We start from the raw sequence: 56,154 nt of genomic DNA, 5'->3' as shown, positions 1-56,154 counted from the left end.
TTGTGCTGCTTTGTTATCTGACGCGAGCAGAATCCGGCCCAGCCTGAGCCGCTAACGAATCCTCCTGCAGCACAACGCATCCCGTAACATCGCCGCCATGGAACCGAGCCGGCGCTGGGGCGACGACCGCGCGATCCTCGATGACGAGGAGGCCCGTCGACGAATCCTGGATGCCGCCGGCCGCTGCATCGTCCGGCGCGGCAACACCCAGTTCCGGATGGGCGAGGTGGCCGACGAGGCCGGCGTCTCGCGGTCGACGGTGTACCGGTATTTCCCGGGCCGCGATGACGTCCTGCTGGGCCTGATGCTGTCGCGTGTGGACAGCGCGCTCGCCGAGTTGGTGCGCTCGCTGCCCGCCCCGGACGACCCGGTTCGATCGGTGCCGGAGATGGTGCTGGCGCGGGTGGAATCGGTGGACGGCAACGCGCTGAACGAAGCGTTGTTCGCCGCCGAGAGCACCGCGGTGGCGTCGGCGCTCGAGAAGGGTTCCGAACCGATCGTGGAGCTGCTGCTGCGGCATTACGGGCCGCTGTTGGACCGATGGAAAGCGGCGGGGCTGCTCTACCCCGACGTCGATTTCCGGTCGATCGTCCAGTGGTTGCACACCGCGACGCTGTTTCTGCTGGCGCCCTCGTGGCGATTTCGCCCCGCCGCGGACAAACGAGAATTCGTCGAGCAGTTCGTGGTGAGGGCCTTGGTGCCACAGATCAGACAATAATCGTATATTGTCTGATGTCCAGACGTTCGATCGATTTTGTCCGACGCCGCTGGTGTTAAGCGCGCAGCACTGCGGCCGGCTCGCAAATCAGGATGGATGGACATGAAAACTCCTGTGGGACAAGCATTTTCCATCCTCGGCTTAGCCGCTCACCTGGGCCGCGGTGCGGGGCGGGTGGCCACCGACGCGGTGGTCGGAGGCCGATTCGGCCTGCCACGGACGGTCGAGGACATCGACCCCGCCACCCTGTCCCGGGTCATGGGGACCACCGTTCGATCCATCCGCGTGCTGAGCCGCGACGCCGGCACCTCCTCGCGTGGCCGGCTGGTACTGACCGGCAGGGAGGTCCCCGACTCGGTGTTCGTCAAGGTCGCGGCGCAGGCCGCCGCCACCCGGCTGATGGGCGAACTCGGACGCCTGGGACACACCGAGGTCCGCTTCTACCGGGAGCTCGCGCCGCAGGTCATCGGCGTCCCCTACTGCCACGGCACGGCGTTCGACCCGTGGACCGGCCGATACCTGCTGGTCCTCGAGGACCTGCCGGCGGAGTCGTGCGAGTTCCCCGACACGCTGCACCCGCTGTCGGCCGACCAGGCCGGCCTGATCGTCGAGCTGCTTGCCGAACTGCACGCCACCTTCTGGGGGCGGCTGCCGCGCGACGGGCGCGGGCCGATGGGCTGGCTGTACACCCCGTCGGGCGACGTCACGTCGCTGTTGACCGGGTCGCTCATGCACACCTCCATCAAGCGGCTGGCCGAGCGAACCACGATCCCGGTGGAAAACGGCAAGTTCATCGCCGACAACTACCGCGCCGTCGCGGCGCTCATCGACACTCCCCCACATACCGTCATGCACGGCGATGCCCACCCGGGCAACATGTACTTCCACGGCGGCAAGGCCGGGCTGCTGGACTGGCAGGCGGTGCGCCGTGGACACCCGTCGCGCGAACTGGCCTACACCCTGATCACCAGCCTGACGCCGGAGGACCGCCAGGCCAACCAGCGCGAACTCCTCGACGACTACCGGCGGGCGCTGATCGCCGCCGGCGGACCCGAGCTGGACCGCGACGACCTGTGGCTGCGGTTCCGCCAGGCCGCGTTGTACGCATACGTCGCCCCGCTGATCACCACCGGGATGGGTGGCATGCAGCTCGAAGACATTGCGATGGAAGGCCTGCGGCGCGGCGTCGCGGCACTCGATGATCTGGAAACCGTCGACGCCCTGAAGGGCTCGCTCTGACGGCGGACCAATTCGGCCGGGGCTATTGCCTTCGTCGCGCCAAGAGTTACGCTACCTACCGTAGCGAAATCCGGCGTGCCTCGCGCTCAGCCCGCCAGGGACAGCCCGCGACCCGGCGAAGGGAAGTCTCATGTTCGACCTGAAGATCATCGGTGGCACGGTCGTCGACGGCACGGGCGCGCAACGCTTTCCCGCTGACATCGGCATCAAGGACGGCAAGATCGTCGACGTCGTTCGCCGCTCCGCCGACGGCCCCACGCTGACCGGCGAGGCGGCCGAAACCATCGATGCGACAGGTCGCGTGGTGGCACCCGGATTCGTCGACATCCACACCCACTACGACGGTCAGGTCAGCTGGGACAGCCTGCTGGAGCCCTCCAGCGGCCACGGCGTGACCACGATCGTGACCGGCAACTGCGGCGTCGGCTTCGCGCCCGTGCGGCCCGGCACCGAGCAGTGGCTGATCGAGCTGATGGAGGGCGTCGAGGACATCCCCGGGACCGCGTTGACCGAGGGCATCACCTGGGGATGGGAGACCTACCCGGAGTACCTTGACGCGGTCGACAAGCAGAAGTTCGCCGTCGACGTCGGCAGCCAGGTCGCGCACGGCGCCGTCCGCGCCTACGCCATGGGCGAGCGGGGCGCGCGCAACGAACCGGCCACCCCCGAGGACATCGAGGCGATGGGTCGGCTGGTCCGCGAGGCGATCGAGGCCGGGGCGCTCGGCTTCTCCACGTCGCGCACGATGGGCCACCGCGCGATGGATGGTGAGCCGGTGCCGGGCACCTTCGCCGCCGAGGAAGAGCTGTTCGGCCTCGGCCGCGCGATGGCGGCCGGCGGCCAGGCGGTGTTCGAGCTGGCCCCGCAGGGCGCCGCGGGCGAGGACATCATCGGCCCGAAAAAGGAATTGGACTGGATGCGGCGACTGAGCGGCGAGATCGACCGGCCGGTGTCCTTCGCGCTGATCCAGGTGGACGCCGACCCGAAGCTGTGGCGGGAGATGCTGGACTTGTCCGCGGACGCGCACGCCGCGGGCGCCCGCCTCTACCCGCAGATCGCGGCGCGCCCCTTCGGCATGATGATCGGCTTCCAAGGTCATCACGGGTTCAGCCACCGGCCCACCTATCGCCGGCTGAAGGCCGAATGCAGCCGCGACGAGCTCGCACAGCGGCTGGCCGACCCCGCCGTGAAGGCGGCGATCCTGGCCGAGGACGACCTGCCCCCCGACCCCACATTGTTGTTCGACGGCATGTTCGCCCTGGTGCAGCACTCGCTGGGACGGCTGTATGCCCTGGGCAATCCGCCGGACTACGAGCCCACCCCGGACCGCACCGTCGCGGCCATCGCCGAGGCCCGCGGCGAGGACCCGTTGTCCACCCTGTACGACCTCATGCTGGAGTCGAACGCGACCAACATGCTGATGCTGCCGCTGTTCAACTACGCCGACGGCAACCACGACGCGATCCGCGAGATGATGCTGCACCCCGCCGGCGTTCTCGGACTATCCGACGGCGGCGCCCACTGCGGGATGATCTGCGACGCTTCCTATCCCACGTTCCTGCTCACGCACTGGGCGCGGGACCGGCACCGCGGCGAGAAGCTGTCGCTGGAGTACGTGATCCGCAAGCAAGCCCGCGACACCGCGCACCTGTTCGGCCTCACCGACCGCGGCACCATCGAACCGGGCAAGAAGGCCGACATCAACGTCATCGACATGGACGCGCTGACACTGCATCCGGCCGCGATGGCGTTCGACCTGCCCGCCGGCGGCAACCGAATCCTGCAGGGGGCCAGCGGTTATGCCGCGACCATCGTCAGCGGAACGGTGACCCGCCGCGACGACGTCGACGCCGCGCTGCTCCCCGGCCGCCTGGTCCGCGGAGCGCGTTAAGAGCTCCCGCGATGGCGACGGCGGCCGGCAATCCGGCGCGGACCCGCGACGAGGACGCCATCGGCGCCCCGCCGGAGTGCCCGACGCTGGTGCCCGCCGAGCGTTACTACTCCCCCGCCTTCGCGACGCTCGAGTCGCAGCGGATGTGGCCGAGGGTGTGGCAGCTGGCCTGCATGCTCGACCACGTCGCGGCGCCCGGTGATTACTTCGAATACCGCTGCGGCCCCTATGGGGTGCTCATCGTCCGTGACGACGACGGGGTGCTCCGCGCGTTCCAGAACGTCTGCCGGCACCGCGGCAATTCGCTGTGCACCGGATCGGGTTCGGGCCTGCACGAACTCAAATGCGGCTATCACGGCTGGACGTGGGACCTGGCCGGCGCGCTCAAACGGGTGCCCAACCGCAAGGGCTTCGGCGGGCTGCGCATGTCCGACTTTCCGCTGCTGCCGGCGCGCGTCGACACCTGGGCGGGGCTCGTCTTCGTCACCCTCGACCCGGGCGCGGTGTCCCTGATCGAGTACCTGGAGGCGGTGCCCGACGACATCGCCTGGTGCCACCTGGAGGATTTCCACTGCTATGCGACCCTGACCGTCGAGGTCGACGCCAACTGGAAAACGATCGCCGACGGATACAGCGAGACCTACCACATCCAGACCCTGCATCCCGAACTGCTGCGCTGCGTCGACGACATCCATGCACCGCAACGGATTTGGGGGCACACCGGGAAATCGGACCAGCCCTACGGTGTGCAGAGCCCACGGTTCGACGGCGCGCTGAGCGACGAAGAGGTCTGGGACGCCTACGTCTATACGCAGGGCGCGCTGATGGGCGCGGCCGAAGGCACCCCCTTCCCCGCCGCGGAACGCCGGCCCGGGCAGACGGTTGCCGACCTGATCGCCGACCGAACGCGGGCGTTCGCCGCAACCCGCGGCGTGGATCTCAACTGGGCTGACACCGATCGAATGACCCGATTGCATCAGTACAACGTGTTTCCTAACATGACGCTCCTCGCCAACGCCGACCACCTGACCGTGATGTGCGCGCGCCCCGCCGCCGACCCGTCCCCCGACAAGGGCGAGCTGGTCATGTTCTTGATGACCCGAATGCCGCCGGGCGCGCCGCACACCAAGCCGACGGATGTCCGCATGGCCGCCGAGTCGGCCGAGCCCGGGGTGGTGCTCACCCAAGACATCGCGGTGCTGCCCGGCTTGCAGCGAGGCATGCACCAGCCCGGCTTCACTCACTTGGTGTTGTCCAGCGAGGAGCGCCGCGTGATCAACATGCATCGCAACCTGGAGCGCTATCTCGACCTACCGGCCTCCCAGCAAATGAGCGGCGGTGCGGCGAAGTGATCTGTCCCAACATAATTCGTGTTCGCAGCGCAAAAGTGGCGCCGGGCGATTTAGAATCCCGCTTGTGATGACCCCGTCTTACCCCTGGGGGGACGATCGAGGGCAACTTGCGCGGCGGCTTCGGCTGCCATATGAATCGCTCCGCCGGCGGCGGGCGCTACGTCTGAGCCAGAGCTTCGAGCGGGTGGGCGTTCGAACGGCACCGGAGCGCTTGCGCCAAATGCTGGAGGGTGCGCCGCTGGCCGCCCACGAGCTGATGAACGTGAACTTCGCGCTGATCGCGATCCGGCTCGACCGCGAATTGCGTGCCGCGCGCTACAAGAGGCTCAGGCAACGCGGTACCCGGTCGCTGATGCTCGCCGGCCTGATCATGGTGGTGCTCAACTTCCTCATGTGCATGGCCTACGTCATGCTGAACCTGGCCGAGCAATCGGCGCCGCTGTAGGTCTTCAGCGCGGGGCGACGATGCCGTTGTCGTAGGCGTAGACGATCGCGGCGGCACGGTCGCGCAGATCGAGCTTCCCGAATATCCGGCCGATGTGGCTCTTGACCGTGACGCCCGAGATGCACAATTGATTCGCGATCTCCGTGTTGGACAGGCCCTGCCCGATCAACGTCAACACGTCGAGTTCGCGGGTGGTCAGCTCACCGATCGCCGTGCCGCGCGGCCCGGGAGCGGCCTTGCGGTAGGTGGTCAACACGCGCGAGGTCACCGCGGGATCGAGATAGCTGTCGCCCCTGGCGACGGCCCGCACCGCGCGGATCAACTCCTCGGCCGACGAGTCCTTGAGCACGAAGCCGGCCGCACCGGCGCGCAGCGCCCCCGATAACAGCTCGTCCTCGTTGAAGGTGGTCAGCGCCAGCACCGGCGGCCTGCCACCCAGCCTGCGCGTCGCCTCGATGCCGTCGACGCGGCGCATCCGCAGGTCCATCACGACGACGTCGGGCCGGTGCTCGGCCACCGCGGCGGGCACCTCGTCTCCGTCGGCGCACTCGGCCACGATGACGAAACCGTCCTTGCGGCGCAGGATCCGGCGCAGGCCCGACCGCACCAGGTCCTGGTCATCGACGAGCAGCACAGCGACCTCGGGGACGGTGTCGATCACGCCCTGCACCACCCTGGCCGCCAGGCGGTATCGCCTTCCTGCAGCGGTATTTCGGCGCACACCGACCACCCGTCGCGGGTGGGGCCGACGTCGATGGCCCCGCCGAGCAGCTCGACGCGCTGGCGCATGCCGCGCAAGCCGCGCCCTTCGGGTGACCGGGTGGCCGGCACCGCGGCGGGTAGCAGGTTGGTGACGGCGAGCCTCGCCGATGCGGGTGAAATGTCGAGCACCACACCGGCTTTCGACTCGGGCGCATGCTTGGCGATGTTGGCCAGCGATTCCTGGGTGATGCGGTACAGCGCGAGGCCGACCGCGGCCGAGACGTGATCGGTGGGCCCTTCGACGCACAGCGCGACGGCCAGGCCGGCCCGCTGGAAACCCTCGACCAGCAGCGCGATGTCGTCGATACCGGGTTCGGGCACGGTTTGCGCGGCCTTGGTCGGCCAGTTGTCGAGCAGCCCGACGGTACGACGGATGTCGGCCATCGCCTGGCGGCCGAGTCGCTCGGCCTGTTCTAAAGCCTCGACCGCGTCGTCGACGTCGCGATCCTGTTGCAGCGCGCGGCGCGCGCCGGTCACGTGCAGCAGGGTGATGCTGAGCGAATGGGCGATGACGTCGTGCACTTCGCGCGCGATGCGCCGCCGTTCGTCGGCGGCGGCGTGTTCTGCCAGCATGTCCTGCGCCGCAATCTGTTCGGCCAACAACAGCCGCTGGGTGCGCATCAGGTAACCGAGCAGCCACCCCACCGCGATGAAGCCGAGGTATAACACCACCGCGTCGAGGCGATGCAGCGCGGAGTCGGCGAGCAGCAGCGCCACCGCCGACGCAGCAGCCAACAGGCCCACTAGCACCGACGCCAGCGTCGCGACGACCAGGACCATCAGGACCAACAACGCCGGGCCGAAATCGGCGTGAATCGGCGCCGACGTACCGAACAAAGTCAGCGCGGAGGAAGCCGACCAGGTGGCCCACAACGGCCCCGGGGTCATCTTCATGTTGAAGATCAAGAACGCGAACGACGGCGACAACGCCAGGGCGAACGCGGTCAGCGCCACGGGCAGGTCGGAGACGGGCCGCTGCAGCGTCCCGATCACGCCGCCGAGCACCAGGGCGACATCGACGGAGATCAACGCCGCCCAGGTGATACCGACGGGAATCAGCTCGCTTCGTCGGCGAAGCAATTCCCGCAGGTGATCCGCTGCGGCGTGCAACATCGTCCAATCCTAGAAGAGCCCCGTGCGTCGTCACATCCTGCTGCGGGCGGCACCCGCCTCCGCCCGTGGTAGGAGGTAAAGACTGCACTTCGGCACGACGCGCGGTGGGTGGCCGAGTTCCTAACGTCGAGTCATGACATGGACATTGCTGCACGACCGCATGGCCTTCATGGCCCAGGTGATCAAAGCCGCCGAGACGGACCCCGAGGCGGCACTTGCGTTGATCGACAAGTCATCCGAGGTGTCCGAGCTGTTCGGCGACGAGGAGGGCTTGCTGCTCTCACTCGGCCAGCGTTGGATCACCATGCTGGTGGCCAAGCTGGATCAGGCGGCCCACGAGGGCGCGTCGGCCGAGCAGGTGCTCGCCGATCTCGAAGCCGCCGAGCCCGGACTGCACGCGCTGGTCGAGATCGGCACCCGCCGGTCGCTGCGGGTGCGCTCCCTCACCCGCGGCGAGCATGTGGCCGTGGGCCTGTTCGGCGGACCCACCAGCGATCGGCAGACCGTTGCATGACCGAACGGGAAGCCTTGCGCGCCTGACGTCACGCTACGCGGTCGTCATCATCGGCCTCTGGATCCTGGCGGCCGCCGCGGCCAATCTCGCGGTTCCGCAACTGGAGCGCGTCGTCGACACCCATGCCCGGTCCTTCATGCCGCCCGGCGCACCCAGCGCCGAGGCGGCCGCCCGGGCCGCCCAGTTGTTCAACCAGACACCCAGCAACAACTTCGTTTACGTTGTGCTGGAACGCAATCAGCGTCTGACGCAACAGGATCGCCAGTTCTACGACGCGTTGACGGCCTCGCTGGGTTCGGACCAGCGCCACGTGTATGCGGTGACCGACCTGTGGTCGCAGCCCGCCACGGCCGCCGGCGCACAGAGTTCGGACGGCAAGGCGGTCAGCGTGATGGTGCGGCTCGCCGGAATGCTCGGCACCGCGCAGGCGCGCGATTCGGTGGACGCCGTGCGCGGCACCATCCACAACCTCGCGCCGCCGTCGGGCCTGGAAGTCCATGTCACCGGACCCGGCGCCACCATCGTCGACGAGTTCTCCGCGATCGACCGCCAGATGCTCGGCATCACCGCGGCCACCATCGGTCTCATCCTGCTGTTACTGCTGGTGGTCTACCGATCGCCGGTCGCGGCGGCTATCCCGCTGATCTCGGTGGGACTCGCCCTGGCTTTGGCGCGCGCCGTCGTCGCCGCCCTCGGCCAGTCCAATGTGGTTGAGGTGTCGCTGTTTTCGGTGGCGCTCATGGCCGCGATGACCCTTGGTGCCGGTACCGATTACGCAATCTTCCTGGTCGGCCGCTATCACGAAGGCCGCCGCAACGGCGTCGCACCTGCCCAGGCCTTGACGCAGGCCTACCGTTCCATCGCGCCCGTGGTGATCGGATCGGCGCTGACGGTGTCGGTGGCGCTGGCGTGCCTGGTGTTCGCGAAGGTCGGTTCGTTCCGCAGCGCCGGGTTGCCCTGCTCCATCGGCATTCTGGCGACCATGGTCGCGGCGCTGACGTTGACGCCCGCGCTGATGAGCCTGGCGATACGTCGCGGGTATCTCGAACCGCGACCGTCCACCACCGCGCGGCGGTGGCGCCGGGTCGGGACGTCCGTGGCGCGCTGGCCCGGCCCGATCCTGGTCGCCGCGCTGGGGTTGTGCCTGCTCGTCGCGCTGCCGTTGGCCGGCATGCGGGTCGGCTTCAACGAGCCCGCCGCGACGCCGTCGTCCACCGACTCCAACCGCGGTTACGCGAGCGCCGGAAGGCATTTCGCGGCGAACTCGCTGTTGCCCGACGTCGTCGCCATCCAGGCCGATCACGACCTGCGCAACCCCGCCGGCCTGATCGCCATCGAGCGAATCACGCGTCACATCATGGCCGTGCCGGGGGTGCGTGCCGTGCAGTCCGCCAGCCGCCCGGACGGCAAGGTTCCCGAACAGGCGACGCTGAGCTATCAGGCCGGTGTGCTCGGCCGCCAGTTCGGGGACACGATGGAGACGCTGACGCGGCGCCTCCGGCGCGTCTCCGAACTGGACGGTGCGCTGGCGCAGACGCAGCGGGCCGTCGACGGGTTGGGCAACGGATTACGCGGCGGCAGTGCAGGATTGGCGGACATGTCCGGCGCCGCCGAAGACATGCGGGCCGGCATGGACGGCCTGCAACGCAACGTCACGACGGTGTCGGGCTACCTCGACCCGTTGCGAGACTTCGTCGGGCGTACCCCCGACTGCGCGGCCAACCCGATCTGCTCGACGGTGGACCGGGTGCTTCAGCCCGTCGACAGCCTGGTGCAGACATCCACGCGGCTGGGTTCCGGCGCCGCGAAGCTGACCAGCGGCTCGACCACCGCCGCCACCGCGATGGCCACCCTGCCCCAGAGCGTGGCGTCGATGAAAGACGCGTTGGGACAGGCCCGTTCGGCCACGCGCGATTTGCTGACGCTGTCCGACACGCTCGGGCCGCAGATGCATCAGCTGACCGACTACCTGAACGAGATCGCGACGCAATTCCAGGGCAGCGCCGCGGGGGACTTCTACATGCCGCAGCGCGCGTTGACCGACGCCCGGTACACCACCGCGCTGCGCCACCTCATCTCGGAAAACGGTCGCGCCGCATACCTGTTGGTCTATGGCGACGGTTCCGAATGGGGGGCCGATGGCGCCAAGCGGGCCGATCAGGTGCGCGCCGCCATCAAGGAGGCCACCAAGGAGGGGACACTGACTCCGACCGAAATCGACCTGGCGGGCGTGGGCCCGGTGACGGCCGATCTACAGCGCTTCGTCGCCAGCGACGCGACGCTGCTGGCGGGCGCCGCGCTGGTGCTCATCTTCTTGATCGTCACGGTCATGCTGCGCAGCCCGGTGGCGGGCGTGGTCGTCGTCGGGACGGTCGTCACCTCCTACGCCTCAGCCGTCGGCGCCAGCGTGCTGATCTGGCAGCACCTGCTGCATCAGGACCTGCACTGGGCCGTGGCGCCTTTCGCGTTCATCGCGCTGATCGCCGTCGGCGCCGACTACAACCTGTTGCTCGCGCTGCGCATCAAACAGGAAGCGGCGGCGGGCCTCAAGACCGGCATCATCCGGGCCTTCGGCGGCACCGGCGGAGTGGTCACCGTCGCCGGCATCGTGTTCGGGTTGACCATGTTGGCGTTGTTGACGAGCAGCGTGCTCAGCGTCGCCCAGATCGGCACGACCGTCGCGGTCGGGCTGTTGCTGGACACTCTGCTGGTGCGGGCCTTCATCGTGCCGTCCATCGTCGCCCTGCTGGGCCGGTGGTTCTGGTGGCCGAGCCCGCTCCCCCGCCGCGCCGCGGCGCCGAGCGTGAAAACGCCGGAGCGACAACGGGTTACTGCTGCCGCGGTATGACCGAGGACGGCAGCCCGACCAGCACGCCTTCGACGTCGCCGTCGACGCTCACCAGCAGGCCGCGCCCCGGCGGCAGGTTCTGGGCACGGACGTTCCGGTTGATCCGGTTCTGCGGGTCGTTGTCCATGTAGAGCTGAGCGACTTTCGCCGAGTTCTGGAAACGCATCCACGGATCCATTTGCAGCGTCGCCCAGTTCGCGCTGTTTCGGGTGGTGAAGACGTGCAACCCGATCTGGCGGGCGCGTTCCATCAGCTTCCACAGCGCCGCTCCCACCGGTGGTTTGGGCGGGTAGCTCTGATCCGGGCGCAGGTCCTGAATGTCGTCGATGAGCACGAAGTGCCGCGGGCCCTCCCACGGCCTGAGCTCGCGCAGCTCCTCCTGGCTCAGGCCTTTCGGGGGCAGCCGCGGCAGCAGGACCTGCTGCGCCAAAGCGGTGATCACCTCGTCGATCTCGTCCTGGTCATAGGCGTACGCACGGACGTAGCCGGGCCCGTGCAGATCGCGCAGGCCGTGCGGTGCGGTCTTCGGGTCGATCAGCGTCAGCTGCGCTTCCTCGGGGCTGAAGCGGCTCATGATCGCCTCGCCAATGGCGACCAGCGACAACGTCTTTCCGCAGCCTTGCCGTCCCAGGATCATCACTCCGGGGCTCTCGCGCAGCTTGATCGGAACCGGCCCCAGTTCGTGGCGCTCGCCGATGGCGAAGGCGATCGAGAGGTCGTCGCCGCTGGGGCGCGCCGCCTCGTAATCCAGGATCGCCTTCAGCGCCACCCGCTGCGGCAGTCGCTGCAGGGTGGCGTGCTTGGTGACCCCGGCGACGTCCGCGATGCGGGCCCCGACGTCGACGATGCTGACGACCGCGCCGGTGGCTGGGTCGGTCAGCGCCGGCACACCGACCCGCAGTTCGTGCAGGCTGTCGGTCAGGCCGAAGCCTGGCCGGTTCAGCGTCCGCCGGGCCGCGTCCCGCGACTCCAGCGACGAGTGCCCCATCTGGCTTTCGCTGGGGTCGGCCAGCCGCAATTGGATTCGCGCCGTGGCGTTTTGCAGCAGGCTTTGGCGCTGCCCGTGAATCCAGCCGCCGGCGCTGCACATCACGTGCACCCCGTATTCGGGGCCGCGGCTGCTCAGCGAGATGATGCGATCGCCCAGCACGGTGTCTTTGGAGTACAGGTCGTCGTAGTCGTCGACCACCACGAACACATCGCCGAACGGGTCGTTGGCGTCGGTGCCGCCCAGCCCGTCGCTCCCCGGCCCGAACCGGCGTTCGCGGAAACCGTCGAGGTCGATCTTGAGGCGCCGGAATGAATCCTCACGGGCATCGATCAAGGCGTCCATGCTGCTCAAGATCCGCTCGATGCCCTCGGCGTCCTTCGGCGACACGATGTCGGTGACGTGGGGCAGCGAGGCGGCCTGGGCGAGGGTGGCCCCGCCGATGCAGAAGAACGTCACGCGCGAGGGGGTGTACATCGTCGCCGCCGAGCACATCAGCGTCATCAGGGTGGTGGTCTTGCCGCGCTGCTTGGCACCCACCACGATCACGTTGCTGCGCAACGCATCCACCGCATGCACGACCTGCTTGGACTCCTCGGGGATGTCCATGACGCCCACCGGGAACATCAGGCCCGCGTTGTGCCCGTAGTCGACGTGCCACGGCTTGCCGCGGTATCCGGCGACGAGGGCATCAATGGTCTCGGGTTCCTCCAGCGGCTCCAGCCACGGCCGGCGCGGCGAGCGGTGCGGCACCTCATGCAACGACTCGCGCAGCACGTCGACGATCTTCTTCCGCTTGAAACCGTCGTCGTAGTAGAGGAATTCGTCGGGCTCGGCGTCGACGGCGGCGGCCGCCTCCAGCGCCGTGGCATCGGAGGCGTCCAGCGGCTGGAACTGCCAGTTGTACAGCCGCGGCTTGGTCAGCGTCATGTCGACGGTGGTGGCGACCTCCTTGGTCTTGGGCACCACGAACGGCGCGGAGAGGTAGAAGCAACGGAACGGCTCGAGATCGCGCGGGCCCACCTTCAGCAGGCCGAAGCCGTTTTCCTTCGACGGCAGGTGGTAGGCGGCGTCGCTGCCGATCACCTCGCGGCTGTCGTCACCGGACTCGGCGCGCAGCGCGATGCGAAAGGCGATGTTGGACTTGACCTTCTGCAGCGAGGACAGGTCCAGGCGCTGCCCGCCCAGCATGAAGAAGACGTTCGCGCCGCGGCCCTCCTGGCCAATGTGGATGATGAGATTGATCCACTTCTCGTGGTTGGCGAACAGCTCCAGGTATTCGTCGACGATGACCAGCAGCACCGGCACCGGCGGCAGGTCGCGTCCGGCGAGCCGGATCTCTTCGTAGTCGTTGGCGTCGCGCGCACCCACCGAGGTGAACAACTCATAGCGCTGTTTGATCTCACCATCGATGACTCGGCGCATCCGCTCGGCCAGATGGCGCTCGTCCTTGCCTAGGTTCGACAGCGCGGCCACCACGTGCGGGATGCCGAGGATGTCCTGGGCCGCCGACTCGAACTTCATGTCGACGAAAATGACGTTGAACGTTTCCGGCGAGTGGGTCAGCGCGATGCCGTAGACCAACGACAGGAAGAACTCCGACTTACCCGAGCCACTGGTCCCGATGACCACGGAGTGGAAACCGAAGCCGCCGAAGTCCTTTGCGCGGATGATGATGTTCTGCAGCTCGCCGTTGGGTTTGGCCCCGACGGGAACCTCGCACCAGCGCTCGTCGCCGCGGCCGCGACGCTCCGCCCACAACCGGTCGACGTCCAAGTCCCGCGGGTCGCTGATACCCAGGGCTCGCAGCAATTCGGTTGCACCGCTGACCGAGTCGTTGATCTCGCTGCGGCTGGTCGGCGACCAGCGTGCCATCGCCCGCGCGTAGCGGTAGGCGCGGTGTATCGAGAGTTGATCCGCGTGGGCGAAGAATTTGCCGCGAACCCGCAGCAGCGGGGCCGGGCGGTTGTCCTCGCCGTCGGCGTCAGAGCCGTTGCGGTGCAACGTGATTGTGCTGTTGGCCGAGCCGTTGGGTGAGCTGTGGCGTTCGCTGAGGTCGAACACCTGGTCGTCGCCGAAGCCCACGCCGGTGCCGATCCGGGAGGCGATGCGCAGCAGGGTGATTCCCGCCTTGCCGACCTGTCCGACCACGCTCTCCCATGCGTCGGGGCTGCCGGTGTTGTCGTCGACGATCACCAGGTGAGGCCCGAGATCCACGGTGTCGGCGCCGGTTTCGAGCGTCGACCCCATCGCCGTCGGGCTGGCCGCGGCCAATGGTGTCCACGCGCCGCGCTTGCCCTTCATGTGCAGTTCGGCGCCCAGGGTTTCCTCGAGTTCCTCGGGCGTGGCGAAGACCAGCCGCCGAAAGCCGCACGCATCGAAGAGTTCGTCGTGCAGGTTGTGCGGCAGCCACACGATCCACGACCACACCTCGGGATTGCGGGTCACCACCATCAACTTGACGTCGCGCGGGTTGTGGAACACGGCCAGGGAGCACAGCACCGAGCGCATCAGCGAGCGCAGCCGGTCCAGGTCCGCGCCGACGAAGCTGAAGCCGGGCGCCGATCGCAGGTTGACCACCTTGGCGATGTCGCGAATCTTGCGCTGCTCCAAGATGAAATCGCGCAGCGCCTGCCCGGTCACCGGTTCGAGCTCCTCATCGGAGGCGATGTCGGGCCAGGTCACCGAGAGCACCGAATCCGGCGCGTGCTGCACGCCGGTGCCCAGCCGCACCTCGAGGAAGTCGGCGTCGCCGCGGCCGCGCTCCCACATTCGCGGGCCGCCGATGATGGCGCCCAACCCACGAGGATCGGAATGCACGAAGTTCTGCCATTCGCGCTGCGCACACACCGCGGTCTGAATCTCGTCGCGGTTGCCGTCGAGGTCGCGCAGATAGCGGCGACGGCCCTTTTCCATTTCGCCCCAGGTGATTTTGCGGGCGCGGCCGAAGCGGCCGGAGAACGCCAGCATGCTGAATGCGCCGATGCCCATCAGCGGGAAGAAGCCGGTGGTCAGGCTGCGCACGCCGGAGACGTAGAGCATGACGATGGTGCCGATGAGCGCCACGATCAGCGCAGGCACCCCGATCATCACCCAGATGTTGCGCGGCTCGCGCTCCGGTAGCGCGATCGGCGCGCTGGGCGCCACCCGGACCGGTTTCGGCGGCTCGATCTTGACGCGGTTGATGGGGAACGCTTTCTTGGACATTCTCTAGCCTCCCGGCTTCGCCGATGTCGTCACCACAGCCACCTTGCCGAGCGCCGGCACGGTGTCCCGCGCCACCAGCGCCGCCTCCCTTGACAATGCGGGGCCCGCCGCGAAGGTCCGCAGCAGCGGCCAGGGCGCCTGCACCGCCGACCCCGGGTCAAGGCCCAGCGCGCGTAACGTCGTGTCGTCGTTGGTGATGCCGAACCGCACCCCGTTGTCGGACACCCAGAACAGCGACTCCCGGGAGTCGGAGGTGACCACGCCGCTGGTCGATGTCACGAAATTCGCCGCACCCGGCAGCACCAGCACCTGGTTGGCGACCACCGATGCCGGGTCGCGGTCATCGCGTACCAGGTGCACGATGCGGTTGTCGAGGTACGACGGCGTGGGAAGTCCGCGTCCGTTGTAGACCACGACACGTGCCTGCGGGTCGGTCGAGCCCTTCTCCCAACCGACGCAAGTGGTCGGATCTGCCGCGGTGTCAATGAAGTTCAGGCGCTTGGTCGGGTAGTAGTCCACCGCCAGCGAGTTCACCTCGGGGATGTTGACCAACACGTCGGGAGCGACAACGCGAGGTGCCGTGGAACCGTAGGAGTTGGCGCTGCGCAGCAGGTCGGCGACGAAGCTGGTGATCTTTTGGACGCCGTCGGGCAACAGGACGTAGAACTGTTTGCCACCGCTGGCGGTTTGGGCCTGCAACACCGCGCCGACCTGGGAGCCCGACACCCACGTCGACGGGGTACCCGCCAGCGGCACCGCGGGGACGCCGAGCGGTTCCGTCGCGGGCAGCGCGTCGTAGAGGGCCCGCGAAATCTCCACCGGCAGCGTCACTCCCGGGTCGAGACCGAGGCTCAGGGTGATCGCCCTGTTGGACGGATCGATCTGGGAGCGTTTGCCTCCCCAGATCACGAAGGTGTTGCCCTCGAACGTGACCAGCACCCCGGCGTCCTCGCTCAGCGGTGTGGCGCGGTCGAAGCCATCGAGTGGGCCGGCGATCGAGGTCACCACCGGGCGTTCCGGGCTGCGCGGGCGGCCGGCCGTGTCGCAGACCGCCCACGCCGACGTCGCGCCCCGATGGACCGGCATCGCGGCCGGCGCTCCGGGGATGCCGACCAGCGGACCGGTCGGATACTTCGCTATCTCAGCGGGTTTCACCCACGTCGGCTGGTTTGCGGTGCCCGTCGCCAGGCGCGCGGAGGTCAAATTCAGCACGGGGTAGAGCCTGCCGTCGATCCTGGCGTACAGCGCCCCGGAATCACGGTCGCCGATGATTGCCGAATCCCCCACGATGCCAGTGGGTTTCAGGACGTTGAGCAGCAGCATCCAGCCCGAGGCGATGGCCACCAGCAGGATCGACAGCACCAGCGCGGCGGTCTGCTTGCGGTCGTCGTGCTTCATGCGCACGGAGAAGCGGGTGGTGGCCGCGCGCAGGCGACGGTTGTAGAACAGGTGCCCGGAGTTCTGGTCGCGGTTAGACAAACTCAGCGGCATGCTCAGTACCCCTTGGGCGCTCGGTGAGGATCGGCCTGCTGAATCCGATCGGCGAGATTCGACGCGTCGACGGCGACGCCGTAGCGGCCCATCGCATAGTTGATGAACGCGCACGCCTGCGCCACCAGGTTGTGGATGTCGCGCGAGGTGCCCGGCTGGTGATAGGCCGCGAACGTCGGCGCGATGAACTGCCAGGCACCCTTGCTCGGCGTGCCCCGCGCCGCGTTGGAATCCCAGCCGTTCACAGCGTTCGCGTCGTAGTTGGACTCGCGGCGAGCGACCAGGTCCATGCCGCGTTCCCAGCGAGCCCGGGCCGCCGGATCGTGAATACCCTTGATGTCCAACGCTTTACGGATAGCCGCCAACACCGGCGCGCGTCCGCTGCCCTGGTTGCTGTGCATCGACCGCCCTTGCAGGTAGTGCAGGCGCCGCAGCCGGCGCGCGAGGAGCCTTGCCCGGCGGCGCGATCCGGCGACGTGCCGGTGTTGGGTCCGCAGCCGGGCCGCCATCCGGGCGACGGCCTCGCGGCGCCCCATCGGTGTATCGGCCGCCGGCGTCGTATCGGTCAGGGCCGCGTCCAGGTTGACCCTCGTCGCCGCGCGGCCGCGCGCGTGATCGGACCGCGCCGCGGCGATGATCTGCCCCAGCGCCCGATCGGCGTGGGCCAGCCGAGCCAACTGCGTCCTCGCGGCGCCCGACCGTGCGGCCGCCGCGGCGGGCAGGCCACTGTGCTGCTTCATCGCCTCGGCGTATGCCTGCGTCTGCGCCGGTGCGTCGCCGATCCCGTCGTCCCGCGTGGGTGCCGCGTACAGATTGTGGGCGCGCGACAACGCCGTGACCGCTTGCATTTTCAGGGGATCGGTCACCGACGTCCCCGCCCTAAGCCACCTGTGCGCCCTGTGGGCGCCGCATCCGTGCCGGACACTTCGCGTTAGTACTCCCACACCCTTCTGGCCGCGTTTTCCGCGGTCGCTGCAGACGTACCAATAGCATGCACGTATCGACAGTTCTGCTGTCAATAACGGGCAATCCCAGATGACCCGCGCATTGGGGCTTGGCCGGCCGCGATTACGTAGCGACCCTACTGCCGCGCGAATTACCCGACCACTCACCTTTCGGTGGGCTGTTTGGTCGGCTATTCCTTCGGCTCGTCGTCGGACGGCATGATGACGATCCGGCGGTTGGGCCGGTTGGTGACGACGGTCGGCTTGGCCTCGCCGGACTTGTTGCCCGGGGCGCTCGGCGGCACCGTCAAGCGGCCCTTGATCGGCTGGCCGTTGGGCACGCCCGGGGCCGTAATCCGCTTTTCGACCGGGTTGTCCTTCTTGCCGCCTTCGCCGCCGGCGCCCATCGCGCCCGGGGGCATCATCGGCATGCCGGTCATGCCGGATTGGCCGGGCATGGCGGGCATGCCACCGGTCGGCGGCATCATCGGCGCTTTGGCGGCCGCGGGCGTCGTCGGCGGGGACGACGTCGGCACCGGCGGCGGGCCCAACGAGCTGGCCGGGGTGGTGCCACCACCGCCGAGGCCGGCGCCGCCGCCACCGGAACCGCCGCCAAGTCCGGCGCCGCCGCCGCCGCTGCCGACGCTGTCGACCAGGTGCGCGTCGTTAACGAGCCCGGCGCCGTGGGCGCCCTGGACTGCGCTCATCAGCGGCTGCAGGGCGCTCTGACCGGCCTGCATCGCCTGCTGCGGCAGCTGCGTCAGCGGTCCCATGACGCCACCGATCGCCCCGCCGACCGCACCGGTCACGCTCTGCAGCATCTGCTGGATCATCTGCATGTCCTGCTGGCTGTTCGCCTCGTTGGCAGGGAACTTGGCCGCGGCGTCGGCTGCGTGGGCGCGACGGTCCGCGTCTGCGGCCTCGACATCCGCTGCGTCTTTGGGGACCCCGGCGTTACCCGCTCCCGTTAACGCGCCGCCGCCACCACCGCCGACGGGCGACTGATCGGGGGGGTGCGGCGGATTCGCCGTCGGAAGCGGCGCCTGTGGCATGTTATTCAAACCGACGTAAGTTGGGATATTCGCTTGGATGCCGCCGCCCACGATCTCACCTCCATCCCAATCGCAAAGCCTTGGCGTTTGACGCACCGAGCGCTAGTACAACGATCTTGGCACAAACTGCCGGTATTGCTATTCACCTAACAAGTGCGGGCACTAGGAGCCGCCTCGTTGACTTATCGCGTCAAACCAGGCCAGGTGATAATTCGCGAGGTACCCGTGCCCGTCGATCAGGGCCTGGATAGCCGCCAACAGCATCCAATCCCCCACTGCCGCTTGGTCGTGATTGGGATAGGCGTTCAACACCGCGTGCTGGATTTCAGCGGTACATTCCCGCAACATCTCGGTTTCGCTCTCGAGGACGCCCGTTTTTCGCACCGCCGGCGCCGCCACAGCCTGAGCGATTCGTGGCAGGCCGTCCCGGCGTCGCACGGCATCGACCAGGGTTGGCCCGAGCTCCTCGAGTTCGGGTGCGGCCGAGCGGGCGGGCCGATCTCCACTGAGCGCAGGCTCGTCGGGACCCGGTTCAGCGACATATGTGTTGGCGTGATGGGCTGCCGCAACCGTGATAGCGCCCAGCAGATCCACCACGTTGGCGTCATGCCGTCGTGCCGACGGCTCAAGCAGGGTGACATGCGCGGGCAACCGGACATGCGGCGGGATCCACCCGGCGGCGAGGTCGGTGACGAGGAGCGTCGTGGTGCCGTCGTCGCGGAGGCCCGCGGCCCAAGACAGCCGCGGCTCCTGACGGGCCACCGCATCGACGAGCCGCTGCAGCCGCTGTTGCTCGGCCGTCCTCGCGGACACCGCGCCGGCGGTCGCGCCCGTAGCCGCAGAGGCGGCCGATGCGCCAGCCATCGTCGACGAACCCGCGCCCGCCTGACCCGCGGCTGCCCCGGACGCCGTTCGCTCCACCGGGGAGACCAATGGGCCGCCAGCGGACGGGGACGATGCAGGCGAAGACGCTACCGGGGCACCCGACATGGGGCCGGCCGGGGTAGACGGTACGGATGGGGGCGCAACTACCGGCGGACGCAGGTCGGAACCATAGGCGGGCAGCGATCCTGAGGGGATAGAAGGTCCCCCGCCGAGGGTTGGTGCGGGCGACGACCACGATGCGCCGGTCATCACGGGTGCAACTGAACCGCCTCCCCCGGTGGCAACCGGCGCGGGGGACGCCGAGGGGGGTGCGTCGACCGGGGTTCCCGTGGGTATGAAAGCTCCCGCGCTCGGTATCGTCGGCGTCCCTACCGGTGTGGTGGCCTGGGGGGTTTGAGGCCCTCCGGCCTCCATCGCTTGTAGCGGCCCCGCCGTAAACGCTTGCCCGCCAGGGCCCGTCGCTTGACCAGTCGCCAGACCAGACGTGAAGGCCTGGGCCAATCCGGGTTGGCCGCCCTGGCCTAGACCGACCGGAGATACTGGCATTCCACCGCCGTGTACGCCAGGCATCCCGGGCGATACGGTTCCGCCACCACCACCGCCACCGCCAGTGACGGACGGACCCATCGGCGCTACTGGCGGCGCGCCCGGCGCTGGTCCGCCACCATTCCAGTTAGAACCGCCCGCCGCGGGAAGTACCTGTTGCCCCCCCGAACCGTGGACACCGCCCGGGTTCGTTCCCCCAGCTCCCCTATTGATAGTGCCTGCTCCCGGAGCCGGTTGAGATCCCCCGTCGCGACCGCCTCCGCCACCACCGCGATTGGAACCGCCCACGCCGTCGTTTGCCGAACTCAAGTCATGCTCGCTAATCGGCTCCGGCGGCTTTGCGTCTCCACCACCGAATCCGTTAGCCTGCGCCCAGCTCCGGGCGCTGCCGCCGATTCCTTCAGCATCGAGGATCTTTTGCGTTGCCGCCATCATCTTGTCGAGGGCATCCCTACTGGCGTTTGCGGCATCGGCGTTACAGCGCGCTTGGACAGCTTGCACTTCGGCTAATTTTTCCGGCGGCGGCTTCTGTGATGCGAGGATGTCATTGATCTCTTTGTTGCCTGTGTTCGCTATGTCCGACAAGCGACTTCGTAGATAGTAGATGGCATCGGCGCCGGAATTAAATGCCGATGCTTTTGTCTGGTACTTTTCTGCAAGGTCCAGATGGAGCTTTTCCCCTTGCTGATATCTGGTTATGAGGTCGTCTGCCGTCTGCCCTTTATTACTTGCGGCAATGGCTGTCCACTGGGTGCGTAGATTTTGCGCGAATAGCTGCTGCTCCGCACACGCTTGGTTCCAATGTTGAGCGCCAGCACGTAGTCCCGTCGACGGTGCTGGCCACCAAGGTCCGATCAGTGCAGCAGTCCAGGTACCAGCGGGAAGATCAGCCGCCACCGCATACCTTCTTCATTGCGGCATCCTTCGCGTTCACATCGGCGACCGCCCCGTGAAATTCGGTCTCGGTAGCTGCCCCCTCGCTGCTCTTCGCCGTATCCGTCAGGTATGCCGTCGATAGAGCCTGAGCCGCGCTCCGGTGCTGCTCGTCCAAAGCAGGGTCATTAGATGCGTTGAGAAGCAATACCGCGGAATTCGTAAGCGCAATGCGTGCGAACGCTTTATCGCTGCCATTTGTATCGACTTGCACAGCTCGGGCCGCCAACTTGTAGGTGTCGCAGAGCCGCTGTTGGGCAGCGGCGGTCTCCGCCGGCGTATGGGTGGGGGCTACGGTTGCGGTAGCTGGCGAATGCGAAGCACTCGGTCGCATCAAAGCTAACACCAACGCCGCGACCGCTACTGCGGCCGTGACTGCGACAGCGATCGCCAACCATGGGCGTGCACGAGATACGGGTTGTGGGAAATGCGGTGGCGGCCAACTTCCCGGTTGGGCAGCCTGCCCCCCACGATGGCCCGAAGGCAAGTCTTCCACCATATGTCCTCCTGCGGTCCGCAGCCGTGTGTAGTACTCCGAATGCCTGTGCCTAGGCCTTCAATAGTGGAGCAGCCGAGGGGATAGCAGCAATTCACTGCGCGGCTTAGCGCCGTCGTGTCGCCCTAATCGTCCGATCCCGCAATCGATATACGTGCCCGGCTCATTCCATCCATCGCTTCCCTCGTGGGGGTTCTGCTTCACCTTTTGATCGGCCGCGCGAATGCATCCGTTGGAAGCCTTTGCCGGCTCAGTCATTGGCATGCTCGTGTTCCTCAACGGTGGCGAGCTAGCTGCCGCAGGCATTTCTGACCGGGGCATCTTTAGCAATGATGTCGTCGAGGGCTGCCCGATACTCAGCGCCGGTGGCAAAACTGCTGAGCGCGTTAGAGGTGCGGTAAGCCGCTGCTAGTGCACGCACCGCATCGCGGAGTGTTGCATCGACAGCCCCGTCCCAAGCCGCGTCGTCCAGCATGCCTGCCGCATGAGAGAGTGTGACACGGGCAAGCCCCTTCTCCGCCCCGTTCGTGTCACTCTTAACAGATCGCACTGACAGCTTGTATGTATCGCAGAGTCGTTACTGTGCAGCCGAATTCTTGGCAGCACAGTAGGTCGGCGGAGTGCTTGTCGTAGTTGGCTTCGTAGCTCCCGGCCGAGTCGGCGCCACAATCTATGCAGCGATCGCCGCTACCGTGGCCACAGCGCCCAACACCACCGCAGGCGACGCACGCCAGCGCGGTGATCGTTGGGAAGGCATAGGTGCCCAATGCGTTGCTCCGGGCGGGCCAGGCGCTCGGTCCATCTGCGGGAGCTCCGTGAACTCGACGCCACACTGATTCCTCCTTGTAGTTACTGAAGCACTGCTCACAACAAACTTTGGGGATAGTTCGTAGATCATCCGCTTTAACTACAAGAACCGAGTAACGGCCTCGCTGTCGCTCTGTGGAGGTAGCTAACTACCGCATATCTTTTTCATCGCGGCATCCTTTGTATTGACTTCGTCGGACACCGTGTGCCAAGCAGGGTCGTCGCGCGTCTGAACGAGGCTGGCGGTGGCCTGAGCGTTGCTGTACGCCGCAGCCAGTGCGAGTGCAGCAGACCGGTCGCCGGCCGAGATCGCTGGTGCACCGTTCACTGCCTGCTCTAGCATCACTGCCGCGTTCACGGTAGCAATACCGGCAAATGCAGGATTATCGCCATTCGTGTCAATTTGAACAGCATGTGCCGCAAGCTTGTACGTGTCACATAGCTGTTTGTGTGCAGCTGCAGTTTGGTCCGCGGTGTACGAGGGTGTGGTCGACGTGGTCGAGGAGACCGCTGATTGATTGCTCGCCGGCCGGGTCAGCGCGACCACCAGCGCAGCGATGCCAAGCAACACGCCAAGCGCGGCCAATGCGATCGCCGGCCAGGTCCGTGGACGCATTGGCGGCTGAACGGGAAATGCTGGAGCCCATTGCGTTGGGCCTGGCGGCGGGCCGGTGGTTGGCCCCTCCCCCGGAGCCGGAGGCAAATCCCCCACCATGCGTCCTCCTTTAGACCAAGCGCATCCGGGACCTATTCTCGGGAACCTCGCTTCAATAGTTGACCAGCTAACGGGGCTGCGAGCAATCACCACGCCGTGCGGACGGGAAGTCACCCGAGACCGCATACCGTTTTCATCGCGGCATCTTTGGCATTGACATCATCTACTTCCGCGTGAAAGGCGGGGTCGTCCCGCTGCGACCAACTCCCCATCGCCGTGGCTTTGGTGTACGCAGCCGCTAACGCGAGGGCAGCGGTGCGATCGCTAGACGGGATCGCAGGTGCCACGTTTACTGTCTGTTCCAGCGTTACCGCCGCATTTACGCTGGCCACGCCTGCCAGTGCGGGGTTGTCGCCGTTTGTGTCGATTTGGACCGAACGCGCAGCGAGTTTGTATGCGTCACACAACTTCTCGTGCGCCGCAGATACTTCGGCGGCGCTATAGCTAGGGGCGGCCGACGTCGACGTTGCGCTCGAAGTCGATGACCGCGACGTCGCCGCAACCAACGCAACTACCGCCACGGCCGTCGAGACCAAAGCCAGAACGATCGCACCGATCGCGATCGCTGGCCACACGCGTGAGCGTGGCGCCTGCGGCGCGGAATGCGCGGGATAACCCGGTGCCCACTGCCCTACCGGCGGACCAGCATGCGGCGCTACACCCGGATGTGAGGGCGGATCCTCCGTCACGCCCGTTGCTCAGACGTTTTGTGCTGAGGGGCCAGCGCTCGGGCGGAGAGCCTTCATGTCGGCGGCGTTGGCCTTGTCCATGTTGGTGAACCCGTTGGCCGCGTGGTGCGCCTTCGTGCCGACACCCGTGAGCGTCTCACTGTGACCCTGCAGGGTTTTCACGTGCTGGCCGTGTGCGGCCGAGACTGCACTGTGAAACGCGTCGGCCGCGGCGAAGTCGCCGAACATTCCTGCTTCGACGGTTCCGCCCGCCAGTTGATCCGCGCCGTCTTGAGCGTGTCCGCCGGCGCGGTGCGACTGATTGCCTCCCGAGTGCAAAAGATCCGTATCTACGAACATCGGCACTCCTTCCGGGTCATAACACCTGTGAGCAGGCTAAATGCCGATTCTCGAGTGGTCAATTCACCGCCTCCGACACCGCGGCCGCTAGAACGCGTGGCCATTGGTGACCGAGCGCGCCGGCCGATCCCATTCCGGGTCGACGGTGAGCGGTAGCTGGAACCCGATATGCGGTAAAGACACCGTTCCGAACGGGGTGTGCACCTGGCGAGGAACGGCTATCCGCGCCAGGGCCCGCTCGGGCGCGAGCATGCCTTCCCCGGCCAAACCATCGCCGTGCCCGGTGACGATCGCGGTCATGTTGTGTAGCGACTCGCTCCCCACCTCGTAGTAGAGCGAGTGGTCGGTGAACCACGGCATGACGCTGTGTGAGCCGGCGACTTCGGCACGAAACCGCACCGCCCCGAAACCCGCATGCGCCGGGTCGCCGCCCAGCCCGGCCAACGGTCCCACCGGCGCGCCGAGCGTCTCGTTGAGTCCGTTCGGAAGGCCGCTGCCCGCCTCACCGATCCAGCTGATCGCATCGGTCGACGCTGCCCCCACATACAACCTGCCGCCATCGAGATGAAAGTCCACGGCGCCGCGCGCCAAATCCGTTCCCGGGCAACCGGTTAGCACGGCGTCGTTGGCACGCATGCCGCTGTGGGCGAACGCGTCGGCCACGGTCGTGGAGCCGTAGGAGTGTCCGAGGACGGTGACGTGCGCTGGGGTCGGTCCGTCATGTGTCGCCGCGAGGCCGTTGACATCGGCGGCCAGCAGCGCACCCGCTTGCCTCGCCCGCCACGGTGTGCCGACCTGTTCCAATTCGGCGGGGTCGGTGATGGCCTGTTGCCAATGCGGCTGGCCGAATTCGGGTGCGTCATAACCCATCCAGGCCAGCACCGCGGTGGATCGCTGGGGGTCGGCTCGGGCAGCCTGTTCGTAGAGATTGGTGGCGTCGTCGGTGCCGTCCGACATCCACCCTCCCCGCACGCTGCTGTTGGTGCCCGGGACCACGACGGCCGTGTTGCGGGATTTGTCCGGGTTGCCGATCGCGATCGCGGCCCTGCCCTTGCCGCTGAACGCCAGCGGGTCATACGCCCACAGCATGATCGGCAGACCGCGGGGGGCGTCGGAGCTTTTGTCGCGCTCGAGGAACTCAATGGTCTTGACCGCGTTCTGGTAGCGGGTGATGTCGGTGATGCACAGCCCGTAGTCCTCGGGCCTGGTGAAGATATCGGCGTCCCGGTTGCGCAGCGCGCTGTCGCGCAACGTCTTTGGGTCCAGTCCGCTCCGGCGGGCGACGTCTTCCACCCTGCGCATATCTTCGTTCATGGCGGCCTGGTTCACCGCATCACGCACCTCCGCCGGAATCCCGTTGAGGTTGCCCAACTCGTGCGTGCCTTGATCGACAAGTAGCTTCTTTTGATTCGCGCTCAGCGCATCCCACCACCGCTTGACGCATTCCGGACTGCTGTCCGGCGGCGGAATGGCCAGCTCGTCGACGCCCTGAATTTCCGCCGGGTCTACACCATCTGTCCGCAAGCTCCCTAGCGCGGCCGTCAGCACCTCCGAATACCCGTCGCGAATCCGACGCAGCTGCACCACGATCGCCGCAACCTCGCTGACGGCGTCGGTGCGCAGATCGTCGGCACCACAGGTATCGCCGTCCGCCAACGCATCGCACATCTCGTCGTCGATGTCTTCGAGGTCGTATTCCAGCGCGTCCAGGTATCTCGTGCAGGCCCGCTGGGCTTCGGCCAGCGCCGCGGCGACGTTCTCCAAATCGACGGCGATCCGCGGCAATTGCCCGGCCTGCAGGCCCAGCGACCGGGTCACCCGCTGCACCTCGGCGGCATTGTTGATCGAATGATCCGCGTTTTGGTGATCCCAGGCCGCCTCGAACCGGCGCCGGGCAGCCTCGAAGGCGGCGACCGCCTCCGCCGTGCTCACTCCGGCGTCGCGAAAAGCCCGCGCCAGGTATGAAATCTGCGCGGGGCGACCGGCTTGCATGCTGGCGTTGGTCGACCATGGGTCACCGCCGGCTTGGGCGACGAGGAACGCAATGCTCAAGTGCCGCAGTAACATCGGCGTCGCTAGGTCGACACCACCCTCAGAGCGAGTTGGCGCCGTCGGCCAGACCGTCGCCGTCCGAATCGGTCAGCCGCACATTCCATTTGCCATCGCCGTCGGTGTCGACGTAACCGGTCACGCCGCTGTCGTCTGAGCGCAGCACCCGGTCGGCCAGCCCGTCACCATCGGTGTCGACGAGGCGGGCATCGGCGCGGCCCTGGCCGTCGAAATCGACCAGCGGGCCGCCGGTGTGTTCGACGCCGTCGAGGCCGAACCAGCGCAGCTGGCCCCCGCGGTCCATCGCCACCGCCCACGTCCCGGATCCGTCGTCGGTGAAGTAGGCCTCGGGGGTGCCGTCGTTGTTGAGATCCAACACCGCGTGATCGACGATGCCGTCGCCGTCGAGATCAGCGAGTGCGTCGTCGCGTAATCCGTCGTGGTCAAAATCCAGCCCGATCGATTCCAAACGACCGTCGTGGTCCAGGTCGAGGTCGGGTTGCCCGTGCCAGAAGGCGGCGCCGTTATCGCCAGCGAGACAGTAGTCCATGCGTATTCCGACGCGTGGCTGCCGCTACTCGTTCCCCCGAGACTTCCACCACGCCAACAACTCTGCGGTCGCCTCCGCGCTGTCCAACGGTCCGCGCTCGAGTCGGAGTTCCTTCAGAAACCGCCAGGCCTCGCCGACCTGAGGACCGGCCGGGATGCCGAGCAGCTCCATGATCTGGTTGCCGTCCAAATCGGGGCGCACCCGCGCCAGATCCTCCTGAGCGGCCAGCTCGGCGATCCGCTTCTCGAGCCGGTCATAGCTGGCCTGCAGCCGCGCGGCCCGACGCTTGTTGCGCGTCGTGCAGTCGGCTCGCACCAATTTGTGCAACCGCGGCAGCAGCGGACCGGCATCGGTGACGTAGCGGCGCACCGCCGAATCCGTCCACTTGCCGTCGCCGTAGCCGTGGAACCGCAGATGCAGATACACCAGTTGCGAGACGTCCTCGACCATCTGCTTGGAATACTTCAACGCGCGCAACCGTTTTCGCACCATCTTGGCGCCGACGACCTCGTGATGATGAAAGCTCACGCCGCCGTTGGGCTCGTGGCGCCGAGTGGCGGGCTTGCCGATGTCATGCAGCAGCGCCGCCCACCGCAGCACCAGGTCCGGGCCGTCATCTTCCAGGGCGATCGCCTGACGCAGCACCGTTAATGAGTGTTGGTAGACGTCCTTGTGTTGGTGGTGTTCGTCGATGGCCATCTGCATGCCGCCCACCTCGGGCAGCACCACCTCACCCATGCCGGTTTGCACCATCAAATCGACGCCGGCCATCGGGTCCGCGCCGAGCACCAGCTTGTCCAGCTCGGCGGCCACCCGTTCGGCGCTGATCCGAGACAACTGCGGCGCCATCTGTTCGATCGCCTCGCGGACCCCCGGCGCAACGCGGAAGCCGAGCTGCGAGACGAACCGCGCCGCGCGCAGCATCCGCAACGGGTCGTCGCCGAAGGACACCTCCGGCGCGGCGGGGGTATCCAGCACCCGATCGCGCAGCGCCGCCAAACCCCCCAGCGGATCCAGGAATTCACCGGGCCCGTCCGGCGTGATGCGGACGGCCATCGCGTTGGCCGTGAAGTCGCGGCGCACCAGATCGTCTTCGAGGCGATCGCCGAAGCGCACCTCGGGATTCCGGGACACCTGATCGTAGGTGTCTGCGCGAAACGTGGTGATCTCCAGCCGGTGCTCGCCCTTGCCGACGCCGACGGTGCCGAATTCGATCCCCGTGTCCCAAAGGTTGTCGGCCCACCGGCGCAGGATCTGCTGCACCTGCTCGGGACGGGCGTCGGTGGTGAAATCCAGGTCGGGGCTCAACCTGCCCAGCAAGGCATCCCGCACCGAACCTCCGACGAGATAGAGCTCGTGGCCCGCGGCGTCGAACGCGGAGCCGAGCTCGGCCAGCATGGGCGCGTGCCGATTCAGAGCGACCGCGGCGGCGGTCAGCAGGTCGGCATCCTGGGCGGCGTCTGGCACGTTCGATCAGCCTAGTCGGGTGGGGACGAAAAGCCCGTGTGAGGAGCCTCGCACGTCACCAAAGGTGAATTGACCGGGCGCTGAGCGTCAGTAACCTCGCGCGAGAATCGGTCGCTCCTTCCCGTCAGGAATCACGCCATGCCGTTATCTGTCCGATCGAAGTCTCTCGATGCACGCGCCTGGCGCACGGCGACGCTGTCGGCGCCCTTCGTCATCCAAGGCCTTCTGGCGATACTGATCGTCAACGCATGGTTACTGGGCAAGTGGCCATTCGGCACGCACAGCGCCTCCGCGGGCGAGCGCCCCTGGCTGAGCGCCGCGCTGTTGGTAACGACGGTCGAGGGCTTGTTGATCAGCGCCGTGCTTCGCACCGCGCAATCGTCACGCCGCCGTGGCCTTTCGCTCAGCGTCGCGAGCTGTTCCGCTGTCCTCCTCATCGGTGGAGCTGTGTTTGCCTACGTGGTTCTGCGCTGAAAGGTCCTGTGATGGCCGATGAATCGCTAATTCCGGCATCGAAATCCCGCTATGGCCCGGTCACTTTCGGGGTAGCGGTACTACATCTTTTCGTCGTCGAGTTCACCACTTGGCTCTTCATGCCGTACTCGATCGTTTTTGTACTTCCCGTCGTCCTGATCTACATGGCGATCGCTGCTCTGGTTATGCAGGCCTCTGGAACGATGGGCCAAATCGGGCGCGGAATGCTCATAGGCAGCCTGTCTGGACCACTCTCACTACTGATCTTCGGTGGGGTATGGGCGATCGCGCACGCGATAGGCCCGTTCTGACGAGACACATTCCGCCGTGAGCTCGCGCGCTCACCGCGCGGCGAGTATCTCCGGGAGAATATGCCGTGCCAGCTACTATCGCTTGGGTGTCGGACGGCGAACAAGGCAAACCACGTCGGCGCCGGGGGCGGCGCCGGGGCCGTGGTGCCGCGAATTCGTCCGAGAATCAAACCACCGGTCAAGCGACCGGCGACTCGACGGCCACCAAGTCGCGCCGCTCAAGGGCGTCTCGCCGCGGACCGGACCAGCTGCGCACCGTCCACGAAACCTCCGCCGGGGGGTTGGTCATCGACGGTCTCGACGGCCCGCGGGAATCACAGGTCGCCGCCCTGATCGGGCGCATCGACCGGCGCGGACGAATGCTTTGGTCGCTGCCCAAGGGGCACATCGAACAAGGTGAGACCGCCGAGCAGACCGCAATCAGAGAGGTCGCCGAAGAGACCGGCATCCGGGGCAGTGTGCTGGCCGCGCTGGGCCGCATCGACTACTGGTTCGTCACCGACGGCCGCCGCGTGCACAAGACCGTGCACCACTACTTAATGCGCTTCTCCGGCGGCGAGCTGTCCGACGAGGATCTCGAAGTCGCCGAGGTCGCCTGGGTGCCCATGGGTGAACTGCCGTCCCGGCTCGCCTACGCCGACGAACGCCGCCTGGCCAAGGTGGCCGACGAGCTGATCGACAAGTTGCGAAGCGACGGCCCGGCCTCGCTTCCACCGCTGCCGCCCAGCGCGCCGCGGCGCCGCCCGCAGACACATTCGCGGACCCGGCATGCGGACCACCCGGCCGCTGGCCGGAAGAACGGCCACGGACCGGGGCCGTGACCGCTCTACATCTGCGTTGGGCCGGCCTGGCGCGCGTCGCCGCCGTGCTCGCCATCGTGGCCGGACTCGCGGCGCTCACCGGCCCGGTGATGCCGCGCGCGGCGGCGGGCGAGCCCGGGGTGACGCCGTTCGTCCGCGTCCGCATCGATCAAGTCACCCCGGACGTGGTCACCACGACCAGTCCACCCGTCGTGACCGTCAGCGGCATGGTGACCAACATCGGCGACCGACCGGTCCGCGACGTCATGGTCCGGCTCGAGCACGCCGGCGCCGTCACCGCCTCCGCGGGCCTGCGCACCACCCTCGACGGCGACACCGACGGCTACCAGGCCGCCGCCGACTTCCTCACCGTGGCGCCCGAACTGCAGCGCGGGCAAGAAGTCGGCTTCACCCTGTCGGCCCCGCTGCGGGCGCTGAGCAAGCCGTCGCTGGGCGTGGAAAAGCCCGGCATCTACCCGATCCTGGTCAACGTCAACGGCACACCCGACTACGGCGCACCCGCGCGGCTGGACAACGCGCGCTTCCTGCTTCCCGTGGTCGGGGTGCCACCCGATCGCGCCGACGACATCGGCTCGGCCGTCGCGCCCGACACCTCCAAACCCGTCGCGATGACCATGCTGTGGCCGCTGGCCGACCGGCCCAGGCTGGCCCCCGGCGTGCCGGGCGGAACCATCCCGGTGCGGTTGGTCGACGACGACCTGGCCACCTCGTTGGCCAGCGGCGGCCGGCTCGACATCCTGCTGGCCTCCGCCGAAGTCGCCACCAGTCACGACGTCGACCCCGACGGCGCCGTCGGCCGCGCGTTGTGCCTGGCGATCGACCCGGACCTGCTGGTCACCGTCAACGCGATGACCGCCGGCTACGTCGTATCCAACTCCCCCGACGGACCCGGTCAGCTGCCCGGCACCCCGACCCATCCCGGCGCCGGGCAGGCCACCGCGACCGAATGGCTGAACCGCCTGCGCGCGCTGGCGCACCGGACCTGCGTGGCTCCGCTCCCCTACGCGCAGGCCGATCTGGACGCCGTGCAGCGCGTCAACGATCCCGGCCTCAGCGCGATCGCCACCACGAGCGCCAACGGCATCATCGACAAAATCCTGGACGTCGCCTCCACCCGCGGCGCCACGCTGGTACCCGACGGCCCCCTGACCGACCGCGCGGTCAAGCTGCTCAGCGGCAACGACAACACCGTCGCGGTCGCCGCCGCCGACCTGTCGGCCACCGAGGCACAGGACGCCGCCGCGACGGCCGTCGACACCGCGCCGCGGCGGTTGACCCCGCAGGTCGCGGTCGCGCCGTTCGACCCCGCCGTCGGCGCCGCCCTGGCCGGCGCCGGCACCTCCCCCGAGGCGCCGACATACCTGGACTCCTCACTCACCGTCCGGCTCGGCCACGATTCGGTGACCGCACGCCGCCAGGACGCCTTGGGCTCGATCTTCTGGCACGCCCTCCGGCGTGACGACCCGCGCACCCAGATCCTGGTGCCGCCGACGACATGGAACCTGCAGGCCGACGACGCCCAGGTCATCTTGACCGCCCTGACCACCACCATCCGGTCCGGCCTGGCGGTGCCGCGCCCGCTGCCGGCGGTGATCGCCGAGGCGAACCAGGCGGCCCAGGCGCGCGACCAATCCACGCAACAGGCCGGCACCGACAACTCTCCCCGCGGCCAGTTCGGCGACGACGTCACCGCCGGCATCGCCAGCCAGGTCGGCCGGTTGTGGGGACTGACGTCTTCGCTGATGACCGACGACCGCACCGGGCTGACCGGCGTTCAGTACACCGCGCCGCTGCGCGAGGACATGCTGCGCGCGCTGAGCCAGTCCGAACCGCCCGACACCCGAAACGGATTGGCTCAGCAACGCCTGGCGGTGGTCGGCAAGACCATCAACGATTTGTTCGGCGCGGTGACGATCGTCAACCCCGGCGGCTCCTACACCCTGGCCACCGAGCACAGCCCGCTGCCGCTGGCGCTGCACAACGGCCTGGCCGTTCCGATCCGCGTGCGGCTGCACGTCGATGCGCCGCCGGGCATGAACGTCACCGACATCGGTCAGATCGAACTGCCCCCCGGTTACCTCCCGCTGCGCATTCCCGTCGAAGTGAACTTCACCCAACGCGTCGCCGTCGACGCGACCCTGCGGACCCCGGACGGTCTGCGGCTGGGCGAGCCGGTCCGGTTGTCGGTGCATTCCAACGCCTACGGCAAGGTCCTGTTCGCCATTACGCTGTCCGCGGCGGCGGTGCTGGTTCTGCTAGCCGGCCGGCGGCTGTGGCACCGGTTCCGTGGCCAGCCCGACCGCGCCGACCTGGACCGCCCCGATCCACCCGACGCCCGGCACGCGACCGCAGACGAGGCGCGCGACGACCCCGACCACGGGGTGGATCAGGAGCACGTCGAAGAAGAGCACCGAGTATGACGCCCGCCTACCGGCAGGCCCAGCACCACCACCGCCTGCCCGAGTCGGCCCGGCCTTCCCGGGCGCCGGGCTCACCGCCGACCGGCCCGCTGCCGCCCGTCGCCGCCGAGATCGACCGGCGCCGCCCCGAGCTGTCGGACTCCGCGCTGGTCTCGCGGTCGTGGGCGATGGCCTTCGCCACGTTGATCAGCCGGCTCACCGGCTTCGCCCGCGTGGTGCTGCTGGCCGCGATCCTGGGCGCCGCGCTGTCCAGCGCATTCTCGGTGGCCAATCAGCTACCCAACCTGGTGGCCGCCCTCGTGCTGGAGGCGACCTTCACCGCGATCTTCGTGCCGGTGCTGGCGCGCGCCGAGCAGAGCGACCCTGACGGCGGCGCGGCCTTTGTGCGGCGCCTGGTCACGCTGACGACGGCGCTGCTGATCGTCGCCACCGCACTGTCGGTGGTGGCCGCCCCGCTGCTGGTGCGGCTGATGCTGGGCCGCGCGCCGCAGGTCAACGAGCCGCTGACCATCGCGTTCGCCTACCTGCTGCTGCCCCAGGTCCTCGCCTACGGCCTGACCTCGGTGTTCATGGCGATCCTGAACACCCGCAACGTGTTCGGGCCCACGGCGTGGGCACCGGTCGTCAACAACGTCGTCGCGCTGATCACCCTGGCGATCTACGTGCTGGTTCCCGGTGAACTGTCCGTCGACCCCGTCCGCATGGGCAACGCCAAGCTGCTGGTGCTCGCCGTGGGCACCACCCTGGGCGTGTTCGCCCAAACCGGGCTGCTGCTGGTGGCACTGCGCCGCCAGCGTGTCGACCTGCGCCCGCTGTGGGGAATCGACCAGCGCCTCAAGCGCTTCGGCACCATGGCCGCCGCGATGGTGCTCTACGTGCTGATCAGCCAGCTCGGCCTGGTCGTGGGCAACCAGATCGCCAGCACCGCGGCGGCGTCGGGTCCCGCGATCTACAACTACACCTGGCTGGTGCTGATGCTGCCGTTCGGCATGATCGGCGTGACGGTGCTGACCGTGGTGATGCCGCGGCTGAGCCGCAACGCCGCCGCCGACGACACCAAGGCCGTGCTCGGCGACCTGTCCCTGGCCACCCGGCTGACGCTGATCACGCTTATCCCGATCGTGGCGTTCATGACCGTCGGCGGTCCCGCGATGGGCAGCGCCCTGTTCGCCTACGGCCACTTCGGGGACGTCGACGCCGGCTACCTGGGTGCCGCGATCACCCTCTCGGCCTTCACGCTGATCCCGTACGGGCTGGTGCTACTGCAGCTGCGGGTCTTCTACGCCCGCGAACAGCCGTGGACGCCGATCGTCATCATCCTCGTCATCACGGCCGTCAAGATCCTGGGCTCGGTGCTGGCGCCGCACGTCACCCACGACCCCAAGCTGGTGGCCGGTTTTCTGGGGCTGGCCAACGGCGTCGGCTTTCTGGCCGGCGCGGTCATCGGCTACGTGCTGCTGCGCCGCGCCCTGCTACCCGCCGGGGGCCACCTGATCGGTGCCGGCGAAGTCCGCACGATCCTGGTGACGCTCACCGCGTCCATGCTGGCCGGATTGATCGCCCACGTGGTCGACCGGCTGCTCGGACTGGATCAGCTCACCGCCCACGGCGGTGCCGGTTCCCTGCTTCGCCTGTTCGTGCTGGGGCTCATCATGCTGCCGATCATCGCCGCAGTCATGCTGCGCGCGCAGGTGCCCGAGGCGCGGGCAGCGCTGGATGCCCTGCGGTACCGCATCACCGGCCGCGGACCACGCCCGCGCAATCCCAGTGCGAAGGATCGATCGTCTCACCGGCGCCCCGTCACGTACCCTGAGCAGAGGAATTCATCCCCGCCTGGGGTAAATGCGGTCCAGGAGCCGATCCGGCGCAGGCCTCCGGAGCGGGCGAACCGAGCCCGGCAAGCGAAAGGACCGGAGGTGACCGACCGCCCGATGGAAAGCGCAGCCCCCAGCGCTGGATCTGGCGCGAGTTCCGGCACGCCACGGCCGCTCGCCGACGACTTCCAGCCGGACATCCCGGCCGAGGAGCCGCCCCGGTCCGCCCCGCGCCCCGCCGAACACGCCAATGGCGATATCCGCGGCGACGCCCGACGCGCACCGACGCCGTTCGAACCGCCGCGCGAGCGTTCGGCGGACACCGCGGGAGACGACGTGCACTTGGTCCCCGGTGCCCGGATCGCCGGCGGGCGGTATCGGCTGCTGGTGTTCCACGGCGGCGCCCCGCCGCTGCAGTTCTGGCAGGCGCTGGATACCGCCCTGGATCGGCAAGTGGCGCTGACGTTCGTCGACCCGGACGGCGCCCTGCCCGACGAGGTCCTCCAGGAGATCCTGTCGCGCACCCTACGGCTCAGCCGCATCGACAAACCCGGCATCGCCCGGGTCCTCGACGTGGTGCACACCGGCTCGGGCGGCCTGGTGGTCTCCGAGTGGATTCGGGGCGGTTCGCTGCAGGAGGTGGCCGACACCGCGCCCTCACCGGTGGGCGCCGTCCGAGCCATGCAGTCGCTGGCCGCCGCCGCCGACGCGGCACACCGCGCCGGTGTCGCGCTGTCGATCGACCACCCCAGCCGGGTGCGAGTCAGCATCGAAGGCGACGTCGTGCTGGCCTACCCCGCGACCATGCCCGAGGCCAACCCGCAGGACGACATCCGCGGCATCGGCGCGGCGCTCTACGCCCTGCTGGTCAATCGGTGGCCGCTGCTGGAAAGCGGGGTGCGCAGCGGACTCGCGGCGGCCGAACGCGACTCGGCCGGCAACCCCGTCGAGCCCATGTCCGTCGACCGCGACATCCCCTTCCAGATCTCCGCCGTCGCCGTCCGAGCGGTCCAAGAGGACGGCGGAATACGTAGCGCCTCAACGCTTTTGAACCTGCTCCAGCAGGCCACCGCGGTCGCCGACCGCACCGAGGTGCTCGGCCCGATCGACGATTCGCCCTCGCCGTCGGCGGCCCTGATCTCACCCGGCCAGGAGCAGGCGACCCTTGCGCGGCGGCGGCGCAACGTGCTCATCGGGGTCGGCGCCGGCCTCGCCGTCATCGTGGTGGCCCTGCTGGTGCTGGCGTCGATCGTGAGCAAGATCTTCGGCAATGTCGGTGGCGGCCTCAACAAGGATGAGCTGGGCCTCAACGGCCCCTCGTCGTCGTCCGCATCGGCATCGTCGAGCGCCCCGCCCGCCGCCGCGGGCAGCGTCGTCAAACCGACCAAAGCGACGGTCTTCTCCCCCGACGGTGACGCCGACAACGCCGGGACGGCCGGGCAGGCCATCGACGGTGATCCCTCGACGGCCTGGGCGACCGAGGTCTACACCGACGCCGTTCCGTTCCCCAGCTTCAAGCAGGGCGAAGGGCTGATCCTGCAGCTGCCCAGCCCCACCGTGGTCGGCCAGGTCACTATCGACACGCCCAGCAACGGGACCAAGGTGGAGATCCGCGCCGCGTCCTCGTCGTCGCCGTCCAGCCTCAACGACACGACCGTGTTGGCCCCGGCCTTCACGCTCAAGCCCGGCCACAACGTGATCCCGGTCCGGGCCGGCTCGCCGACATCGAATGTGCTGGTGTGGATCTCGACGCTGGGATCCACCAGCGGCAAGAGCCAGGCCGGATTTTCGGAGATAACGGTCCAGGCCGCGTCCTAATCCGCGGCGCTTGTCGGCCACTCACATCGACCCTTCCGAGTGAAGTGCCGGGCCATACGCAATTGGTTACTGTCCGGCCGTGGGCTTCGGAAGAAACGCCAAGCGTGAGCGCAGTGACGCCGAGCTGCTGGCAGCCCATGTGGCCGGCGACCGTTACGCATTCGGCGAGTTGTTCGGGCGTCATCAGCGGCACCTGCACCGGCTCGCCCGGCTGACGACTCGCACCCCGGAAGACGCGGAGGACGCGCTGCAGGACGCCATGCTCTCGGCACACCGCGGCGCCGGCGCGTTCCGGCACGACGCCGCCGTCGGCAGCTGGCTGCACCGCATCGTCGTCAACGCGTGTCTGGACCGGCTGCGCCGCACCAAAGCGCATCCGACCGTCCCGCTCGAAGACATCTATCCGGTCGCCGATCGCACGGCTCAGGTCGAGACCACGATGGCCGTGCAGCGCGCGCTGATGCGGCTTCCCGTCGAGCAACGGGCCGCGGTGGTGGCCGTCGACATGCAGGGCTATTCGGTCGCCGAAACCGCCCGGCTGCTCGGCGTCGCCGAAGGCACGGTCAAGAGCCGCTGTGCGCGCGGACGGGTGCGGCTCGCCGAACTGCTGGGCTACCTCAACGCGGGCGCACACGCCCTGCCGGACACCGCCACCGGCCAGGGGCTGAACTAGCCGACCGAAAGACCGCCGCAGCGGACCACGCGTGGCCATCGCTGCGTGCATGACGGACACTGGGTCCGATGGATGTGGCGGGCGACGATGCGGCGGATCACCGCAATGCGGGATCGGACCCACCGCTGACCGTCGAACTCCTCGCCGACCTACAAGCCGGAATCCTCGACGACGCGGCCGCCGCCCGCGTCCGCCGGCAAATCCGCGCCGATCCGCACGCCGCCGGCGTGCTGGATGCCCTGAACCGGGTCCGCCGCGACGTCGCCGCCGTCGGCGCCGACCCCGATTCGGCGCCGGACCCTCCCCCTGAGGTGGTCGGCCGGGTTTCCGCGACGTTGCGCTCGGCGGGTCCCGGGTCCGGGGAATCGGCCGCGCCCCCCGCGCACACCGCCCGCCCACGCATCCGCCCTGGCCGCACCACCGCCGCAGCTGCCGGCCTGTGCGCGGTACTCGCCGCGATCGGCTTCGGCACCATCGCGCTCCTACACGCACCCGAACCCGCACCGGACACCCCCGGCGACATCCAGCACATCACGCTGTCGACCCGGCCGATGGAGATCCCGCTTTCGCAAAGCGACATCCTCGGCCTGCTCGACCGCAGCCCCGATTACGGCGCCCTCGGCGACCCGGCGCGGCGCGCCTCTTGCCTCACCGGCCTCGGCTATCCGGCATCCACGCAGGTCCTGGGTGCGCGACCGGTCCAGATCAACGCCCGCCCGGGCATCATTCTGGTGATCCCCGGTGACAGCCCCCACGTTCTGGCGGTGTTTGCGGTCTCCCCGAACTGCAGCGCGGCCGATACCGGGCTACTGGCCAACACCCAGGTCCCCCGGCCCTAGTGTGGTGCCATGGGTGGTGCGACACACCCGGGAACAGCCGTGCTTACGCTGGCGTTTACACAGTTCCAGAGACGATCGCTTGAAAGGTGTTCATGACCGCCGACGCTGTGCATGACGTGATCATCATTGGTTCGGGTCCTGCTGGGTATACCGCGGCGTTGTATGCGGCGCGGGCGCAGTTGGCGCCGGTGGTGTTTGAGGGGACGTCGTTTGGTGGGGCGTTGATGACGACGACCGAGGTGGAGAATTTCCCGGGTTTTCGGGACGGGATCACGGGTCCGGAGTTGATGGATCAGATGCGTGAGCAGGCGCTGCGCTTTGGGGCCGATCTGCGGATGGAAGACGTCGAATCGGTCTCGTTGCAGGGTCGAATCAAGTCGGTGACCACGGCCGAGGGTGAGACGGTGCGCGCGCGTGCGGTGATCTTGGCCATGGGGGCGGCGGCCCGGTATTTGGGGGTGCCCGGGGAGCAGGAGTTGTTGGGTCGCGGGGTGTCCTCGTGTGCCACGTGTGATGGGTTCTTTTTCAAGGACCAGGACATCGCGGTGATCGGCGGTGGGGACTCGGCGATGGAGGAGGCCACCTTTTTGACCCGCTTTGCCCGCAGTGTGACGTTGGTGCACCGGCGTGCGGAGTTTCGGGCGTCGCGGATCATGCTTGAACGGGCCAAGGCCAACGACAAGATCACCATCCTGACGAACAAGGCGGTCGAGGCCGTCGAGGGTGAGTCCACGGTGACGGGTTTGCGGGTGCGCGACACGCTCAGCGGGGAGGTGTCGACGTTGCCGGTGACCGGGGTGTTCGTGGCCATCGGCCATGACCCGCGCTCGGAGTTGGTGCGTGAGGTGCTACAGACCGACCCCGACGGTTATGTGCTGGTCCAAGGCCGCACCACGAGTACGTCGATTGAGGGGGTGTTCGCCGCCGGGGACCTGGTGGATCGCACCTACCGCCAAGCCATCACCGCCGCGGGCAGCGGCTGCTCGGCCGCCATCGACGCCGAACGCTGGCTCGCCGACCACGAAGAGTCCAGCGCCGCCGCGCAAGGCGACGCAACCGAATTTCCTGGCAGTACCGACACATTGATTGGAGCACCACAATGACCGACGCCGAAAAAGCCGGGGCCACAATAGAAGTCTCTGACGCGTCGTTTTCCACCGACGTCTTGTCCAGCAATAAGCCTGTGCTGGTTGACTTTTGGGCAACGTGGTGCGGCCCCTGCAAGATGGTGGCGCCGGTCCTCGAAGAGATCGCCAGCGAGCGGGGCGAACAGCTCACCGTTGCCAAGCTCGACGTGGACGCCAACCCCGAAACCGCACAGAGCTTCCAGGTGGTCTCCATTCCCACCCTGATCCTGTTCAAAGACGGGCAGCCGGTGAAGCGAATCGTCGGCGCCAAGGGCAAGGCCGCACTGCTGCGCGAGCTCTCGGACGCGGTTCCCAACCTCAGCTGATCTTCATTTGATTTCCTCGCACCACGCCCCGCGCATAGCCTGGGGTTTTCCCGAATTGACGAAGCGTCTGCGACAATACGGTTAGCTGTTGCCCATTTTTGAGCTCGTCAGTTAGTCCCGGAGGGCCCCCTGTATGTCGAGTCCGCGCCGCGAATACGGCGACGCGCTGCGCTGTGGTGACCGCGGCGCTGCTGTGACCGAGATTCGGGCGACACTGGCCTCCCTGGGCCTGCTCGATGGCTCCGACGACGATCTCAACACCGGCCAGCAGGTGGCCCACGAACTCTTCGACGCCGAACTCGACCAGGCGGTGCGCGCTTTCCAACAACATCGCGGCCTGCTGGTGGACGGCATCGTCGGTGAGGCCACCTACCGGGCTCTCAAAGAGGCGTCGTACCGGTTGGGCGCGCGCACGTTGTACCACCAATTCGGCGCCCCGCTGTTCGGCGATGACGTGGCCACGCTGCAGGCCCGGCTCCAGGATCTGGGTTTCTACACCGGCCTGGTCGACGGATACTTCGGGTTGCAGACGCACAACGCGTTGATGTCGTATCAGCGCGAGTACGGGCTTTCCGCCGACGGGATCTGCGGTCCGGAAACGTTGCGCTCCTTTCACTTTTTGAGTTCACGGGTCAGCGGCGGATCGCCACACGCGCTCCGCGAAGAAGAGCTCGTTCGCTCATCGGGCCCCAAGCTGTCGGGCAAGCGGATCATCATCGATCCGGGCCGCGGCGGCGCGGACCACGGCGCCATCATGCAGGGCCCGTCCGGACCGATTAGTGAAGCAGATGTGTTGTGGGACTTGGCCAGCCGGCTCGAGGGACGGATGGCCGCGATCGGCATGGAGACCTTTCTGTCGCGACCGGTCAACCGCAGTCCGCTGGATGCCGAGCGCGCCGCCACCGCCAACAACGTCGGCGCCGATCTGATGATCAGCCTGCGCTGTGAGAGTCAGGTCAGCGCCGCCGCCAACGGGGTGGCGTCGTTCCACTTCGGGAACTCACACGGTTCGGTCTCCACCATCGGGCGTAACCTCGCCGACTTCATTCAGCGGGAAGTGGTGGCCCGCACCGGATTACGAGATTGCCGCACGCACGGCCGGACGTGGGACCTGCTGCGCCTGACCCGGATGCCGACGGTGCAGGTCGACGTCGGCTACATCACCAACCCGCGTGATCGCTCGATGCTGGTATCAACGCAGACCCGTGATGCCATCGCCGAGGGAATCCTGGCCGCGGTCAAGCGGCTGTATTTGTTGGGCAAAAACGACCGGCCCACTGGCACTTTCACTTTCGCCGAATTGCTGGCCCACGAATTGTCGGTGGAACGCACCAGCCAGCTGGGCGGTTCTTAGCCGTTAACCACCCGCGGTGGTTTTCAACGTTTTCAACGCATTTGCCGCCGTAGACCCGGCACCGACCGGCTGCTCCAGGTGTGCGCTCTCCAGCAGCCGCTCCAGCGCCGCCTCCACTTCGGCCTTCCAGCCCAGACCCTTGTCGAGCTCGAGCCGCAGTCGCGGGAAATACGTATGTGGTGCCACCACAACGAAACCCGCGTCTTTCAAGAACTCCGCGTCCATGACGCAATGGTCCACCGAACAGTCGCCCACCGCTTCCAGTACCGGACGCACGTCGGGACCGACCAGCCGCGGATCCTGCAGTTCCGACGCGGCCGGGGTGCGGCCGAACGCCTCGAGCGCCCGCACGCCGCGGCGCACCAGCTCGTCGATCACCCGCGCGATCAAACCGTTCGGTAGATCGTCGGCCGCCGGCCCGGGTTCGATGCCCATCGACGTCAACAGCACGGCGTCCGCGGAGACCGGACCGGTCGGGAACCGCTGCGCCCGCGGCACCGCCCGCGGCGGGGCGTAGAACACGTAGCCCAGGCACGGCGGCTCGGACTGGCTTCGCTCGTCCGGGACCGCGGTCGCGACCTGCCCGCACGAGCCCCACTCCAGCATCACCATCGACAGCCACGCTTCTTTTTCGAACTCGGGGTCGGCGAGGTGGTCCTGATTACCGAGGGTCGCCGGATCGACTTCCCAGAAGACGCACCGACGTGCGTGCTTGGGAAGCTGCTCGAATGCCTCGAGCCGTAGCGGCGTGATTCGAGCGGACACTAGCCTCCTGGCTCCTGTGCGGTACTGCAGCCATCTGCACCGGCAACCCCTCCAGGATAGGAGAGGTGGTCGCGATCGGGCCAGCTTTGGCCTGGCCACCGGCGTTGACGCGCCTTAACCGCCGGCCTTCTGCGACCGCGACACGCCGATTATCGAAAGTTGTTGATGTGCATGCTATTTCGTCGATCCGCGACGCCGGGGGTAGGCGGACTGCTCGCGAAAGCGGCCCCGGTGTCACAGTGACGTAATTACACGGTGTCCTAGTTCATGCCTTGGGCGGGGACATGACGTCGATGATCCGCTGTAGATCGTCCACCGAGCCGAACTCGACGACGATCTTGCCCTTGCGCTTGCCCAGGCTGACGGTCACCCGGGTGTCGAAGGCGGTCGAGAGTCGATCGGCGACGTCCTGCAGGCCCGGCATCTGAATCGGCTTGCGCCGCGGCGCCGTCGGCGTGGCTGGACCGCTCCGGTTGGCCAACGTGACCGCCTCCTCGGTCGCCCGCACCGACAGCCCCTCGGCGACGATCCGGGTGGCCAACTCCTCCTGTGCCTCCGCCCCGGCCTCCAGCGACAGCAATGCGCGCGCGTGACCCGCGGACAGCACCCCGGCGGCCACCCGGCGCTGCACCGCGATCGGCAGCTTGAGCAACCGGATCATGTTGGTGATCAGCGGCCGCGACCGGCCGATGCGCGCCGCCAGTTCGTCGTGGGTGACCCCGAACTCGTCGAGCAACTGCTGATAGGCGGCCGCCTCTTCCAACGGGTTCAGCTGCACCCGGTGGATGTTTTCCAACAGGGCGTCGCGCAGCAGATCGTCGTCACCGGTCTCGCGCACGATCGCCGGGATGGTCGCCAACCCGGCCTCTTGAGCCGCGCGCCAGCGCCGCTCCCCCATCACGATCTGATAACGCGCGCCGCTCGCGGAATCCTTGACGGCCCGCACCACGATCGGCTGCAAGAGGCCGAACTCGCGGATGGAGTGCACCAGCTCCGACAGCGCTTCCTCGTCGAAGACCTGCCGTGGCTGACGCGGGTTGCGCTCGATGTCGGCCGGCGCGATCTCGCGGTAGACCGCGCCCATCGACGACGCGTCCTGCGGCGGCGGTCCCCCGATTAGGACATCGGCGGCGGCATCGCCCATCCGCGGCCCGAGCGTCGCCGGTCCCGAGTCGCCCTCCGCGGGGCCGGTCGGAATAAGCGAAGCCAGGCCCCGGCCGAGGCCGCCCTTCTTGCGTAACGGCTGCGTCATCGTCGTCCCTTCGCGGATGGTGGTCAATCGCGCTCGGCGAGTTCACGGCTCGCATCGAGATAGCTCATCGCCCCGCGAGAACCGGGGTCGTAATCGATGATGGTCATGCTGTAGCCCGGCGCCTCGGACACCTTGACGCTGCGCGGAATCACCGTGCGCAGCACCTTGCTCCCGAAGTAGCGGCGTACCTCTTCGGCGACCTGGTCGGCCAGTTTGGTGCGGCCGTCATACATGGTCAGCACCACCGTGGTCACCTCGAGCTTGGGATTGAGGTGCGCCTTCACCATCTCGATGTTGCGCATCAGCTGCGAGACACCCTCGAGCGCGTAGTACTCACACTGGATCGGGATCATCACCTCCGGCGCGGCGACGAGCGCATTGATCGTCAGCAGGCCGAGGGATGGCGGGCAATCGATGAAGACGCAGTCGAAGTCGAGGTTGTCCAAATCGGCCAATGCGGTGCGCAACCGATTCTCGCGCGCCACCATGCTGACCAATTCGATCTCGGCGCCCGCCAGGTCGATCGTGGCCGGGATGCAGAACAGGCGCTCGTTGTGCGGGCTCTGCCGCAGCGCATCGTGCACCGAAACCTCGCCGAGCAAGACCTCGTACGACGACGGTGTGCCCGACTGCCGGTCGGTGATACCGAGCGCCGTGCTCGCGTTGCCCTGGGGGTCGAGATCGATGACGAGGGTCTTGAGTCCCTGCAGCGCGAGCGCCGCCGCGAGGTTGACCGCGGTGGTCGTCTTGCCCACGCCGCCCTTTTGGTTGGCGACGGTGAAAACGCGGCGGTGGGACGGCCGGCGCAGCGGCGGGTACGTGGTGTGCAGCACCCGCATCGCGCGTTCGGCGGCCGCCCCGATTGGGGTGTCGAATTCGGCCGTTGTTTCACGTGAAACATTGGCCGCCGGCGCGGGCGCCGCCGTCTCGCGAACGTCCTCCGGTGCGTGGTGAGCCACCGGCCAATCTTCAGGAGAAGTCATCGGGTTCGGGCCTTTCCGGTCCGTGCCGGCTTGTGGTGCGGCGGCTTTCCGCGGCGCGCTGAAACTACGGTTGCGGGGGGACGCAAATAGTTCGCGCCACATGTCACCACCCTGACATCAGCGGCGCCCGATGCAGCCATCACACGCCGGTACTGTTCAACTTCGTCGGACGCCCGCTCCCCCTTGATGGCGAGCATCCGGCCGTCGGGCCGAAGCAGGGGCAAGCTCCACTTCGTCAGCTTGTCCAACGATGCAACCGCTCGCGACACCGCAGCATCCCTCTCCCCGAACCGGTTGCGCACTCCCGGTTCCTCCGCACGGCCACGGACCACCTCGACGGCTAACCCTAGTTCGTCGATGACCTCGTTGAGAAATTCGCTGCGGCGCAGCAACGGTTCGAGCAGGACGACGTCGAGATCGGGCCGCGCGATCGCCAGCGGTATCCCCGGCAGGCCCGCCCCACTCCCGATGTCGATGAGGCGCTCTCCCGGATGGAGGAGCTCGGCGAGGGCCGCGCTATTTAGAATGTGGCGGTCCCAGATGCGGTCGACCTCCCGCGGCCCGAGCAGCCCTCGCTCCACACCGGCGGTGGCCAAAACCTCCGCGTACCGGCGGGCGATGCCCAGCCGCTCACCGAAGACGGCGGCCGCCGCGTCCGGCGACGAGCCTTGGTCGGCGCCCTCCCCCGCCGAGCCCGCCGCATCGGCGGAACCGACATGTTTCACGTGAAACATCCTCTAGTCGGGACGCGCACTGTCAACCTTCGGAGTACGACGGGAGGGAACTACATGGCTGTAACTTGGCGGGGTCAGTCGTGCAGGACGACCACGCGGCGCGACGGCTCGACGCCCTCGCTCTCGCTGTGCACCCCGGCCACCGCGGCGACGGCGTCGTGCACGATCTTTCGTTCGAACGGCGTCATCGGCGAGAGCTCTTCACGTTCGCCCGATTCGAGCACCCGGCGCGCGACCTTGTCGCCCAGCGCCGCCAACTCCTCCCGGCGCCGCCGACGCCAGCTCGCGATGTCGAGCATCAACCGGCTCCGCACGCCCGTCTTCTGGTGCACCGCCAGCCGGGTGAGCTCCTGCAGCGCGTCGAGCACCTCTCCGCCGCGGCCCACCAACTTGTTCAGGTCGTCGCTGCCGTCGATGCTCACGACGGCGCGGCTGCCCTCGACGTCCAGATCGATATCGCCGTCAAAGTCCAACAGGTCCAACAACTCTTCGAGGTAGTCGCCGGCTATCTCGCCCTCGGCGACCAAGCGCTCCTCCAGATCATCGATCTCCTCCGGGTCCGACTCGGCGGCATCCTCGGCGGCCGATTGCGTGTCGAGTTCGGTATCGACGTCGCGCTCGGTGGTCTCGGCGTCTGTCATGTCTTCTCTCCCTCAATCAATGGGCCCCAGCCCAATTCGGATCGCCCTGTCCCGGCGGCCCTGTTAGTCATTCCGCCCGTATCAGCGTTTGCGCTTTTTCGGCCGCGCCCCGGGCCGTGGTGTGCGGTTGGTCGGGCCGTCGCTCGCCTCGGCGGCCGGCGCGTCGGCCCCATCGGAATCCGCGCTCCCCGAACCGGACGCAGCCGTCTCGGCGTCGGGCGTCGACGAGCCGTTGCCACCCGACGATGCCGCCTTGGGATTCCGCTTCGGCTTGGCACCCGGCGCCGGGGCGTTCGCCGCCCGGCGCTGGATCGCTTCCTGCTTCTTGGCTTCGTCCTCTTTCTCGATCATCCCGAAGACGTAATGCTGCTGCCCGAAGGTCCAGATGTTGTTGGCGAACCAGTACAGGATGATCGCCAGCGGAAGGAACGGGCCACCGACGACGACGCCAAGCGGGAACACGTACAGCGCGAGCTTGTTCATCATCGCGGTCTGCGGGTTGGCCGCCGCCTCCGGGCTCTGCCGCGCCACCGAGGCCCGGCTGTTGAAGTAGGTCGCGACGCCGGCCAGGATCATCACCGGCAGCCCGACCGCGATCACGGCCGGCCGACTGAAGAAGGTGAACGCGTCCAACCCGGTGCGCTGGGTCATGAAGGCGCCGATCGGTGCGCCGAACAAGTTCGCGTCCAGGAAGTGGCCGACGTCGGTCGGGGTGAAGACGTAGTTTCCGGTGAGCCGGTTCTGCGCCACCGACAGGTGGGGCTGCCCGAACCCGCCGGTAGTCCGGTTGAACGAACGCAGCACGTGATACAGACCGATGAACACCGGGATCTGCGCCAGCATCGGCAGGCAGCCCAGGATCGGGTTGAACCCGTGTTCGCGCTGCAGCTTCTGCATCTCGAGCGCCATCCGCTGGCGATCCTTGCCGTACTTCTTTTGCAGCGCCTTGATCTGGGGCTGCAGCTCCTGCATCTGGCGCGTGGTACGGATCTGCCGGACGAACGGCTTGTAGAGCAACGCCCGCAGCGTGAAGACCAAGAACATCACCGACAGCGCCCAGGCGAAGAAGTTCGACGGCCCCAGCATGGAGGCGAACAACTTGTACCAGACCCACATGATCCACGACACCGGGTAGTAGACGAAGTCGAGACTGAAGAAATCAAACAAAAGATTCACTCTCCCCTCGCGCCGCTCGGGGGACCCGGGCGTCGCTGGCATCTTGGCAATTCACGTGGCATCCGGGGCGGTCCGGGATCGGGTCCCAGCCGCCTTCATGCCATGGTCCGCACTTGGCGAGTCTGGCCGCAGCCAACCAGCTCCCCCGAATCAGGCCGTACTCGTTGAGCGCATCGACCGCGTATTGGCTGCAGGTCGGGACGAAGCGACACGTGGCCGGACGTAGCGGCGACACCATATGCCGATACAGCTGGATCACGAAAATCACTCCGCGGGCGGTCGCTCGTCCGGCGTCGCCAACCGATGCCCGCAGCCGGGTCGAGATCGTCACGGCTTGCTTCCTGCCGCCGGCACGCGTCGCAAACACCGGCGCAGTTCCTGCTCGAGTCGGGCGGAGGAGGCGGTGCGGCTGCTGGGCAGCGCGCGGATCACCAACCGATCGGATTGGCTGAGCTCGCCCAGCAGTGTTCGGGCGACGTGCCGCAGCCGACGAGCGACCCGGTGGCGCTCGACGGCGGACCCGACTGGCTTGCCGACCACCAGTCCGACGCGCGGCGCTTGGATTTCGTCACCGTCTTCGCCGCGGTGAAAATGCACGACGAGATCGGGCTGTGCCATCCGAATCCCGCGCTTCACCGTCGCGTCAAAGTCAATTGACCGCGTCATGCGGTTGCGTGCGGGAAGCACCGCCGAAGGACCTGACGTTGCGATCAGGCAGAGAGCGCGCGGCGACCCTTGCGGCGCCGACCGGACACGATCGCGCGTCCGGCACGAGTGCGCATCCGCAGGCGGAAGCCATGCACGCGGGCTCGGCGCCGGTTATTCGGCTGGAAGGTCCGCTTGCCCTTGGCCACGACGTTCTCCTCGTTGTGTTGCCATCCGGCCGCTCAGACGTTTCGCATCGGGCTCGTCTGCGGTTCGACCGGAGGTGGTCTTGGTGCTACTGGCCGGCGCGGTCCCCAGGTGGTTCGGGTCGCAGCCGTATCGCCGACTTTCGGGCGACTGTTTGAGGGTACTGACGAGGCTTCGCCTGGTCAAACCTGGCCTGCCGCAACGAAGCCGCGCCCGCCTGCCGGAAAGATTTTCCGTTTCGGTCACACTCGCCGCGGACGTGGCTACCATAACGAGCCGAAGCAAGCCCCACGTACCCTAAATGACCGGATTGGAATGCAGCAGAACGGTTGGCAGCCGAACGGAAAACTGTTAGCTTCTGCGAAGTCGATTTAGACTAAAGCAGCGCTCGACAACGAAGCGAGGATGGTGGATCGACTAGCTGCCTAGACAACCTTCCGAGGTTCTCTTCCAGCGCGGAGATCGCGAGCCGTCGCCGGTAGGTTGTGGCTCGCCTACGATCATCCTGTCCACACCTGTGTATAACTATGTGGACAGTTGCTTTGTCGCCTAGCGTGTGTGACTCGGGTCGGGACGTTCGAGAACCAGGGAGATGCGTCGTTGACCGATGACCCCGGTTCCAGTTTCACGGCAGTGTGGAATGCGGTCGTTTCCGAGCTCAACGGGGAGCCTCCTGCGGACGGCATGACGGCCAACCGCACGACCCTGGTCACACCCCTCACTCCCCAGCAGCGGGCCTGGCTCAATCTTGTCCGCCCACTGACCATCGTCGAGGGATTCGCGCTGCTGTCGGTGCCGAGCAGCTTCGTGCAAAACGAGATCGAACGACATCTGCGGGCACCCATCACCGATGCGCTCAGCCGGCGCCTCGGCCAGCAGATTCAACTGGGTGTTCGCATCGCTCCCCCGCCCGACGACGTCGAGGACGCGCTCATCCCGCCGGCCGAACCGTTCCCCGGAACCGAACCTGCCTTCCCCGCCGACGGCGCGGCCGGCGACAACGACGAAGCGTTCGACAACGGCGAGACGGTCACCGACAGCCAGCCGGGGTGGCCGAACTACTTCACCGAGCGGCCGCACGCGATCGATCCGGCCGTCGCCGCCGGGACGAGCCTCAACCGCCGCTACACCTTCGACACGTTCGTCATCGGTGCCTCCAACCGGTTCGCCCACGCCGCCGCCCTGGCGATCGCCGAAGCGCCGGCGCGGGCCTACAACCCTTTGTTCATCTGGGGCGAGTCCGGTCTCGGCAAGACCCACTTGTTGCACGCCGCCGGCAATTACGCGCAGCGGCTGTTCCCGGGCATGCGAGTCAAGTACGTCTCCACCGAGGAATTCACCAACGACTTCATCAACTCGCTGCGCGACGACCGCAAGGTCGCGTTCAAGCGCAGCTATCGCGACGTCGACGTGCTGCTGGTCGATGACATTCAGTTCATCGAGGGCAAGGAAGGTATCCAGGAAGAGTTCTTCCACACCTTCAACACGCTGCACAACGCCAACAAACAGATCGTCATCTCCTCGGACCGCCCACCCAAACAGCTGGCCACGCTGGAAGATCGGCTGCGGACGCGGTTCGAGTGGGGCCTGATCACCGACGTACAGCCCCCCGAACTGGAAACCCGGATCGCCATCCTGCGCAAGAAAGCACAGATGGAGCGGCTGGCGGTGCCCGACGATGTCCTCGAGCTGATCGCCAGCAGCATCGAGCGCAACATCCGTGAGCTCGAAGGCGCCCTGATCCGCGTCACGGCATTCGCCTCGCTGAACAAGACGCCGATCGACAAGGCGCTGGCCGAGATTGTGCTTCGCGATCTGATCGCCGACGCCAGCACCATGCAGATCAGCGCGGCCACCATCATGGCGGCCACCGCCGAATACTTCGACACCACGGTCGAAGAGCTCCGCGGCCCCGGCAAGACCCGAGCGCTGGCCCAATCGCGCCAGATCGCGATGTATCTGTGCCGCGAGCTCACCGATCTGTCATTACCCAAGATCGGGCAGGCATTCGGCCGCGACCACACCACGGTCATGTACGCGCAGCGCAAGATCTTGTCCGAGATGGCCGAGCGGCGTGAGGTTTTTGATCATGTCAAGGAGCTCACCACTCGCATCCGTCAGCGCTCCAAGCGCTGAAATCTCTTCTCTCCCCGGCGCTCCCGGCCCTGATTCCGGGCTTTCGCTGCGCGTGCTCGTAATTTTTTTCGAGAAACTTCACACCCGTCTGTCACACCCGCCACAGCGAGGGGATGTGGGTAGGACTGTGCACAACGCAATTAATCGCCGGTGTAGTAACACCGCTTGGGTGCACAGTTGTCATTCGTCCCCACCCGCCCAACACCTCGCCCACAGGTGTTCATGCGGCGATGCACAAGCCGATCGCGGCGCTAGCTGGGCCGAGAGGCCGCTGTCCCCAGCTTGCACAGGCCTTAATACTGGTACTGAGATCTCTTCATCGGTTCTTCTTTGAAATACAGGCTTGGGGACGCCCGGTGCACACTCGTCGTCCGAGGCTTGGTCAGCTCGGGTTGTCGGGGTTTGCGATTAGCTTTCAAGATGGCGTCGAAGGATCTACGGTTGTTCTTCGACTGCCGTTGCGGTCGCCGTTGGCTCATCACATGTCATCGGCGTTCGTGGCGGAGCCCCGTGCTAGCGGGGGGAGGCTAGCCAATGGATTCGAAACGCTGAGTAGGTGAAGGGACGCTATGGACGCGGCGACGACGACGGCTGGCCTCAGCGACTTGAAATTTCGTTTGGTGCGGGAGTCTTTCGCCGACGCGGTGTCGTGGGTGGCGAAGAACCTGCCGTCCAGACCCGCGGTGCCGGTGCTCTCCGGTGTGCTGCTGTCCGGCACCGATGAGGGCCTGACGATCTCCGGATTCGATTACGAGGTTTCCGCCGAGGCGCAGGTTGCAGCCGAAATCGCTTCTCCGGGAAGTGTTTTGGTGTCCGGCCGGCTGTTGTCGGACATCGTGCGGGCGCTGCCCAACAAGCCCATCGACTTCTACGTCGACGGCAACCGGGTGGCACTGCACTGCGGAAACGCCAGGTTCTCGTTGCCGACGATGGCCGTCGAGGATTACCCGACGCTGCCGGCGCTGCCCGAAGAGACCGGGACGCTGCCCGCCGACTTGTTCGCCGAGGCGATCAGCCAGGTGGCCATCGCGGCCGGCCGCGACGACACGCTGCCGATGTTGACCGGGATCCGGGTTGAGATTTCGGGGGACACGGTGGTTTTGGCGGCCACCGACAGATTCCGCCTGGCGGTTCGCGAGCTGACCTGGTCGGCGGCCTCGCCGGACATCGAAGCGGCGGTCCTGGTGCCGGCCAAGACATTGGCCGAAGCCGCCCGGACCGGGGCCGACGGCTCCGAGGTCCGGTTGGCACTGGGTGCGGGTTCGGGCGTCGGGAAAGACGGATTGCTCGGCATCAGCGGGAACGGCAAGCGCTCCACCACCCGTCTGCTGGACGCGGAATTCCCGAAGTTCCGCCAACTGCTGCCGGCCGAGCACACGGCCGTCGCCACCATCAACGTGGCCGAATTGACCGAGGCGATCAAGCTGGTGGCGTTGGTCGCCGACCGGGGCGCCCAGGTGCGGATGGAATTCAGTGAGGGATCGCTGCGCTTGTCGGCCGGTGCCGACGATGTCGGCCGGGCCGAAGAAGACCTCGCGGTCGATTTCGTCGGCGAGCCGTTGACCATCGCGTTCAACCCGACGTATCTGACCGACGGGTTGGGGTCGGTCCATTCCGAGCTGGTGTCGTTCGGCTTCACGACGCCGGGCAAGCCGGCGCTGTTGCGGCCGGCCTTGAGCGACGACAGCCACCCGACCGGCCCGGGTCCGTACAGCGCCCTGCCGACCGATTACGTCTACTTGTTGATGCCTGTCCGGTTGCCTGGCTAGGTGTACGTCCGGCATTTGGGACTGCGCGACTTCCGGTCCTGGGCACACGCCGACCTCGAATTGCAGCCTGGTCGGACGGTCTTCATTGGATCCAACGGCTTCGGGAAGACGAATCTCCTTGAGGCGCTGTGGTATTCGAGCACTATGGGCTCGCACCGGGTGGGCACGGACGCGCCGTTGATCCGCGCCGGAGCCGAGCGCGCGGTGGTTTCCACGATCGTGGTCAACGAAGGCAGGGAGTGTGCGGTCGATCTGGAGATCGCGGCGGGCCGGGCGAACAAGGCGCGGCTCAATCGTTCCCCGGTGCGCAGTACGCGCGAGGTGATTGGGGTGCTGCGCGCGGTGCTGTTCGCCCCCGAAGACCTGGCGTTGGTGCGGGGCGATCCATCCGACCGGCGCCGCTACCTCGACGATCTGGCGACGGTGCGCCGCCCGGCGGTGGCCGCGGTGCGCGCCGACTACGAAAAGGTGCTGCGGCAGCGCACCGCGCTGTTGAAATCCCTGTCCGGGGCGCGCTACCGCGGCGACCAGAGCGCACTGGACACGCTCGACGTGTGGGACAGTCGCCTGGCCGAACACGGCGCCCAATTAATGGCCGCCCGTATCGATTTGGCGAACCAGTTGACGCCAGAGGTCGAAAAGGCCTACCAGCTGCTGGCCCCGGGATCGCGCGCCGCATCCATCGGCTATCGCTCCAGCCTGGGCGCCCAGGCCGCGGCGGACATCGCCGGCGCCGACCGGGAGTTCTTGGAAGCCGCCCTGCTGGCGGCGTTGTCGGCGCGCCGCGACGCGGAGCTCGAACGCGGCATGTGTCTTGTCGGCCCGCACCGCGACGATCTGGAATTGTGGCTTGGGGACCAGCCCGCGAAAGGCTTTGCCAGCCATGGCGAATCGTGGTCATTAGCGTTGTCGCTGCGGCTGGCCGCATACGAATTGCTGAGGGCCGAAGAAAGCGAACCCGTGTTGTTGCTCGACGACGTCTTCGCCGAACTCGACGCCGCCCGGCGCCGCGCGCTGGCCACGGTCGCCGAATCCGCCGAACAGGTGCTGGTCACCGCGGCGGTGCTGGAAGATATCCCGGCCGGCTGGGACGCCCGCCAGGTGCACGTCGATTTGCGTGACAGCGACTCGGGCCGGGTGTCGGAGATGCACTCATGACCGGTGCTGATGAGGGACCCCGGGCCCCGTCGAATGCCCTGAGTGGCATCGATCTGGTCCGCCGCACCCTCGAGGAGGCCCGGGCCGCGGCGCGGGCTCAGGGTAAAGACGCCGGCCGCGGCCGGGCGGCGGCCCCCGCCCCGCGCCGGGTCGCGGGTCAGCGGCGCAGTTGGTCGGGGCCGGGACCTGACGCACGCGACCCGCAGCCGCTGGGTAGCCTGGCGCGCGACCTGGCGAGAAAACGTGGGTGGTCCGCGCAGGTCGCCGAGGGCACGGTGCTGGGCAACTGGGCGACCGTCGTCGGCCATCAGATCGCCGACCACGCGGTGCCGACCGCGCTGAACGACGGTGTGCTGAGCGTGGCCGCCGAATCGACGGCGTGGGCGACCCAGCTGCGAATGATTCAATCGCAGTTATTGGCCAAGATCGCCGCCGCCGTCGGCAACGGCGTGGTGACGTCGTTGAAGATCACCGGCCCGGCAGCGCCCTCCTGGCGCAAGGGGCCGCGTCACATCGCTGGACGAGGGCCGCGCGACACGTACGGCTAGGGAGGTTGGCGGCGACCCCGCATCCCCAGATCACGCTTCGTCCACAGGCCGCTGAAATCCGCCAGGACGACGCGGACCCCCTCGACGCACGTCGGGACGCGGCGAGAATAAAGAAATCGTGCGCACGGCGCGGTTAGCTGGGTAGAAACGCGGCCAGAAAATCGGTGCGGATGCCTGTTCACGCTAGACTGGCAGGATGCGACTGTTGCGGTGACTGGAACCGCCCGCATGAAACCCCAAGGAGAGCATTCCGACCGTGGCTGCCCAGAAGAAGAAGGCACAAGACGATTACGGCGCTTCAGCGATCACCGTGCTCGAGGGCCTCGAGGCCGTCCGCAAACGCCCCGGTATGTACATCGGGTCCACGGGTGAGCGTGGTCTGCACCACCTCATCTGGGAGGTGGTGGACAACTCGGTCGACGAGGCGATGGCCGGCTACGCCGACAAGGTCGACGTCCGGATTCTCGACGACGGCAGCGTAGAGGTCTCCGACAACGGGCGCGGTATTCCGGTCGCGATGCACGCCACCGGTGCCCCCACCGTCGACGTCGTGATGACGCAGCTGCATGCGGGCGGCAAATTCGGCGGCGAGAACAGCGGCTACAACGTCAGTGGTGGTCTGCACGGCGTCGGTGTGTCGGTGGTCAACGCGCTCTCGACCCGGCTCGAGGTCGACATCGCCCGCGACGGCCACGAATGGTCGCAGTATTACGACCGCGCGGTCCCCGGCACCCTCAAACAGGGCGAGGCGACCAAGCGCACCGGCACCACGATCCGGTTCTGGGCCGACCCGGAAATCTTCGAGACCACCGAATACGACTTCGAGACGGTGGCGCGCCGGCTGCAGGAAATGGCCTTCCTCAACAAGGGTTTGACCATCAACCTCACCGACGAACGGGTGAGCAACGAAGAGGTGGTCGACGAGGTCGTCAGCGACACCGCCGAAGCGCCCAAGTCGGCGGAGGAGAAGGCCGCGGAATCCACTGCGCCACATAAGGTTAAGCACCGCACCTTCCACTACCCCGGTGGCCTGGTCGACTTCGTCAAACACATCAACCGCACCAAGAGCCCGATCCAGCAGAGCATCATCGACTTCGACGGCAAGGGTCCCGGCCACGAGGTCGAGATCGCGATGCAGTGGAACGGCGGCTACTCGGAGTCGGTGCACACCTTCGCCAACACCATCAACACCCACGAGGGCGGCACGCACGAGGAGGGCTTCCGCAGCGCGCTGACGACAGTGGTCAACAAGTACGCCAAAGACAAGAAGCTGCTCAAGGACAAGGACCCCAACCTCACCGGCGATGACATCCGCGAAGGCCTGGCCGCGGTGATCTCGGTCAAGGTCAGCGAGCCGCAGTTCGAGGGGCAGACCAAGACCAAGCTGGGCAACACCGAGGTGAAGTCCTTCGTGCAGAAGGTCTGCAACGAGCAACTCACGCACTGGTTCGAAGCCAACCCCGCGGACGCCAAGGTCGTGGTCAACAAGGCGGTGTCGTCGGCGCAGGCCCGCATCGCCGCCCGCAAAGCACGAGAGTTGGTGCGCCGCAAGAGCGCAACGGATCTCGGCGGGCTGCCCGGCAAGCTCGCCGACTGCCGCTCCACCGATCCACGCAAGTCGGAACTGTATGTGGTGGAGGGCGACTCGGCGGGCGGCTCGGCCAAGAGCGGCCGCGACTCGATGTTCCAGGCCATCCTGCCGCTGCGCGGCAAGATCATCAACGTCGAAAAGGCCCGCATTGACCGGGTTCTGAAGAACACCGAGGTCCAGGCGATCATCACCGCGCTGGGCACCGGCATCCACGACGAGTTCGACATCGCCAAGCTGCGCTACCACAAGATCGTGCTGATGGCCGACGCGGATGTCGACGGTCAGCACATCTCGACATTGCTGCTGACGCTGCTGTTCCGTTTCATGCGACCGCTGATCGAACACGGGCACGTGTTCTTGGCGCAGCCGCCGCTGTACAAGCTGAAATGGCAACGCAGCGATCCCGAATTCGCCTACTCCGACCGCGAGCGCGACGGCTTGCTGGAGGCCGGCCAGAAGGCGGGCAAGAAGATCAACAAGGACGACGGTATCCAGCGTTACAAGGGTCTTGGCGAAATGGACGCCAAGGAATTGTGGGAAACCACAATGGATCCCAGCGTCCGAGTGCTGCGCCAAGTCACGCTCGACGACGCCGCGGCCGCCGACGAGCTGTTCTCCATTCTGATGGGCGAGGACGTCGATGCGCGCCGCAGCTTTATCACCCGTAATGCCAAGGACGTTCGCTTCTTAGATGTCTAGACGGCTGAGCGATTCAGACCGGCCACCGTTGACCGACCAACGAGGAATTCATGACTGACACCACGCTGCCGCCTGGCGACGACTCCGTCGACCGGATTCAACCAGTCGACATCCAGCAGGAGATGCAGCGCAGCTACATCGATTACGCGATGAGCGTGATCGTCGGGCGTGCGCTGCCCGAGGTGCGCGACGGTCTCAAGCCGGTGCACCGGCGCGTGCTCTACGCGATGTACGACTCCGGGTTCCGCCCGGATCGCAGCCACGCGAAGTCGGCGCGGTCGGTCGCCGAGACGATGGGTAACTACCACCCGCACGGCGACGCGTCGATCTACGACACGCTGGTGCGCATGGCGCAGCCGTGGTCGCTGCGCTATCCGCTCGTCGACGGCCAGGGCAACTTCGGCTCGCCCGGCAACGACCCGCCGGCCGCCATGCGGTACACCGAGGCGCGACTGACCCCGCTCGCGATGGAGATGCTGCGCGAAATCGACGAGGAGACAGTCGATTTCATTCCCAACTACGACGGTCGTGTGCAGGAGCCGACCGTGCTGCCGAGCCGGTTCCCCAACCTGCTGGCCAACGGCTCGGGCGGTATCGCCGTGGGCATGGCGACCAACATCCCCCCGCACAACCTGCGCGAGCTGGCCGAAGCCGTCTACTGGTGCCTGGACAATCACGAAGCCGACGAAGAGGCGACGCTGGCCGCGGTCTGCGAGCGGGTCAAGGGTCCGGACTTCCCCACCCACGGTCTGATCGTCGGATCACAAGGCATCCACGATGCGTACACCACCGGCCGCGGGTCGATCCGGATGCGCGGAGTCGTTGAGGTAGAAGAGGATTCACGCGGCCGCACCTCGCTGGTGATCACCGAGTTGCCCTACCAGGTGAACCACGACAACTTCATCACCTCGATCGCCGAGCAGGTGCGCGACGGCAAGTTGGCCGGCATCTCCAACATCGAAGACCAGTCAAGCGACCGCGTCGGCCTGCGCATCGTGGTGGAGATCAAGCGCGACGCCGTCGCCAAGGTGGTGCTGAACAACCTCTACAAGCACACCCAGCTGCAGACCAGCTTCGGGGCGAACATGTTGTCGATCGTCGACGGGGTGCCGCGCACGCTGCGCCTCGACCAGATGATCCGCCACTACGTCGCGCATCAACTCGACGTGATCGTCCGGCGCACCACCTACCGGTTGCGCAAGGCCAACGAGCGCGCGCACATCTTGCGCGGTCTGGTCAAAGCGCTCGACGCGCTCGACGAGGTGATCGCCCTGATCCGCGCGTCGGAGACCGTGGAGATCGCCCGGGCCGGCCTGATCGAGCTGCTGGACATCGACGAAATCCAGGCCCAGGCGATCCTGGACATGCAGCTGCGCCGGCTGGCCGCCCTGGAGCGCCAGCGCATCGTCGACGACCTGGCCAAGATCGAAGCCGAGATCGCGGACCTGGAAGACATCCTGGCCAAGCCGGAGCGGCAGCGCCGCATCGTGCACGACGAGCTCGCCGAGATCGTCGACAAGCACGGCGACGAGCGCCGGACCCGGATCATCGCCGCCGACGGCGACGTCAACGACGAGGACCTGATCGCCCGCGAGGACGTCGTCGTCACCATCACCGAGACCGGTTACGCCAAACGCACCAAGACCGACCTGTACCGCAGTCAGAAACGCGGCGGCAAGGGTGTGCAGGGCGCCGGCCTGAAGCAGGACGACATCGTGCGGCACTTCTTCGTGTGCTCCACGCACGACTGGATCCTGTTTTTCACCACCCAGGGCCGGGTCTACCGGGCCAAGGCGTACGAACTGCCGGAGGCGTCGCGAACGGCGCGCGGTC

General features: G+C 67.3%; 46 protein-coding genes (1 of these 46 running past the window's edge). 23 read left to right on the top strand and 23 right to left on the bottom strand.

The window, feature by feature from the left end:
• The first annotated feature begins 97 nt into the window (after window positions 1–97).
• The 5 genes from A5624_RS04160 (at window position 98) to A5624_RS04140 (ending at window position 5,645) form a co-directional block, all read left to right on the top strand.
• Window positions 98–718 carry a TetR/AcrR family transcriptional regulator gene (locus A5624_RS04160; protein ID WP_066861958.1) on the top strand — a complete coding sequence of 207 codons (621 nt, stop codon included), beginning with the start codon at window positions 98–100 and terminating at the stop codon, window positions 716–718.
• A gap of 102 nt (window positions 719–820) precedes the next feature.
• Window positions 821–1,957, top strand: a complete 1,137-nt coding sequence (locus tag A5624_RS04155) for a phosphotransferase (protein ID WP_197518914.1) — start codon at window positions 821–823, stop codon at window positions 1,955–1,957.
• A 130-nt stretch (window positions 1,958–2,087) separates the two neighbouring features.
• A complete protein-coding gene (locus tag A5624_RS04150) occupies window positions 2,088–3,848 on the top strand; it encodes an amidohydrolase family protein (RefSeq protein WP_066861950.1) in 1,761 nt (586 codons plus the stop codon).
• 11 nt (window positions 3,849–3,859) lie between these two features.
• Window positions 3,860–5,200 (top strand): SRPBCC family protein, encoded by a 1,341-nt coding sequence (locus tag A5624_RS04145; RefSeq protein ID WP_066861945.1) that lies wholly within the window; start codon window positions 3,860–3,862, stop codon window positions 5,198–5,200.
• Between the two features lie 184 nt (window positions 5,201–5,384).
• Entirely contained in the window at window positions 5,385–5,645 is a 261-nt protein-coding gene (locus A5624_RS04140; RefSeq protein WP_066861940.1) for a hypothetical protein, read from the top strand.
• A 4-nt stretch (window positions 5,646–5,649) separates the two neighbouring features.
• Here the strand turns inward: A5624_RS04140 and A5624_RS04135 are convergent, their stop codons facing one another.
• Together A5624_RS04135 and A5624_RS04130 are read right to left on the bottom strand one after the other, a co-directional pair.
• Window positions 5,650–6,306 (bottom strand): response regulator transcription factor, encoded by a 657-nt coding sequence (locus A5624_RS04135; protein WP_066861989.1) that lies wholly within the window; start codon window positions 6,304–6,306, stop codon window positions 5,650–5,652.
• The gene (locus A5624_RS04130) at window positions 6,303–7,520 is read right to left on the bottom strand and encodes a sensor histidine kinase (RefSeq protein ID WP_066861935.1); all 1,218 of its coding nucleotides are present in this window, start codon (window positions 7,518–7,520) and stop codon (window positions 6,303–6,305) included. The genes A5624_RS04135 and A5624_RS04130 overlap by 4 nt, the downstream gene beginning before the upstream one ends.
• A gap of 133 nt (window positions 7,521–7,653) precedes the next feature.
• Here A5624_RS04130 and A5624_RS04125 point away from each other — a divergent pair, with 133 nt between their 5' ends.
• Both A5624_RS04125 and A5624_RS04120 read left to right on the top strand, forming a co-directional pair.
• Window positions 7,654–8,034 carry a hypothetical protein gene (locus A5624_RS04125; protein WP_066861933.1) on the top strand — a complete coding sequence of 127 codons (381 nt, stop codon included), beginning with the start codon at window positions 7,654–7,656 and terminating at the stop codon, window positions 8,032–8,034.
• A complete protein-coding gene (locus A5624_RS04120) occupies window positions 8,027–10,882 on the top strand; it encodes an RND family transporter (protein WP_066861925.1) in 2,856 nt (951 codons plus the stop codon). Before A5624_RS04125 ends, A5624_RS04120 begins: the two co-directional genes overlap by 8 nt.
• Here A5624_RS04120 and eccCa read toward each other — a convergent pair.
• From eccCa to A5624_RS04065, 12 genes are all read right to left on the bottom strand, one after another.
• Window positions 10,863–15,077, bottom strand: a complete 4,215-nt coding sequence (gene eccCa / locus A5624_RS04115) for a type VII secretion protein EccCa (protein WP_066861923.1) — start codon at window positions 15,075–15,077, stop codon at window positions 10,863–10,865. The two genes, A5624_RS04120 and eccCa, sit on opposite strands and share 20 nt — an antisense overlap.
• 3 nt (window positions 15,078–15,080) lie before the next feature.
• Window positions 15,081–16,568 (bottom strand): type VII secretion protein EccB, encoded by a 1,488-nt coding sequence (eccB, locus tag A5624_RS04110; protein WP_066861922.1) that lies wholly within the window; start codon window positions 16,566–16,568, stop codon window positions 15,081–15,083.
• A gap of 2 nt (window positions 16,569–16,570) precedes the next feature.
• Complete coding sequence (locus A5624_RS04105) at window positions 16,571–17,416, bottom strand: DUF4226 domain-containing protein (RefSeq protein ID WP_066861921.1); 846 nt, start codon at window positions 17,414–17,416, stop codon at window positions 16,571–16,573.
• Window positions 17,417–17,703: 287 nt separating this feature from the next.
• Window positions 17,704–18,564, bottom strand: coding sequence for a hypothetical protein (locus A5624_RS04100; RefSeq protein WP_156748792.1), 861 nt, complete (start codon window positions 18,562–18,564; stop codon window positions 17,704–17,706).
• 162 nt (window positions 18,565–18,726) lie between these two features.
• Window positions 18,727–19,377, bottom strand: coding sequence for a DUF5631 domain-containing protein (locus tag A5624_RS29415; protein ID WP_369827434.1), 651 nt, complete (start codon window positions 19,375–19,377; stop codon window positions 18,727–18,729).
• A gap of 1,504 nt (window positions 19,378–20,881) precedes the next feature.
• Complete coding sequence (locus A5624_RS27170; protein ID WP_082990480.1) at window positions 20,882–21,427, bottom strand: hypothetical protein; 546 nt, start codon at window positions 21,425–21,427, stop codon at window positions 20,882–20,884.
• A gap of 286 nt (window positions 21,428–21,713) precedes the next feature.
• Window positions 21,714–21,899, bottom strand: coding sequence for a hypothetical protein (locus A5624_RS28875; RefSeq protein WP_232002197.1), 186 nt, complete (start codon window positions 21,897–21,899; stop codon window positions 21,714–21,716).
• 477 nt (window positions 21,900–22,376) lie between these two features.
• On the bottom strand, window positions 22,377–22,817 hold the full coding sequence (locus A5624_RS27160) for a hypothetical protein (protein ID WP_232002196.1): 441 nt from the start codon (window positions 22,815–22,817) through the stop codon (window positions 22,377–22,379).
• An 827-nt stretch (window positions 22,818–23,644) separates the two neighbouring features.
• Complete coding sequence (locus tag A5624_RS04080; RefSeq protein ID WP_066861906.1) at window positions 23,645–23,974, bottom strand: DUF2563 family protein; 330 nt, start codon at window positions 23,972–23,974, stop codon at window positions 23,645–23,647.
• An 87-nt stretch (window positions 23,975–24,061) separates the two neighbouring features.
• Complete coding sequence (locus A5624_RS04075; RefSeq protein WP_066861904.1) at window positions 24,062–26,041, bottom strand: alpha/beta hydrolase; 1,980 nt, start codon at window positions 26,039–26,041, stop codon at window positions 24,062–24,064.
• Window positions 26,042–26,066: 25 nt separating this feature from the next.
• Window positions 26,067–26,573, bottom strand: coding sequence for a pullulanase (locus A5624_RS04070; protein ID WP_066861901.1), 507 nt, complete (start codon window positions 26,571–26,573; stop codon window positions 26,067–26,069).
• A 24-nt stretch (window positions 26,574–26,597) separates the two neighbouring features.
• Complete coding sequence (locus A5624_RS04065) at window positions 26,598–28,040, bottom strand: CCA tRNA nucleotidyltransferase (RefSeq protein WP_066861898.1); 1,443 nt, start codon at window positions 28,038–28,040, stop codon at window positions 26,598–26,600.
• Between the two features lie 138 nt (window positions 28,041–28,178).
• Here A5624_RS04065 and A5624_RS04060 point away from each other — a divergent pair, with 138 nt between their 5' ends.
• The 10 genes from A5624_RS04060 (at window position 28,179) to A5624_RS04015 (ending at window position 40,017) form a co-directional block, all read left to right on the top strand.
• Window positions 28,179–28,514, top strand: a complete 336-nt coding sequence (locus A5624_RS04060; RefSeq protein WP_231998282.1) for a hypothetical protein — start codon at window positions 28,179–28,181, stop codon at window positions 28,512–28,514.
• Window positions 28,515–28,525: 11 nt separating this feature from the next.
• Complete coding sequence (locus A5624_RS04055; protein ID WP_066861895.1) at window positions 28,526–28,825, top strand: hypothetical protein; 300 nt, start codon at window positions 28,526–28,528, stop codon at window positions 28,823–28,825.
• Between the two features lie 86 nt (window positions 28,826–28,911).
• Entirely contained in the window at window positions 28,912–29,646 is a 735-nt protein-coding gene (locus A5624_RS04050; protein WP_066861891.1) for an NUDIX hydrolase, read from the top strand.
• Complete coding sequence (locus A5624_RS04045; protein ID WP_066861879.1) at window positions 29,643–32,066, top strand: hypothetical protein; 2,424 nt, start codon at window positions 29,643–29,645, stop codon at window positions 32,064–32,066. The genes A5624_RS04050 and A5624_RS04045 overlap by 4 nt, the downstream gene beginning before the upstream one ends.
• Window positions 32,063–35,698 (top strand): murein biosynthesis integral membrane protein MurJ, encoded by a 3,636-nt coding sequence (locus A5624_RS04040; protein ID WP_066861876.1) that lies wholly within the window; start codon window positions 32,063–32,065, stop codon window positions 35,696–35,698. Before A5624_RS04045 ends, A5624_RS04040 begins: the two co-directional genes overlap by 4 nt.
• A gap of 79 nt (window positions 35,699–35,777) precedes the next feature.
• Window positions 35,778–36,371: an RNA polymerase sigma factor SigM gene (gene sigM, locus A5624_RS04035; RefSeq protein ID WP_066861873.1), complete on the top strand. Its 594-nt coding sequence runs from the start codon at window positions 35,778–35,780 to the stop codon at window positions 36,369–36,371.
• Window positions 36,372–36,439: 68 nt separating this feature from the next.
• Entirely contained in the window at window positions 36,440–37,210 is a 771-nt protein-coding gene (locus A5624_RS04030; RefSeq protein WP_066861870.1) for a hypothetical protein, read from the top strand.
• 92 nt (window positions 37,211–37,302) lie between these two features.
• On the top strand, window positions 37,303–38,313 hold the full coding sequence (gene trxB / locus A5624_RS04025) for a thioredoxin-disulfide reductase (RefSeq protein ID WP_066861983.1): 1,011 nt from the start codon (window positions 37,303–37,305) through the stop codon (window positions 38,311–38,313).
• A complete protein-coding gene (gene trxA / locus A5624_RS04020) occupies window positions 38,310–38,663 on the top strand; it encodes a thioredoxin (protein WP_066861867.1) in 354 nt (117 codons plus the stop codon). The genes trxB and trxA overlap by 4 nt, the downstream gene beginning before the upstream one ends.
• Window positions 38,664–38,796: 133 nt before the next feature.
• A complete protein-coding gene (locus A5624_RS04015) occupies window positions 38,797–40,017 on the top strand; it encodes an N-acetylmuramoyl-L-alanine amidase (RefSeq protein ID WP_066861863.1) in 1,221 nt (406 codons plus the stop codon).
• A 3-nt stretch (window positions 40,018–40,020) separates the two neighbouring features.
• Here A5624_RS04015 and A5624_RS04010 read toward each other — a convergent pair whose 3' ends face one another.
• From A5624_RS04010 to rpmH, 9 genes are all read right to left on the bottom strand, one after another.
• Window positions 40,021–40,782, bottom strand: coding sequence for an acetyltransferase (locus tag A5624_RS04010; RefSeq protein ID WP_066861859.1), 762 nt, complete (start codon window positions 40,780–40,782; stop codon window positions 40,021–40,023).
• 265 nt (window positions 40,783–41,047) lie between these two features.
• Window positions 41,048–42,034 (bottom strand): ParB/RepB/Spo0J family partition protein, encoded by a 987-nt coding sequence (locus A5624_RS04005; RefSeq protein ID WP_066861857.1) that lies wholly within the window; start codon window positions 42,032–42,034, stop codon window positions 41,048–41,050.
• A gap of 23 nt (window positions 42,035–42,057) precedes the next feature.
• Window positions 42,058–43,017, bottom strand: coding sequence for a ParA family protein (locus tag A5624_RS04000; RefSeq protein ID WP_066861854.1), 960 nt, complete (start codon window positions 43,015–43,017; stop codon window positions 42,058–42,060).
• The gene (gene rsmG, locus A5624_RS03995) at window positions 43,014–43,751 is read right to left on the bottom strand and encodes a 16S rRNA (guanine(527)-N(7))-methyltransferase RsmG (protein WP_066861849.1); all 738 of its coding nucleotides are present in this window, start codon (window positions 43,749–43,751) and stop codon (window positions 43,014–43,016) included. The genes A5624_RS04000 and rsmG overlap by 4 nt, the downstream gene beginning before the upstream one ends.
• Before the next feature lie 74 nt (window positions 43,752–43,825).
• Complete coding sequence (locus A5624_RS03990) at window positions 43,826–44,392, bottom strand: R3H domain-containing nucleic acid-binding protein (RefSeq protein ID WP_066861846.1); 567 nt, start codon at window positions 44,390–44,392, stop codon at window positions 43,826–43,828.
• A gap of 81 nt (window positions 44,393–44,473) precedes the next feature.
• Window positions 44,474–45,568, bottom strand: a complete 1,095-nt coding sequence (yidC, locus tag A5624_RS03985; protein WP_066861843.1) for a membrane protein insertase YidC — start codon at window positions 45,566–45,568, stop codon at window positions 44,474–44,476.
• On the bottom strand, window positions 45,552–45,899 hold the full coding sequence (gene yidD, locus A5624_RS27150; protein WP_156752945.1) for a membrane protein insertion efficiency factor YidD: 348 nt from the start codon (window positions 45,897–45,899) through the stop codon (window positions 45,552–45,554). Before yidD ends, yidC begins: the two co-directional genes overlap by 17 nt.
• The gene (gene rnpA, locus A5624_RS03980; protein WP_082972030.1) at window positions 45,896–46,255 is read right to left on the bottom strand and encodes a ribonuclease P protein component; all 360 of its coding nucleotides are present in this window, start codon (window positions 46,253–46,255) and stop codon (window positions 45,896–45,898) included. Before rnpA ends, yidD begins: the two co-directional genes overlap by 4 nt.
• A gap of 23 nt (window positions 46,256–46,278) precedes the next feature.
• Window positions 46,279–46,422, bottom strand: coding sequence for a 50S ribosomal protein L34 (rpmH, locus tag A5624_RS27145; protein ID WP_003874369.1), 144 nt, complete (start codon window positions 46,420–46,422; stop codon window positions 46,279–46,281).
• A gap of 598 nt (window positions 46,423–47,020) precedes the next feature.
• Here rpmH and dnaA point away from each other — a divergent pair.
• From dnaA to gyrA, 6 genes are all read left to right on the top strand, one after another.
• A complete protein-coding gene (gene dnaA / locus A5624_RS03975) occupies window positions 47,021–48,556 on the top strand; it encodes a chromosomal replication initiator protein DnaA (protein ID WP_066861980.1) in 1,536 nt (511 codons plus the stop codon).
• Window positions 48,557–49,125: 569 nt separating this feature from the next.
• Window positions 49,126–50,325, top strand: a complete 1,200-nt coding sequence (gene dnaN / locus A5624_RS03970; RefSeq protein ID WP_066861838.1) for a DNA polymerase III subunit beta — start codon at window positions 49,126–49,128, stop codon at window positions 50,323–50,325.
• Complete coding sequence (gene recF / locus A5624_RS03965) at window positions 50,326–51,483, top strand: DNA replication/repair protein RecF (protein ID WP_066861836.1); 1,158 nt, start codon at window positions 50,326–50,328, stop codon at window positions 51,481–51,483.
• Window positions 51,480–52,031 carry a DUF721 family protein gene (locus A5624_RS03960; protein ID WP_066861832.1) on the top strand — a complete coding sequence of 184 codons (552 nt, stop codon included), beginning with the start codon at window positions 51,480–51,482 and terminating at the stop codon, window positions 52,029–52,031. The genes recF and A5624_RS03960 overlap by 4 nt, the downstream gene beginning before the upstream one ends.
• 256 nt (window positions 52,032–52,287) lie before the next feature.
• Entirely contained in the window at window positions 52,288–54,321 is a 2,034-nt protein-coding gene (gene gyrB, locus A5624_RS03955) for a DNA topoisomerase (ATP-hydrolyzing) subunit B (protein ID WP_066861829.1), read from the top strand.
• A gap of 50 nt (window positions 54,322–54,371) precedes the next feature.
• A protein-coding gene (gene gyrA / locus A5624_RS03950; RefSeq protein ID WP_066861826.1) for a DNA gyrase subunit A crosses the window boundary here: on the top strand, window positions 54,372–56,154 show its 5' portion. Its footprint extends 737 nt past the window's final position; only the first 1,783 of its 2,520 coding nucleotides appear in the window; its start codon is at window positions 54,372–54,374; its stop codon lies off the right edge, out of view.

Source organism: Mycobacterium sp. 1482292.6, assembly GCF_001672995.1.
GTDB lineage: Bacteria > Actinomycetota > Actinomycetes > Mycobacteriales > Mycobacteriaceae > Mycobacterium > Mycobacterium europaeum_A.
Note: the sequence above shows the minus strand (reverse complement) of the source record. Positions and strands in the feature narration are given on the sequence as shown.

What these genes read in the sequence shown, in the direction of transcription:
- A5624_RS04040 (WP_066861876.1), top strand. Translation starts at nt 32,063, where the DNA reads ATGACGCCCGCCTACCGGCAGGCCCAGCACCACCACCGCCTGCCCGAG.
- A5624_RS03990 (WP_066861846.1), bottom strand. Translation starts at nt 44,392, where the DNA reads ATGACAGACGCCGAGACCACCGAGCGCGACGTCGATACCGAACTCGAC.
- A5624_RS04105 (WP_066861921.1), bottom strand. Translation starts at nt 17,416, where the DNA reads ATGCAAGCGGTCACGGCGTTGTCGCGCGCCCACAATCTGTACGCGGCA.
- A5624_RS04055 (WP_066861895.1), top strand. Translation starts at nt 28,526, where the DNA reads ATGGCCGATGAATCGCTAATTCCGGCATCGAAATCCCGCTATGGCCCG.
- eccB (WP_066861922.1), bottom strand. Translation starts at nt 16,568, where the DNA reads ATGCCGCTGAGTTTGTCTAACCGCGACCAGAACTCCGGGCACCTGTTC.
- A5624_RS04030 (WP_066861870.1), top strand. Translation starts at nt 36,440, where the DNA reads ATGGATGTGGCGGGCGACGATGCGGCGGATCACCGCAATGCGGGATCG.
- A5624_RS28875 (WP_232002197.1), bottom strand. Translation starts at nt 21,899, where the DNA reads ATGCTGGACGACGCGGCTTGGGACGGGGCTGTCGATGCAACACTCCGC.
- A5624_RS27170 (WP_082990480.1), bottom strand. Translation starts at nt 21,427, where the DNA reads ATGGTGGAAGACTTGCCTTCGGGCCATCGTGGGGGGCAGGCTGCCCAA.
- A5624_RS04100 (WP_156748792.1), bottom strand. Translation starts at nt 18,564, where the DNA reads ATGCCACAGGCGCCGCTTCCGACGGCGAATCCGCCGCACCCCCCCGAT.
- A5624_RS04145 (WP_066861945.1), top strand. Translation starts at nt 3,860, where the DNA reads ATGGCGACGGCGGCCGGCAATCCGGCGCGGACCCGCGACGAGGACGCC.
- A5624_RS04160 (WP_066861958.1), top strand. Translation starts at nt 98, where the DNA reads ATGGAACCGAGCCGGCGCTGGGGCGACGACCGCGCGATCCTCGATGAC.
- A5624_RS04075 (WP_066861904.1), bottom strand. Translation starts at nt 26,041, where the DNA reads ATGTTACTGCGGCACTTGAGCATTGCGTTCCTCGTCGCCCAAGCCGGC.
- eccCa (WP_066861923.1), bottom strand. Translation starts at nt 15,077, where the DNA reads ATGTCCAAGAAAGCGTTCCCCATCAACCGCGTCAAGATCGAGCCGCCG.
- A5624_RS04130 (WP_066861935.1), bottom strand. Translation starts at nt 7,520, where the DNA reads ATGTTGCACGCCGCAGCGGATCACCTGCGGGAATTGCTTCGCCGACGA.
- trxB (WP_066861983.1), top strand. Translation starts at nt 37,303, where the DNA reads ATGACCGCCGACGCTGTGCATGACGTGATCATCATTGGTTCGGGTCCT.
- A5624_RS04080 (WP_066861906.1), bottom strand. Translation starts at nt 23,974, where the DNA reads ATGTTCGTAGATACGGATCTTTTGCACTCGGGAGGCAATCAGTCGCAC.
- A5624_RS04155 (WP_197518914.1), top strand. Translation starts at nt 821, where the DNA reads ATGAAAACTCCTGTGGGACAAGCATTTTCCATCCTCGGCTTAGCCGCT.
- A5624_RS04000 (WP_066861854.1), bottom strand. Translation starts at nt 43,017, where the DNA reads ATGACTTCTCCTGAAGATTGGCCGGTGGCTCACCACGCACCGGAGGAC.
- rsmG (WP_066861849.1), bottom strand. Translation starts at nt 43,751, where the DNA reads ATGTTTCACGTGAAACATGTCGGTTCCGCCGATGCGGCGGGCTCGGCG.
- trxA (WP_066861867.1), top strand. Translation starts at nt 38,310, where the DNA reads ATGACCGACGCCGAAAAAGCCGGGGCCACAATAGAAGTCTCTGACGCG.
- A5624_RS04125 (WP_066861933.1), top strand. Translation starts at nt 7,654, where the DNA reads ATGACATGGACATTGCTGCACGACCGCATGGCCTTCATGGCCCAGGTG.
- dnaN (WP_066861838.1), top strand. Translation starts at nt 49,126, where the DNA reads ATGGACGCGGCGACGACGACGGCTGGCCTCAGCGACTTGAAATTTCGT.
- A5624_RS04015 (WP_066861863.1), top strand. Translation starts at nt 38,797, where the DNA reads ATGTCGAGTCCGCGCCGCGAATACGGCGACGCGCTGCGCTGTGGTGAC.
- A5624_RS03960 (WP_066861832.1), top strand. Translation starts at nt 51,480, where the DNA reads ATGACCGGTGCTGATGAGGGACCCCGGGCCCCGTCGAATGCCCTGAGT.
- A5624_RS04150 (WP_066861950.1), top strand. Translation starts at nt 2,088, where the DNA reads ATGTTCGACCTGAAGATCATCGGTGGCACGGTCGTCGACGGCACGGGC.
- A5624_RS04070 (WP_066861901.1), bottom strand. Translation starts at nt 26,573, where the DNA reads ATGGACTACTGTCTCGCTGGCGATAACGGCGCCGCCTTCTGGCACGGG.
- A5624_RS04060 (WP_231998282.1), top strand. Translation starts at nt 28,179, where the DNA reads ATGCCGTTATCTGTCCGATCGAAGTCTCTCGATGCACGCGCCTGGCGC.
- A5624_RS04005 (WP_066861857.1), bottom strand. Translation starts at nt 42,034, where the DNA reads ATGACGCAGCCGTTACGCAAGAAGGGCGGCCTCGGCCGGGGCCTGGCT.